This window comes from Stutzerimonas kunmingensis (genome assembly GCF_021432085.1).
In the GTDB taxonomy this organism is placed as follows: Bacteria; Pseudomonadota; Gammaproteobacteria; order Pseudomonadales; family Pseudomonadaceae; genus Stutzerimonas.
Genome location: NZ_CP090366.1, coordinates 3,238,710 through 3,295,290 on the forward strand (window position 1 = coordinate 3,238,710; position 56,581 = coordinate 3,295,290).

Sequence of the window (56,581 nt, forward strand, 5' to 3'; positions counted from 1 at the left end):
CGCAGCAGCTTCATCGCATCCGGGTCGCCCGCACTTACGCCGGCCTTGACCTGGTGCATCATGTTGGTCACGCGCATCAGGCTGCGCTTGAGCTTCCAGCCGTACACCGCCGCCGCCATCCACGGCTGCTGCCAGTAAAGCCACCTGACAATTCCGATCGTCAGCGCTAACCCAACTGCCACCCCGACGATATTCAGCCGCAGGTTGTCGCCACCGGGCTCACCGAACAGTGCCACGGCCAAGGTCGACAAGCCCATGGCGAGCACGGCAAAGGTCACCGCGACGATCAGGGTGCTGCGCCGGGTTTGCTGGCGATAGGTTTCGGGGCTGAGCGGAACGATCTCAAATAGCACCACGGGGCGATGTCCTTGGCTGAGGAGGGAGATGAGCGGCGGCCATTATCACCTCAATCGCCGCGCGCTGACTGATACAGCGCAGTATCTGCCGCGCTCCGGCTATGCTGGAGGCCGCGCCCGATCGGAGAACCCCATGCGCCGCCTTGCTACCCCCGCCGACCAACAGCGGGTCTACGACATCTACATGCACCCGGACGTGGTGCCCTACCTGGGCTTCGATCCCATGCCGCGCGAGCACTTCGGCAAGGTCTTCGAGCCGTTGTTCGAAAGCGCCGGTTTCTATGTTTTCGAAGACGCTGGCGTGGTGCAGGGCTTCTACAAGGTGCAGCGCCATCTGGGCCGCGCCGCCCATGTGGCCTACCTCGGCACCCTGGCCGTCGCGCCCGAGGTCAGGGGCAGCGGCCTGGCGCGACGGATGATGCAGGACGCCCTCGACCGGCTGGCCGCCAGCGGCATTCGGCGCGTGGAATTGACAGTGGAGGCGGACAACCCGCGGGCCATCGCCTTCTACGAGCGTTTCGGCTTTGTTCACGAAGGCACGCAGCGCGCCGCCTACAAGCGCAGCAGCGACGACGGCTTCGTCGACGAACTGATGTATGGCCTGTTGCTGGAGCCCGGGCGGGCCCCAGCGTAGGTACTGCGTCGTTCGTCAGCCCTTGAGCTTGCTGGTGATCTTCGCCACATGCTCGCCCTGGTAGCGCGCGATGGCCAGTTCCTTCTCCGAAGGCTGGCGCGAGCCGTCGCCACCGGCGATGGTCGTGGCGCCGTAGGGCGTGCCACCGTTGGTTTCGGAGATATCGAAGAACTCGCTGATGCCATAACCGGTCGGCACGATGACCATGCCGTGGTGCGCCAGGGTGGTCCAGGTCGAGGTGATGGTCATCTCCTGCCCGCCGCCGGTGCCGGTCGAGGCGAACACGCTGGCGACCTTGCCGTGCAGCGCGCCCTTGGCCCACAGGCCGCCGGTGCGGTCGAGGAAGTTGCGCATCTGCCCGGACATGTTGCCGAAGCGGGTCGGGGTGCCAAAGATGATGCCGTCGTAGTTCGGCAGCTCGTTCGGATCGGCGATGTCGGCTGGCTGATCGACCTTGCCGCCGGCGTTGCGGAAGGCGTCTTCCGGCATGGTTTCCGGCACGCGCTTGATCGTGACCTCGACGCCCGGGACGCGGCGCGCACCTTCGGCGACGGCATTGGCCATGGTTTCGATGTGGCCGTACATCGAGTGATAGAGCACGAGAATCTTCGCCATCTTGCTTTCCTCTTTCGGTGGGTAAGTCTGAATAAAGTCGTGGATGGGATAACGCACCAGGCGGGTCGTTCCGACGCGGGGCGTCAGAGCGACTCGACCAGGATGACTTCGCTGTCGGTCACGGCTCTGATGCTCAGCCGCGCCTCGTCGCGCACGGCCACGCCATCGCCCGCGGCGACCGCAAGTCCGTTGATTTCGATCTGGCCGCTGGCAGGCACCAGATACACCCGGTGCCCGGCGCCAATTTCGTAGTCAGCGCTCTGCCCTGCTGCAAGCGTAGCCGCTGCCAGGCGGGCCTCGGCACGAATCGGCAGCGCCTCGTCATCGCCGGGCAGACCACTGGCGAGCGTGACGAAGGCGCCAGCGCGCTCGCCGCTGGGGAACTGGCGAGTGCCCCAGGCCGGCGGCAGGCCGGTCTGCTGCGGGTGAATCCAGATCTGGAAGATGCGCGTTTCCACGTCTTCCAGGTTGTACTCGCTGTGCACGATGCCGGTGCCGGCGCTCATCACCTGCACATCGCCGGCGACGGTACGGCCGCGGTTACCGAGGCTGTCTTCATGAGTGATGGCGCCCTGGCGGACATAGGTGATGATTTCCATGTCGCGGTGCGAGTGCGGCTCGAAGCCCGATTGCGGCGCGATGCTGTCGTCGTTCCAGACGCGCAGGCGGCCCCAGCGCATGCGCTCGACATCGTGATAATCGGCAAAGGAAAAATGGTGGCGCGCGTTCAGCCAGCCGTGCTGCGCATGACCAAGCTGGGCATATGGACGTCGTTCGATCATCTCGCTCTCCGCAGATGGGACACCGGGCAACCCGGCGAATGAGGGAGATGATCCATTCAATCCGATCAACAATGTCTGCAATTTTCCGCCAATAACTATCGAATAAATCGATAATCAGGCAGGTCGACTATCCCGGTGAAAGCGGCGCGGCGGCCGGGTCTATTGCCCGCAGCGCGTTTACCTGCGACAAAGCGCTCCCTTTTTTCAGCTTTCAGGAAGCGCATGAATGAACGATGAATTGCGGGTCGAAGACATTCAGCTCGGCGACGGTAAGGCGGTGGTCAAGGGCGCGCTGATCACCACCCAGTACCGCGGCACGCTGAGCGATGGGACGGAGTTCGACAGTTCTTACGCGCGCGGCAAACCCTTCCAGTGCGTCATCGGCACCGGCCGGGTGATCAAGGGCTGGGACATCGGGCTGATGGGCATGCGGGTCGGCGGCAAGCGGCGGCTGTTCGTGCCGGCGCAGCTGGGCTATGGCGAACGCCAGGTCGGCGCGCATATCCCGCCCAATTCGGATCTGCACTTCGAGATCGAACTGCTGGAAGTGCTGACGCGCGACGACTGATCGCCCTTTCTGGCGGCCCTGCGGACCGCCAGAAAGTCGCGCGTATCAGGCCTCGCCCGCGAGGTCCGGGCGCGCCACGCCGTGGGGATACTGCTCGCGGTAGCGTGCCAGCCAGACGGCCCCGGCCGGATCTTCCCAGGCGTGACGGTGCAACAGCGCCATGCCATCCGGATCGTTCAGCAGGCGCCAGCGCGCCGCCTCGGCATCCGCGCCGTCCGGGCCGACCGCCAGCACCTGACCGAGGCGCTGCTCGCGCAAACGCTCGGCGCCAGTGACCACCCTGGCATGCCGGGCGCGCGCCATGGCACAGACCAGCGCGTTGTACAGCGGATCGACCACCGCCACGAGGAAGCCATGGCGCAAGGCAACCGCCTGGTTCTGCTGCTGGTACAGGTCGGTATTGGCCAGCTCGGTGGGCGGTGCGTATTCCTCCGGGATCAGGAACAGCTTGCTGCGCCGCGCGGCCAGGCCGAGACCGGTACGGCTGGTGATCACCGAAACCGGCGCCGAGAGGATCAGCGACACCACGATTGGCGCCAGCCACCAGAGAAAGGCCGCATCCAGCCAGGCAACCAGGGCCGTCCAGAGCACGCCGATGACGATCTGCGAACCATGCCGACGCAGCGCCTCGCCCCAGGGCGTGGCGTCATCGCCGCGCTGCGGCGATTTCCACTGCACCGACCAGCCGAGGAACGCCGCGGTGACGAACACGCTGTGAAAGAGCATGCGCACCGGCGCCAGCAGCACCGAGAACAGCGTTTCGATCAGCATCGACAACACCACCCGCAGCCGCCCGCCATAGGCCTGCGCGCCCTGGATGCAGACCAGCAGCACACTGAGCAACTTGGGCAGGAACAGCAGCGTCATGGTCGCCGAGAACAGCGCGATGGCCTCCTCCGGATGCCAGCGTGGCCACAGCGGGTAGAGCTGGTTCGGCTGCAGGAAGTACTCCGGCTCCATCAGCGTATGGATCGCCAGCAGGCCGGTGGACAGCAGCAGGAAGAGGAACCACAGCGGCGCCGACAGGTAGGACATCACCCCGGTGAGGAACACCAGGCGATGCACCGTATGCACGCCACGCACCATGAACAGACGGAAGTTCATCAGGTTGCCGTGGCACCAGCGGCGGTCGCGCTTGAGCTCGTCGAGCAGGTTCGGCGGCAGTTCCTCGTAGCTGCCCGGCAGGTCATAGGCGATCCACACGCCCCAGCCGGCACGGCGCATCAGCGCGGCTTCGACGAAGTCGTGGGAGAGGATCGCGCCGGCGAACGAACCGGTGCCGGGCAACGGCGCCAGCGCGCAGTGCTCGATGAACGGCTTCACGCGAATGATCGCGTTATGGCCCCAGTAATGCGATTCACCCAGCTGCCAGAAGTTGAGCCCGGCGGTGAACAGCGGTCCGTAGACGCGCGTGGCGAACTGCTGCAGCCGCGCATAGAGCGTGTCCATGCCCGACGCCTTGGGCGCAGTCTGGATGATGCCGGCGTTGGGATTGGCCTCCATCAATCGCACCAGGCTGGTCAGACATTCGCCACTCATCACGCTGTCGGCGTCCAGCACCACCATGTAGCGGTAGCTACTGCCCCAGCGACGACAGAAGTCGTCGATGTTGCCGCTCTTGCGCTTCACCCGACGACGGCGGCGACGGTAGAAGATGTGGCCGAAGCCATCCACCGCACGGCACAACTCGACCCAGGCCTTCTGCTCGGCAACACAGGTGTCCGGGTCGTTGCTGTCGCTGAGCACGAAGATGTCGAAATGCTCGAGCTCACCGGTTGCCTTGAGCGACTCGTAAGTCGCGCGCAGGCCGGCGAACACACGCGGCACGTCCTCGTTGGCAATCGGCATCACCAGCGCCGTACGCGCCTCGGCCGGTATCGGTTCGGTGCCGGGGCTGCTGGCCGAGATGCTGTAACGGTCCTTGCCGCGAAGTAGCTGGAAGAAGCCCATCAGCGCGGTCCAGAAGCCCACCGAGACCCAGCAGAACAGCAGTGCGAAGAGCAGCAGGATGCTGGTCTGCACCACATAGGGAAGGATCTGCCGGGCCGATTCGGACAGCGGCTGGACGAACACTTCCTGCATGTCGACCAGGAACCAGCCCTGGTAAGGCAGCACCGCCTTCATCTGCCAGGTGGCAAAGGCGGTCTGGCCGAGCATCAGCACCAGCAGTGCCGCACGGCGCAGCGCCGCGACCCGGCGCCAGCGCGCCTCGTCGAGCGGCTGCGGACTGGGCTCGAAGTGACGCCGCGGCGGCGTGCGGCCCAGCATCCGGCGCCAACCGCGGCGCAGAATATTGGTATGCCAGGGCTCCGGCACCATGCGTGTGCGCACGATCGGCGGGGTCGACTGCACATACGCGCGGCCCTGGTGGTCCTCGGCGATCACGCCGGCGCGGTCGAACAGATCGCCCCAGCCCAGCCGCAGTCGCGCGACCACCGAGTCGAGCAGACGCCGCGACGGGCTGCGCTGCGCGCTGGTCTCGGCAGACAGTTCATCATGCAGCGCGAACAGGCCGCCCCGCTCGGCCGCCTGCCGGTATCTGGCCGGGTCCTCGGTTTCGTTCAATGCCAGGCCGTCGCAATAGTTTTGCGTCAGACCATTCACTGCATGCTGCTCATTCATGGGGAGGAATCTGGTAGGTCCAGGTTTCGGAAAGGGTCTTGTCGCCATCGACCAGCGCCGCACGCATCTCGACCGGGCGCGCCGGGTCGCGAACCTTCACGCGCAGCGTCAGGCGCCAGCCCTTGGTGACGGTGTTGTAGCGCAGGTTGTTTTCCACCAGCTCGGCATTGTCATCGACGCTGACGCGCGTGCTGACCGGCGCATCCTCGGCGAGCTTCTCCAGCACCGGCCCGACGAAGTCCACGACCAGCGCCGTGCTGCCGTCAGGCTGGCGGATCAGGTTGGCCTGCTTGACGTCGCCGGTGGAGATACGGGTCTGCTGCACCCACGCCAGCTCAGGATCGTGCAGGCTCGGTTCGTCCATGGAAAAGTGCAGGCGGTATTCCAGATCCAGCGACTGGCCGGGCTCCGGCTGCTTTTCCGGGGACCAGAAGGCGACGATGTTGTCATTGGTCTCGTCAGGCGTCGGGATCTCGATCAGCTCAACGTGGCCCTTGCCCCAGTCGCCGCGGGTTTCCACCCAGCCGCTCGGGCGCAGCTCGTAGCGGTCGTCCAGGTCTTCGTAACGGCCGAAATCGCGAGTGCGCTGCATCAGCCCGAAGCCGCGCGGGTTCTCCACGCTGAACGCACTCACGGCCAGCCGCTTCGGATTGTTCAGCGGACGCCAGATCCATTCGCCACTGCCGGCATGAATCGCCAGACCCTCGGAGTCATGCAGTTGCGGACGGAAGTTGGTGACATTGCTCGGCTGGTTGGCGCCGAACAGGAACATGCTGGTCAGCGGCGCAATCCCAAGCTTGCCGACCTGCTCGCGGAGAAACACCTTGGCCTGCACGTCCAGCGTGCTGTCCTTGCCCGGCGTCAGCACCATGCGATAGGCGCCGGTGGCGCGCGGCGAATCGAGCAGCGCGTAGATCACCAGGTTGCGCCGATCAGCCTGCGGCCGCTCGACCCAGAATTCGCGGAACCGCGGGAACTCCTCGCCCACTGGTAGTGCCGTGTCGACCGCCAGCCCGCGCGCGGAGAGCCCGTACCACTGGCCCTTGCCGATGATGCGGAAGTAGCTGGCGCCGAGCAGGGTCATCACCTCGTCCTGCTTGTCCTTCTTGTTCAGCGGATAGAGCACCTTGAAGCCGGCGAAGCCCAGCCCCTCCAGCGAGGCCGGGTCGATGTCGACACCGCCGAACTCGAACATCGACGGGTCGTAGCGAATCTCGCGCACTTTCGTCGCGGTGATTTCATTGATGCGCACCGGCGTGTCGAAGTGCATGCCCTGGTGATAGAACTGCAGATGGAACGGGGTTTCGACGTCCTTCCAGTAGGCATGCTCCGGGTTGAAGCGCACGCGCTGGTAGTCGGCGAATGCCATCTTGCGGAATTCGTCGGGCAGGTTGCTCACCGGCTCCTCGTAACCGCTGGCAGCCAGTTCCTGAGCCCGCTTGGCCACATCGTCGAGGCTGAACGCCAGCGCACTGCCAGCCATAAGCATGCACAGGCCACCCGCCAGACCGGCCAGCATGCGTGCCGGCTGATTCCCCGTGTTCCATTGAAAAATGCGTAACACACCGCCTCCGAATTACACGTTTGTGCAGAGTTCGCTCTGCTTCGCTGTTTCTGATCGCCTACAACCCACGTATTCCGCCGCTTTGCTCTACAGCGCGGCAGCGGTCGTGGGCTGGATGCAGATCGCCATACAGAAAAAAGTCTTACAACAACTCGAATCGCACGCTTTGCACCGACCGCGAGTCGAGGCCCAACTGGACTTCAAACTCGCCGGGCTCGGCCACGTAGTCGAGTCGCGCGTCAGGAAACTTCAGATCGTCCTCGCCCAGTTCAAAGCGCACTACCCGCGACTCGCCTGGCTCTAACATGAGCTTTTCGAAGCGCTTGAGTTCCTTGATCGGACGTACGCTGGAGCCGACCAGATCCTGCAGATACAGCTGCACTACCGTCGCGCCGGCGCGTGCGCCAGTGTTCTTTACCGTTACGCTGACCTCCAGAATCTGGCCGCGTTTCAGCTGATGTCGTGAAAGCTGCGGCTTCGCCAGCTCGAACTCGGTGTAGCTCAGGCCATAACCGAACGGGTACAGCGCACCGTTGGGTTCTTCGAAATACTGCGAGGTGTAGTTGCCAGGGCGACCCTCGACGTAGGGTCGGCCGAGTCGCGGGTGGTTGTAGTAGGTCGGAATCTGGCCAACCGAGCGCGGAAAGGAGATCGGCAGTTTGCCGGACGGGTTGTGCGCACCGAGCAGCACCTCGGCAATCGCGTGCCCGCCCTCGGTGCCGGCGAACCAGGTTTCCAGCACGGCATCCGCGTTGTCCTTGACCCAGCCCAGTTGCAGCGGCCGGCCATTCATCAAAACCACCACCAGCGGTTTGCCGGTGGCAGCCAGCGCTTCGAGCAGTGCCTGCTGGCTGGCCGGCAGCGTGAGACTGGTACGGCTAGAGGATTCGTGGGACATGCCACGTGACTCGCCCACCGCAGCAACGATCACGTTAGCCTCGCGCGCGGCACGCACGGCCTCGTCGATCATCGCCTGCGGCAGGCGCGGGTCCTGCGTCACTTCCGGGCGATCCCAGTTGAGAAAGTTCAGGTACTCGATCAGTCGCGGATCGTCGGTGACGTTCGCGCCACGGGCATGAACGACCCGGCCGGAATCGCCCACTGCAGCCTCGAGTCCCTGGCGCAGCGTCACCGTCTGTGCCGCCACACCGGCCGCCGACCAGCTGCCGAGCATGTCAACGTGGGAATCGGCCAGCGGGCCGACCAGCGCGATGGTCGCGTCCTTGCGCAGTGGCAGCGTCTGCTGACGGTTCTCCAGCAGGACCAGCGAGTCGCGCGCCACTTGCCTTGCCGCCTGGCGATGCAGGCGGATTTCGGCATTGACCTCGACGGGATCGTCCGCCGCCTTGCCGATACGCCGATGAGGATCATGGAACAGGCCGAGGTCGTACTTGGCACCGAGCACACGCCCCACGGCCTGGTCGATCAGCTCGATCGGCACCTCACCGCGCTCGACCAGCCCCGGCAGTTCCTGCAGATAAAGCGAGTCATGCATGCTCAGATCGATACCCGCCTCGATCGCCAGGCGCGCAGCCTCGCGCCCGTCGCGGGCCACGCCGTGGCGCAGCAGTTCGTCGATGGCGCCGTGGTCGCTGATGTTCAGCCCACGGAAGCCCCAGTCGTCGCGCAGCAGGTCGCGCAACAGCCAGCGGTTGGCGCTGGCCGGCATGCCGTTGACGGTGTTCAGCGCGATCATCACGCCGCCTGCGCCGGCGTCCACCGCGGCACGGTATGGCGGTAGATAATCCTGATGCATACGCTGCGGACTCATGTCGACCACGTTGTAGTCGCGGCCCCCTTCCACCGCGCCGTACAGGGCGAAGTGCTTGACGCTGGCCATCACGCTGTCCGCGGCGCTCAGGCGCTCACCCTGATAGGCGCGCACCAGCGTGCCGGCGATCTGCGATACCAGGTAGGGATCTTCGCCGAAGCCTTCGGAGGTCCGGCCCCAGCGCGGATCACGGGTGATGTCGACCATCGGTGCAAATGTCAGGTCCAGGCCGTCGGCGCTGGCCTCGATGGCCGACACGCGACCGCTAAGGGCGATGGCCTCGAGATCCCAGCTCGACGCCAGCGCCAGGCTGATCGGGAAGATGGTGCGGTGGCCGTGAATGACGTCGTAGGCGAAAAAGATCGGAACGCCCAGGCGACTGCGCAGCGCCGCATCCTGCATGGGGCGGTTGTCGGCGCGGGTGACCGAATTGAAGGTGGCGCCAATGCGTCCGGCAGCGATCTCCTCGACGATCCGCTCGCGCGGCATGTCACCACCGATGCTGATCAGCCGCAGCTGGCCGATCTTCTCCACCAGGGTCATGCGCTCGAGCAGGGTTTCGATCAGCGCCTGCCGGTCATCCAGCGGCAACGCGGGCTGTGCCGCACTGGCGAACGAGCCCATCGCGCTGGCAAGCAGGACAAACGGCAACAGCCTTTTCATCATCACGTTCCGCAACCCCATTCGTTAGAACCGATCAGCCACACACAGGCACACCCATCGCGCCGCCTGTGAAAGCCGATCGCAATGGGTTGAAGACAATTTTTAAAGTTCGATGGTGCCGTCGAGATAAAGCACGGCCTGCCCGGCCACCATCACACGATCCGCTTCGACCCGGCAGTGCAGGATGCCGCTACGTTTCGACGCCTGCAGCGCCACCAGCTCGTTACGCCCCAGCCGCTCGGCCCAGTACGGCGCAAGCCCGGCATGGATGGAGCCGGTGACCGGGTCCTCGTCGCCGCCGTTGGCTGGCCAGAAATAACGGGAGGCGAAATCCTGCTCGCGTCCCGGCGCGGTCACTACCACATCCAGTGGCGCCAGCGTGCGCAGCGCCTGCAGATCGGGCGCCAGCGCCCTGACCTCGCGCTCGTCACGGTAGACGGCGAACCATGCCTGCGGACTGCACAGCACCGCTTCCGGCTCGCACCCAAGCCCCTGCAACAATGCCGCCGGCGGTTCGGCAACCGGTTCCGGCGCGCGGTTGGGGAAGCTCATTTCCAGCATGCCATCAGCCCGTCGCTGCACCGCCAAGTCACCCACAGCGGCGGCGCGGAAGGTCAGCGGTGCCTGAGCCAGGCCCGCTTCCAGCAGCACAAAGGCGCTGGCCAGCGTGGCATGGCCGCAGAAGTCGATTTCAGTCAGTGGCGAAAACCAGCGGATGTGAAACGCCCCGTCCGCTTCGCGTACGAAAAAGGCCGTTTCAGAAAGATTGTTTTCGGCGGCGATGGCTTGCATCAGCGCGTCCGGCAGCCAGGTTTGCAGGGGTATCACTGCCGCGGGATTGCCCCTGAAGCGCTCGGCAGTGAAGGCATCGACCTGGAACATCCGCAATTTCATGTTTGCACCCTGTGCACGGTCAAGCGACCGCTGCCTACTCTAACCGGGCGGACGGAGTGCTAGCCAGTGGTGCGTGAAGGCTGAAGGGCCCGGAATCCGTCCGGTTCACCTACTTTCGGCAGCGCCGCGCATCAGCCCAGGGCAAAGGGCAGCAGCAGCGCGATCAGGATGCCCAGCAGACTCATGCCCAGCGCGGCGAAAGCGCCGCATTCGTCACCCTCTTCCAACGCCCTCGCCGTACCGATGGCATGCGCGTTGATGCCATAGCTGAGGCCCCGCGCGGCGGGATGCTCGACACCTGCCCAGCGCAGCAACAGCGGCCCCAACGCGGTGCCGATAACGCCGGTGAGCATGACGAACACCGCCGCCAGCGAGGCCAGTCCACCGAGCTGCTCGGCCACCAGCATGGCGATGGGCATGGTCGCCGACTTCGGCGCCAGGCTCATCAGCACCGGCAGCTGCGCGCCCAGCGCCCAGGCGATCACCAGCGTCAGCACCACGCTGAGCACGCCGCCCACAGCCAGGGTAATGACGATCGGCCAGAACAATTGCTGAATCCGCTTGAGGTGACGATGCAGCGGCACCGCCAGCGCCACGGTTGCAGGCCCCAGCAACATGGCGATCAACGAGGCACCCTCGCGGTAGCGCGCGTACTCCAAATCCACCAGGGTGAGCGTGCCGACTACCAGCAGCATGCCGATCATCACCGGCTGCAGAACCAACCAGCCGCTACGCCGATAGAGCATCAGCGCGAGTTTGAAAGCGATCAGCGTCAGCGCCACGGCGAACAGCGGATGCACCACGACGGCCGCCCAGGCCGTGCGCCAGTCGAGAACCGTCATGCCTGATCCTCCCGCTTGAGATCGAGCCGGCGAATCAGTCGCTGCATCAGCCAGCCGCAGAACGGCACGGTGATCAGCAACGACAGCACCAGCCCGGCGGCGATGGCAGGCAGGTCATCCAGCAGCGCGGCGCCGCTGGTCATGATTCCGGCGGCGGGCACGATGAGCAGCAGCGGCAGGTACTGCAGCAGCAGCGCCGCGGTCTTCTCCAGCGACTCGGGAATGCTGCGGCGCAGCAACAGGAGGCCAAACAGCAACAGCATGCCGATGATTGGCCCAGGCAATGCCGGCAGCAGCACCAGATTGATCAGGTTGCCGAACAGTTGCAGCAGCACCAGCCAGGTCAGGCCCTTGAGAATCATCGGCGGCGCTCCATTGACGGCAGGTCAGAAATCATGACGACAGCTCCTCAGTGCGTGGCAAAAGGTTTCGACTATGGCTTTGTTGGCAGCGGCGCAACAGATGCAGATTGGCACTAAAAAAGCAGATCAGCCGATCCCGAAACGTTCCACTGATGCAGGTCAACCCATTGTCCGAAGACGTTGCAGGGCAGGCAACCGATGCTCATCTGATCTGTATTTTGGCTGTTCATCTGAGTCTGTTATGCAGCACCACTGGCAGGGATCATCCGCTTCGCCTGAAATGCCTATGGGGCGAAGCCTAATGACCGACCGCATACCCGCGCAGATCATCGAAACCGTTGATCCCAGCCAACCGATCCGCCTGACGCCCGCGCAGGGCGGCGGGCCCATTCATACGCGCAGTTTCAGCGGCCGGTTCCGCAACCTGCGCCTGTTGGGCGGCGCGCTGCTGATGCTGCTCTACTTCGGCACCGTCTGGCTGAACTGGAACGGGCGCCAGGCGGTGCTGTGGGATCTGGACCGGCAGCAGTTTCACATCTTCGGCGCCACCTTCTGGCCGCAGGATTTCATCCTGCTCTCGGCGATTCTGATCATCGCCGCGTTCGGCCTGTTCTTCATCACCGTGCTGGCCGGACGCATCTGGTGCGGCTACGCCTGCCCGCAGAGCACCTGGACCTGGATGTTCATGTGGGTGGAAAAGATCACCGAGGGTGATCGCCTGCAGCGCATCAAGCTCGACGCCGCGCCCTGGTCGGCCGCCAAGCTGCTGCGCCGTGCCGCCAAGCACACGCTATGGCTGGCCATCAGCCTGGCCACGGCGATGGCGTTCGTCGGCTATTTCACCCCGGTGCGCGAACTGGTGGCCGACCTCGCCCGCTTCGAGGTCGGTGCCACCACCGCCTTCTGGCTGCTGTTCTTCACTGCCGCGACTTATATCAACGCCGGCTGGCTGCGCGAGCAGGTGTGCCTGCACATGTGCCCCTACTCGCGCTTCCAGAGCGTGATGTTCGACGCCGATACCCTGCTCGTCTCCTACGACACAGCCCGTGGCGAGAACCGCGGCGCGCGACGCAAGGGCAGCGACCCGCGCGCGCAAGGCCTCGGTGACTGCGTCGACTGCACGCTGTGCGTGCAGGTCTGCCCCACCGGCATCGACATCCGCGACGGCCTACAGCTGGACTGCATCAGCTGCGGTGCCTGCATCGACGTCTGCGACAGCGTCATGGACCGGATGGGTTACGCTCGCGGCCTGCTGCGCTACACCTCCGAACGCGCGCTCAAAGGCGGCGCCACCCGCCTCTTGCGGCCGCGCCTGATCGGATATGCCGTGGCGATGACGGCGATGATCGCCGCCTTCGTCTGGGCACTGGACGCGCGGCCGCAGCTGCAGCTGGACGTCACCCGCGACCGCACGCTGTACCGCGAGAACATGCAGGGGCAGATCGAAAACATGTACCGCCTCAAGCTGATCAACAAGACCCAGCAAGCGCGCCGCTACGCGCTCGGGCTGGAAGGCGGGCCGTTCGCACTGCAGGGACCGCGCGAGATCGCCCTGGCCCCGGGCGAGATCGCCGACCTGCCGGTCAGCGTTGCGCTGCTCGACAACGCCCGCGACTTCAGCCGCGAGCTGCGTTTCGAGGTCAGCGACCTGGCCGAGCCGAGCAGCCGGGTGAGTACACCGAGCACCTTCGTCGCCCCCATCGCGGCGCTACGCCAGTAGACTGGCCATGCCCAACCGCCACGGCCCGGACACGATGAAGCGCTACGAGAAATTCGCCGACGAGATTGCCGAACTGATCCGCAGTGGCGTGCTCGCGCCGGGAGAAAAGGTGCCCTCGGTGCGCCACGCCAGCCGCACCTACGGCGTCAGCCCGTCCACCGTGTTCCAGGCCTACTACCTGCTGGAAGACCGCGGGCTGATCCAGGCGCGGGCGCGTTCGGGCTATTTCGTCCGCGAACATGCCAAGCGCCCGTTGCACGAACCGGACATCAGCCTGCGTCCGGCGGAAACCACCGATGTCGGCGTCAGCGAGCTGGTGTTCTCGGTGCTCGCCTCGCTGCGCGACCCGGCCACGGTGCCCTTCGGTTCGGCCTTTCCCAGTCCCGAGCTGTTTCCCCTGCAGCGCCTGGCGCGCTCGATGGCACAGAGCGTGCGCGACATGCCGGCACGCGAGGTGATTGCCGAGATGACCGCCGGCAACCCGGACCTGCGCCGGCAGATCGCCCTGCGCTACATGGTCAGCGGTGTGATGCTGCCGATGGACGAACTGGTGATCACCACCGGTGCGATGGAGGCTCTGAACCTCTGCCTGCAGGTGGTAACCGAACCGGGTGATCTGGTGGCCATCGAGGCGCCAGCGTTCTACGCCACGCTGCAGGTACTGGAACGGCTCAAGCTCAAGGCGGTGGAGATTCCGGTGCACCCACGCGAAGGCATCGACCTCGACATCCTCGCCGATCGCCTCGCGCACTTGCCGATCAAGGCCTGCTGGTTCATGAGCAGCCTGCAGAACCCGCTGGGCGCGAGCATGGGCGAGGCGAAGAAGCAGCAGCTCTATGAGCTGTTGCAGCGCCACCAGGTGCCGTTGATCGAGGACGACGTCTACGCCGAGCTTTACTTCACCCGCGAGCCGCCCAAGCCGGTGAAAAGCCATGATCGCGAAGGTCTGGTGATGCACTGCGGTTCGTTCTCCAAGAGTCTCGCGCCCGGTTACCGGGTCGGCTGGGTTGCCGGCGGTCGCTATGCCGAGCAGATCGCCCGGCTCAAGCTGATGACCACCATTTCCCCTTCCGTGCCGGCGCAGGCCGCCATTGCCGATTACCTGCAGCACGGCGGCTACGACCGTCACCTGCGCAAGCTGCGCCATGCGCTGGAGATGCAGCAGGGTGCGATGCTCGCCTCCGCGGCCCGCCATTTCCCTGCGAGCACGCGAGTCACCCGGCCCAGCGGCGGCTACTTTCTGTGGTTCGAATTTCCCGAGCAGGTGGATTCGCTGCAGCTGCTGCAACTGGCGCTGGCCCAGGGCATCAGCCTGGCGCCAGGGCCGATCTTTTCGGCGACCCAGCGCTTTCGCAACTGCGCGCGGCTGAATCACGGCCATCCATGGGACGCCCGCAGCGAGCAGGCGATGAAGTTGCTGGGCAGGATGCTGAAGTCGTTCTGAGGCGCGGTGACGATATGTCCGGGACCTTCAGTCGCAATCCTGCGGCTGGCCGCCACGGGCCTTCATCAGATACATGCGGTCGTCGGCCTGCTTGAGCAGCTGGGCCTCCGCATCACCGTCTTCGGGATAGAGCGCGGTGCCGATGCTCAAGCCGATATCGAGACTGTGCTCGGCAATCTGCATCGGCTGCTCGAAGGCCGCGCGGATCTTGTCGACGACGCGGCGGGCATCCTCTGCCTCGGCGATGCTTTCCAGCAGCACCACGAACTCATCGCCACCCAGCCGCGCCACGGTATCGGTGTCGCGCACGCAGTGCGTTAGGCGATCGGCCACTGCGCGCAGCAGCTGGTCGCCGCCGCTGTGGCCGTAGGTATCGTTGACCTGCTTGAAGCGATCCAGATCCACGTAGAGCAAGGCGACGCGTCCGCCATTGCGCCGCACCCGCGCCAGGGCGGTGTCCAGGCGATCGCGAAAACAGGCGCGATTCGGCAGGCCGGTGAGTTCGTCGTACTGCGCCATCCGGTGCAGTCGCGCATACAGCTGCTTGCGCTCGATTGCCGTGACCACCTGCATCGAGACGAACTGCAGCAGCTCCTGATCCTTCTCGGTGTAGGGCGCGGCCGTGCTCTTGAGCAACAGCACGCCGATCACCCCCTCACTCGAACTGAGCGGCACCCCCAGCCACCAGGCATGGGTATCCCCATCACCGAGCGGGAGCGCTAGCGCTGGCATCGAGTCCGCATTGAAGCGCAACGGCTGCGCGCCATGCAGGACGGAAAAGCACAGGGACGCCGCGGGTTCCGCTGGCAGACCGGTCGAATCGAGCGCCAGCGCCTGGTAGGGATAACTCAGCTCGCCGCTGGCAGCATTGCGGATGGCCACGATGAAATCGTCCACCGGCAGCAGCTGGGCGATGGTCAGATGGATCTGCTGATACAGCGCTGCGAGGTCCTTGGCCCCGTGCGCCGCCTCGGAGATCGAATAGAGCGCCGCCTGCATCGCTTCGGACTGCTTGCGCTGGGTGATGTCGCGCGCCACGCCGATGCGCAGCTTGTTATCGGTCGACCAGCAGGCCGACCACATGATGTGCACCACACCGCCGTCCTTGCGCACGTAACGGTTCTCGAAGTGCAGCAGCGGCTGATCAGCCATTACTTCCTTGGCGGCGGCCAGGGTCCGGGCACGGTCTTCGGGATAGACCATCTCGATCATCCGCTTGCCGAGCATCTCCTGCGGGGTGTAGCCGAAGATGCGCTCGCAGGCGGCGCTGACGTAGACGAAGTTGCCCTGCGCATCGACCACGCAGATGGCATCCAGCAACAAATCGATGACACTCGCAAGAGGCGCGTAGCTATCCGTCTTCACAGCGGCAGACCTACTTCGGCCATTGGGCACGGGCCTGGCGATCGGGGCGGCGCCGTCGCGCGGCTGATCGCTCGTTCCCATGCCCTAAGCATCGCCCAAATCCGCAGCCGCTGCGCTGTTTTTTTATTGTCCGGCTCCCTCCACCCAGCGCGGATAGAAGCCGAGCGAAGCCTGGGTGTTGGCATCCTGCAGCGCGATAACGTTCTCTAGCGCATCGCCGGCGTCCCGTTCCAGTCGGTCGCCGCGAAAGAAGAAGCGGCGGCCATCGGCAAGCGTGAGGAACAGGCCGACCGCCCCATGGCCATCCAGCGGCACCAGCACGACCTGGCCGTCGCCGAACAGATCCAGGCTACGACGGTGCTCCCGATAAGGGCTCGCCTGGAACTCCAGCGACTGCCAGCGGACCGGGTGGCGAAACTGACTGGGCAACACCGCTGGCGGCGTGGCAGCCTCCAGATAGCCCAGGCTGTCCGCGCTGGCCAATACCGGTACCTCGGGATAGTCGACCAGCCCCGAAGCGTGCTCCCAGCGCACGCACCCCAGCACGATACGATCGATCTCCAGTCCGTCCCCCTCCAGCTGATCGCGCACCGGGCGTACGTCCGCGTAGCGCTTGATTCGCCAGGGCACCTCGGCGTCCAGCTGCGCGTCGATCTGCCTACCGAGCCCGGTTCCAAACAGCAAGCGGCTGCCGCGATGCTCGATCAGAATCGCGATGTGCTGCGTGGGCGGCGCCTCCTGCCAACCGTTCCGTCCCAGCAAGAAGTCGCCACTGTCGCTCTGCGCCGTCTTCACCAGGCTGAAGCGCAACCCTTGCGCAGCCGAAGCATCCTCGACGAAGCCAAACAGGGAGACTGCCAGCCCGATCACCAGCAGCAGCGATACTCCGATCCGCCGGCCCAGGTGCCGGTCCAGCTCGCCGGGCATCCGACCATTCTGCACGTTCATGGCGTCACAACCCCGGCATGCCGACATAACCCGGCAGCGCGCGGACGCGGGCGAACCAGGCCTGCAGCGCCGGATAGGCAGCCAGATCGAGCCCGCCGTCTCCGCCCAGCGCGACGTTGGGGTAGACGGCGATGTCGGCGATGGTCGGTTCGCTGGTCTGCGCCAGCCAGGCGTGCTGCGCAAGGTGCCGCTCGAGCGTACGCAGGGCGCTGGCGGCACGTGCCTGCGCCAGAGGCTCGTCGATCGGCCGGCCGAACAGCTTGCCCAGACGCACGGTGGCCGGGCCATGCTGCACCTCGTTGGCGGCAAAGCTCAGCCAGTTGGCGATGTGGCCCTGGGTTTCGGCGTCCTGCGGATACCACTCATTGGCATAGCGCTGGGCCAGATAAACCAGGATTGCCTGGGAATCGCCAAGTCGAAAATCGCCGTCCTCGAGCACCGGAATCTGTCCGCGCGGATTGATTTCACGGAACGCCGGCTGCTTGTGCTCGCCCGCAAGCAGATTCACCGGCACCAGCTCCACCGGCTGGCCGATCAGGCTGAGAAACAGACGAACCTTGTGGCAGTTGCCGGATAGCGTCAGGTCGTAAAGCTTCATGGTGTTGCCCTCGTGATTGGCTGCGACTGGATAATAGACAGACCTGTCTGTACACTGCAAGCACCAACGCAAATCCATCCCAACTGGAGCAAGCCGCGAGCGCTCCCGCATAATGTCGAACCACAGGAGGTATCCATGGCATCGAACAAGCGCGACCAGTTGCTCAACACCGCAGAGAGTCTGTTCTATCGCGAGGGTTATCACGCCACCGGCATCGATCGCATCCTGGCCGAATCCGGCGTGGCCAAGATGACGCTGTACAAGCACTTCAAGTCCAAGGACGAGCTGATCCTGGCCGTGCTGGAAGCGCGCCACGAGCTGATGCTGACGCGCCTGCGCGAGCGTGCCACCAGACTGCCGCCGCGTGAGGCGCTACTGGGAATTTTCGATGGATTGCACGGAATGATTCACGGCAACGACGCCTTCTGCGGCTGCCTGTTCATCAACGCAGCGGCCGAATATCACGACCGCGACCACCCGATTCACCGCCGCTCCTCCGCCTACAAGGCAGAACTGCTGGCCTACCTTCGCGAGCTGCTGGAACGCCTGGATGCGCCACAGCCGCTGCAGCTGGCGCGCCAGCTGCAGTACCTGCTCGAAGGCGCGCTGAGCATGGCGCACATCGAAGGCCCGGGCGAGCAGGCGCGGGATGCCAAAGTCGCCGCCGAACGACTGCTCGAAGCCGCCGGCATCTAGGCGCGCCGCAGCGGGCGCGCCTAGATGCCGTTCAGAGGGTGCCGGCTTCGTCTTCCCGGACCTTGAACCAGGCGGCATACAGGGCCGGCAGGAACAGCAGCGTCAGCGCCGTGGCGACGATCAGGCCACCCATGATCGCCACCGCCATTGGCCCGAAGAAGATACTGCGCGACAACGGAATCATCGCCAACACCGACGCCAGCGCGGTCAGCACGATGGGCCGGAAGCGGCGCACCGTGGCATCGACGATAGCGGTGAAGCGCGCCTGACCGGCACCGATGTCCTGCTCGATCTGATCCACCAGAATCACCGAGTTACGCATGATCATCCCCGACAGCGCGATGGTGCCGAGCATCGCCACAAAGCCGAACGGCTGCCCGAACAGCAGCAGGAACAGTGCAACACCGATGATGCCCAGCGGCGCGGTGAGGAACACCATGGCCGAGCGCGAGAAACTCTTGAGCTGCGCCATCAACAGGGTCAGCACGACGATGACGAACAGCGGCATGCCGGCATTCACCGAACGCTGGCCGCGCTCGGAGTCCTCCACCGTTCCGCCGACCTCGAGCAGATAGCCGCCGGGCAACTGATCCCGGATGTCGGCCAGGGTCGGCTCGATCTCACGCACCAGTGCCGCCGGCTGCTGCTCTCCGTACACATCGGCGCGCACGGTGACCGTCGGCAGGCGGTTGCGATGCCAGATCACGCCCTCCTCGAATCCGTACTCGAGCGTCGCCACCTGCGACAGCGGCACGCTGCGCCCGCTCTCGGTGGGAATCGCCAGGCTCGGCAGCATCGACAGCTCGAGCCGCTCGCGCTCGGTGCCGCGCAGGAGGATCTCGATCAGCTCATTGTCCTCGCGGAACTGGCTGACGCTGCTGCCGGTGAAGGTGCGCCGCAGGAAGCCGGACAGCTCGGCGGTGGTCACGCCCAACGCACGGGCACGATCCTGATCGACGTTGAGCCGGACCATCTTGCTCGGCTCCTGCCAGTCCAGATGGACGTTGGCCACGTGCGGGTTCTCATTGACCTTGGCAGCGACCTGGCGAGCCAGCCCACGCACCACGTCGATATGCTCGCCGGTGACACGGAACTGCACCGGATAGCCCACCGGCGGGCCATTCTCCAGCCGCGTCACGCGACCGCGCAGGCTCGGGAAATCTTCGCGCATGCGTTCGATCAGCCAGGCGCGCAGGGACTCGCGGGACTCGATGCTGTCGGCCAGCACGACGAACTGGGCGAAGCTGGTCGCCGGCAGCTGCTGGTCCAGCGGCAGGTAGAAACGCGGCGAGCCGGTGCCGACGTAGGCCACATAGTTGTCGATGCCGGCCCGTTCCTTGAGCAGCTGTTCCAGCCGCGCCACCTCTGCTTCGGTCGCCTTCAACGAGGCGCCTTCGGCCAGTTTGAGATCGACCATCAGCTCCAAACGGCCGGAAGCGGGGAAGAACTGTTGCGGCACCAGACGGAACAGCACCACCGCGGCGACGAAGATCGCCAGGGTGAGCAGGATAACGGTCTTGCGCCGGCGCACGCAGAAGGTCACCACGCGCCGTACGCGCTGGTAGAACGGCGTTGCGTAAGGATCGTGGCCTTCACTGCTTGCGCCGTGCTTGTGTGCCGATTTTTTGGCCAGGTCCGGCAGCAGCTTTTCGCCGATCAGCGGCACGAACATCACCGCGGCGATCCAGGACGCGATGAGCGAAATGGCGACCACCTGGAAGATCGAACGGGTGTATTCGCCGGTACTGGAATTGGCAGTGGCGATCGGCAGGAAACCCGCCGCGGTGATCAGCGTGCCGGTCAGCATCGGGAATGCCGTGCTGGTCCAGGCGAAGCTGGCGGCCTTGAGGCGGTCGTAGCCTTGCTCCATCTTGATCGCCATCATCTCCACCGCAATGATCGCGTCGTCCACCATCAGCCCGAGAGCCAGGACCAGGGCGCCAAGGGAGATCTTGTGCAGGCCGATGTCCAGATAGCTCATGGCGGCGAAAGTCATCGCCAGCACCAGCGGAATCGACAGCGCGACCACCAGCCCGGTACGCACGCCTAGCGAGAAGAAACTCACCAGCAATACGATCACCAGCGCTTCGATCAACACCTTGACGAACTCACCTACGCTGGTCTTCACCGCAGCGGGCTGATCCGAGACCTTGCGCAGCTGCATCCCCGCCGGCAGCTCCTGCTGCAGGCGGGCGAACTCCTGCTCCAGTGCCTCGCCCAGCACCAGGATGTCGCCACCGCTTTTCATCGAAACCGCCAGCCCCAGTGCCGGCTCGCCCATGAAGCGCATGCGCGGCGCGGGCGGGTCGTTGAAGCCGCGATGTACCTCGGCAACATCACCGATACGGAAGGTGCGGCCAGCAACGCGGATGGGGAAATCACGAATCTCCTTGACCGTCTCGAAGCTGCCGGTGACGCGCAGCTGCACCCGATCGCTGATGGTCTCGACGAAACCGGCAGCCGTTACCGCGTTCTGCGCCTCCAGCGCCTGGCGCACGGCTTCCAGCGGGACGCCAAGCGTGGCCAGTTTGACGTTGGAGAGCTCGATCCAGATCTTCTCGTCCTGCAGGCCGATCAGCTCGACCTTGCCGACGTTCTTGACCCGCTGCAGCTGCAGCTGGATGCGGTCGGCGTAGTCCTTGAGGATCGCGTAGTCGAAACCGTCGCCGGTCAGGGCGTAGATGTTGCCGAAGGTGGTGCCGAACTCGTCGTTGAAGAAGGGCCCCTGCACACCGGGCGGAAAGGTGTGCTGGATGTCGCCGATCTTCTTGCGAATCTGGTACCAGAGGTCGGGAATGTCCTTCGAGCGCATCGAGTCGCGTGCCATGAAGGTGACATTGGATTCGCCCGGTCGGGAGAACGAGACGATGCGCTCGTACTCGCCGGTTTCCATCAGCTTCTTCTCGATGCGCTCGGTGACCTGGCGCGACACTTCCTCGGCGGTAGCGCCCGGCCATTGCGTCTGGATGACCATGGCCTTGAAGGTGAATGGCGGGTCCTCGCTCTGGCCGAGCTTGCTGTACGACAGCGCGCCGACGATCGCCAGCAGCAGCATCAGGTAGACGACGATCTGCCGGTTCTGCAGCGCCCAGGCGGAGAGATTGAAGCGCATCGCGATTACTCCTGGGCGGCCAGCTCGACGGGGCGATTGTGGCGATCCACCGGGCGAACCGGCTGGTTATCGCTGAGCATCTGCACCCCGGCCAGGACAATCCAGTCGTCGGCGCCCAGCCCTTCGAGGACCGGCACCAGCTGTTCGCCGAAGGGCCCGGTCCGAACCTCGACCCGCTCGACGGTGGAATCGGCTCTGAGCCGCCAGACATGCGCCCGGCCCTTTTCCGCACTCAGCGCTGACAGCGGCACCGCCAGCGACACTTCGCCATCGCGGCGAATGCTCACCAGCGCGCTCTGTCCCAGCTCGGCTGGCACCTCCTGTTCGCTGAAGGCAACACGCGCGGAATAGGTCCGCGACTGCGCATCGGCGGCTGGCGAGAGTTCGCGGATCTTGCCGAGATAGTGGCGCCCCGGTTGCGACCAGAGTTCGACCTCGACTTCCTGGCCAACCCGGTAGCGCTCCAGCGACTGCTCCGGCAGATCGATGGCCACTTCCCGCTCGCCATCGGCCGCCAGCACGAACGCGGTCTGCCCCGCGGCGACCACCTGCCCCACCTCGACTCGGCGCTGCGCGATCAGGCCGTCGCTGGTGGCGCGCAGTGCCGCGTAATCGACCTGATTGCTGGCCACATCGAATTCGGCGCGTGCCTGCTGCAGACGGGCAGCCGCGGCGCGATAGGCGTTGTCGGCGTTATCGAACTGCGACTGACTGACCAGCTGGCGACCGAGCAGCGCCTTGTAGCGGTCATGTTCCGCTTTGGCAACGCGCAGATTGGCTTCTGCGGCCGCCACCTGCGCGCGCATGCCGTCCAGTTGCAGCCGCACGTCCTGCGGATCTAGACGTGCCAGGGGCTGGTCCTTGCGTACGCGGTCGCCCGCTTCGACCAGCCGCTCGACGACCTTGCCGCCGATGCGGAAGGCCAGCTCAGGCTCGTAGCGCGCGTGCACTTCGCCGGGATAGCTCTCGCGTGCTTCGCTGGCCGGCTGCGGCTGCACCACCATGACCGGACGAGGCAGTTGCTGCGGCGGCTCGCCATTGCCGCAGGCGACTAGAACAAGTGCACAACCGAACATAGAGGCAAGGGACAAGGCATGTCGGAACACGATGAAGTCTCTCTGTCGCGAAGCGGATTGGAATACTTATACTGCGCGGTATAGTAAAAATACCGTACCAGCCAGTCCACTATTAAAACGCCCATGACAGAAATCCATTCCGTATCGCCTGGCCCCGGTCGCCCGAAGGACCCCGCCAAGCGCGAGGCGATCCTCACTGCCGCGCAGGTGTTGTTCCTCGGCAACGGCTACGAAGGCAGCAGCATGGAGGCCATCGCCGCCGAAGCTGGCGTTTCCAAGCTCACGCTGTACAGCCATTTCAAGGACAAGGAAGCGCTATTCAGCGCAGCCGTGAAGACCACCTGCGAGACACGCTTGCCGAGGCGGCTGTTTCAGGTGGAGGAAGATTGCGATATCGAAGAGCTGCTGCTGGCGATTGGCGGCGCCTTCAATGAACTGGTCAACAGCCCCGAGTCCATCGGCCTGCATCGGGTGATGGTGGCAATGGCGACGCAGAATCCGGGGCTGGTGAAGATGTTCTTCGATGCCGGCCCGCAACAGCTACTGTGCGATCTGCAACAGCTGTTCAGCAGGGCCGACGCGCTGGGCTTGTTGGAGATCGACGACCCACTGCGCGCCGCCGAGCATTTCTGCTCGCTGATCAAGGGTGCCCAGCATTTCCGCCTGCTGGTCGGCTATGCCGAAGCGCCAACCGATGAGGAAGGCAACCTGCACGTGCGGGACGCGGTGAGTGTATTTCTGCGCGCCTACCGCCGCTGAACTGAGCAAGCGAAAGGTTCGCGGACTGCGGAATCAGCCCTGAAGCTTCTTCTTCGGATAGATATCGTAGCGGCTGGATTTTCCTTCCAGACTGTAGCCGGGCTTGGCGCCTTCGATTGCCGGCGCCTTGCGCGGACGCTTGACCACCACACGATGGCTGGCCAGCTCCAGGGCCGCGGCCAGCAGTGCCGGCGCGTCCATATCGTCGCCGACGAAGGGCCGGAACAGGCGCATCTCCTTCTTCACCAGCGCACTCTTGTCGCGATGGGGAAACATCGGGTCGAGGTAGATGACCTGCGGCGCCTCCCCCTGCCACTGCGTCATCAGCTCGATGGCATTGCCCTTGAGCAGGGTCATCCGCGCGGCGATAGCACCCACCTCGGCGTCCCCGGTCGCGCGACCCAGACCATCCTCCAGCAGCGCGGCAATCAGCGGCTGGCGTTCGATCAGGCTCACTTCACAGCCCAGCGTCGCCAGCACGAAGGCATCGCGCCCGAGCCCCGCTGTAGCATCCAGCACCCGTGGCCGGATACCGGGCTGGACGCCCACGGCCTTGGCGATCATCTGCCCACTGCCACCACCGAACTGACGCCGGTGCGCTGCGGCCCCCTCGACGAAATCCACCCGTACCGGCCCCGGTGCCTGCGCCTCGAGCAACTGCAGCTGCAAGCCGTCCGCGCCAATCTGCAAAGCGAATTCGGCCGCGTCCTGAATTTCCGGCAAGTCGAGACGCTGCGCCCATTGATGGGCGGCAGCGGCGAACTGAGGAGTCAGCGGTTCGACTCGAACCACAGGGTTGCATGCGGACATGGGGCATCCAGCGGTGATGGAAAGCCGCGCATTGTGCCAGAGCATTCCAGGCTGCGCGCGAGCGTTCAGCGGCACATGCCGAAGCCGCCCATGTCGACGTGAAAGTGGTCGTGGTGGGCCGCGTTGTATTCCGGCCCGAGCGTCACGTTGAACGCATCGCAGGCCGCATCGCGAACCAGCCGCAGGAAACGCGCCTTGTCGCCCTCGCCCTGCCAGTCCCGAGCCACGGTGATGCGGGTGCCATCCTCAAGGCGAAAGCCCGCCATATCCAGCGCATTGGCGCTGGCGTGCTGGCTGCGGCGGTTGCTGCGGGCGATGTTGCGACAGGCAAAGCTGCCGAAGTGATCAATGCGCACCACCGGCTGCTCGAATACTGCCTGGGCCGCCGGCTGAAGCCCGTGCAACTCGAACATCGCATATGCCGCCGCCAGCGGACAGGTGGCGAGAAAAGGTCCGTTGAACCGCACGTCCGAGCCCTGCACCCGAACGCTGTTCTCGACCGGACAGCCGGGCTCCGGCGTGCTGTCCGGCACGGATGAATAACGCAGCGGCGCCGTGGCGAGCGCCTGTTCGCAGAGCGTTCGGTCCTGCTGCAGGCGCCGTAGCTTGAGTGGCGTCAACAGGTTTGGCGGCTCACGGATATCCAGCGGCGCCCAGGGGTTCCAGCGCGGCGGGATGTCGATCAGATCCTGCCGCACCGCCAGGGCGAAGCCGGCAAGCAGCAGCAACAGGAGAAGAAAGAAGCGGCCAAAGGTCATTCCTTATGGGCAACAGCCAACCCGCGAAGTTGAAAGGGATGTTTTACAAAACTGGTCGAAACCGCTCGCTCAGTCGGTCAGCAAGGACATCTGCGGCGCAGGGCGCAATGCAGGCAGGGCCGGCAGGCCGGGCAAGCGTTCGCTCAACAAGCCGTGAAAACGCATCGCCAGCTCGGGCGCACGATGATTGTCGGGGGTATGCAGATAGACGTGCGGCGTCTTGCCGGCCTCGATCCAACCAGCCACCTTGTCCAGCCAGGGCGCCATGAATGCGTCGTTCGTCTCCAGCTCGGGGTGACCGACGAAGCGCACCTGCGGCGAATCGCTGAATGCCACCGGGCGTACCGGCAGACGCGGCTTCTTGCTCTGCGCATGCAACACGGCGGGGTCGTGAGAGTGGCAGCTGAACAGCGCGCGGGTATCTAGGCAGATGCGCTCGATGCCGCGATCACGCAGCAATCGGTTCAACGCGCGCTCGCCATCCCCTCGGTCGAAGAATCCGGGATGCCGCACCTCGATCGCCAGCGCTGCGTCGAAGCCATCGATGAACGCCGCAAGCTCGCTCAATCTGGATGGCCCAACGCTGGCGGGCAGTTGCAGCCAGAACGGCGTTACCCTTCGCCCCAATGGCAGCAACAGCCGCTGGAAGGCATGTGCCTGCTCCAGCGCCGCACGCAGATCGCCGGCCTGGCTGACATCGCGGGGAAATTTGGCACAGAAGCGGAAGCTCTCGGGCATCTCGCCGGCCCAACGCTGGACCTTCTGCTCCGATGGCCAGGCGTACAGCGTGGTATTGCCCTCGACTGTATTGAAGGTGGAACAGTAGGCGGCAAGGAAATCGGAAGCCGGCGTAGCCGTCTGGTACAACGAGCCGAGCCAGGCACTCTCGTTCCAAGAGGGACAACCGATGTAATAGGGAAGCTCTGGCAGATCGAACCGCCTCAGGCGTAGAGGTCGAGCCCGAGCACCTCTGCGCCGTCGAACTCGACGCTCATGCTGGCGGTGCTGGCGTAGCTGGCCAGCGCCTGGGCCACGCGACTGGTCAGTGGGCGCTCGGGCTGCGGCTCGTCATAGCGGAATGCGGAGTAGCGTTCGACCAGCGCGCTGGAATTGACCCGCTGCTGCGGACGATCAGCCTGGGGCTGGTAATCCTGACCGGAGCGGCTGTCGACCCCGCGCTGCGCCTGCGCGACCCGCTGCGTTTCCCCATAGCTATCCGCCGCCCTGCCGGTACGGGCAGAACGATCCGTTGAATAGGGAACGGGAAAGGAGCTTTCGACGCGCATCATTGGACTCGATCAGAGGCCCGGCGACTCTAACGGGCAGCCAGGAGTTTGGCAACGTTCCTCGTCATTTGATCCCTTTAGGCGTCGCAACATTGTCCCGCAGGTAGACCGGCTGGGCCTGATCGGCCTCCAGCGCCTCGCCTCGGCGCCAGGCGAAACTAGCCAGACTCAGCAGATCTTCGGCATGCGGCAGCATCCCGGCGTCGTGCGCACGTACGGCCGCGGTTATCCGCTCGGCGTAACCCCAGCCGGTACCGGCGCCGAACCAGTCGTCACCTGCATCGCGCGGCAGCACGGCCTGCTCGGGCGGTAGCACGGCCTCACTGCCGACCAGCTGCATCTCCCCGGCCTGCTCGCGATAACAGCCCCAGTAGACCTCGTCCATGCGCGCATCGATGGCCGCCGCGACCTGCGCTGCGCCGTGCTCACGCCAGGCCCGTTGGGCAATGGTCGCGAGGGTCGAAACCGGCAGCACCGGCCGCTGCAACGCGAACGCCAGGCCCTGCACCACACCGATGGCAATCCGCACGCCGGTAAAGGCACCTGGCCCCCGCCCGAAAGCGATGGCATCCACCGCGGACAGCGCAACCCCGGCCTCGCCGAGCAGCGTCTGCACCATCGGCAGCAGCCGCTGGGCATGCAGGCGCGGAATCACCTCGTAGTGACTCAGCACCTTGCCGTCGTGCAACAGCGCGACTGAGCAGGCTTCGGTGGCAGTATCCAGGGCCAGCAGAGTGGTCATCGGGTCGGTCCGGTCGGTAAAAAGGCGCCGATTCTAACGTATTCGCGGAGCGGGTTCTTTCGCGCCTGTCCTGATCTCCGGGCAAAAAAATGCCCGTATCTTTCGATACGGGCATTTCTATCGCTCGTGCCAGGCAGCTTCGATCAGCTCAGTGCAGCGAACACCTTGGCCGTAATCTCGTCCACCGAACCGACACCTTCGATGCAGCTGTACTTCGGCGTGCCTTCCGCGGCTGCCAGGCTCTGGTAAAAGTCCACCAGCGGCTTGGTCTGCGCATGGTAGACGGACAGGCGATGACGCACGGTCTCTTCCTTGTCGTCTTCGCGCTGGATCAGCTCATCGCCGGTTTCGTCGTCCTTGCCAGCAACCTTCGGTGGGTTGTGCTCGGTGTGATAGACGCGGCCGGAAGCCGGATGCACACGGCGACCCGCGATGCGGCCGACGATCTCCTCGTCGTCCACGGCGATCTCGATCACGTTATCGATGCGCACGCCTGCTTCCTTCAAAGCTTCGGCCTGCGGAATGGTGCGCGGGAAGCCGTCGAAGAGGAAGCCATTGGCGCAATCCGGCTGCGCGATGCGCTCCTTGACCAGGTTGATGATCAGGTCATCGGAAACCAGGCCACCGGCATCCATCACGCTCTTGGCCTTGAGGCCCAGCTCGGTGCCCGCCTTGACTGCGGCACGCAGCATGTCGCCCGTGGAGATCTGCGGAATACCGAATTTTTTGGTAATGAAGCCAGCCTGGGTACCTTTTCCGGCACCGGGCGCTCCCAGCAGAATCACACGCATGATGAGTCCTCGAGTTTCTTAGAAGGGGGGCGATCCTGCCAGCGGGCCGGAGTGGCTCTTCGCTGACGAATCAAAAATTCTGGTTTGCCGCCATGCGACAAAAGGTTGAACACGATACACAGCGCACCGAGGCGGCACAAGCCGTCCCGAAAGCGTCTATCGACCCGCATAAATGTCGCGATTCGACGCGAGTTGCGCTCAACGACTACGCATCGCGCAGCCGTTGAGCGCCGGGAACCGCCACTTCAGCCCGTGTTGCGCAAGCCCGCCGCGATACCCGCCACACTGACCAGCAGCGCCTGCTCGAGCGGGCTGTCTGCCGGGTTCTGCTGCTGCCTTGAGCGAGCCAGCAGTTCTATCTGCAGCAGGTGCAACGGATCAAGATAGGTGTTGCGCAGACTGAACGCCTCCTGGGTCTTCGGGCTGTGGTCGAGCAGATCGGCCTGGCCGGTCACGCTCAGCACAGCGCCGACCACCTGCGACAATCGGTCACGCAAATCGCTACCAAGGGAAAGCAGTTCCGGCTGCACCAGGCGCTCATCGTAACGCCTTGCGATATCGGCATCGGCCTTGGCCAGCACCATTTCCAGCATGTCGATGCGCGTAGTGAAGAACGGCCATCGCGCACGCATTTCGGCCAGCCGCTCGCCCTCGCCGCGCGTCAGTGCGCTCTGCAGCGCCTGCTCCCACCCAAGCCAGGCGGGCAGCATCAGCCGCGTTTGCGTCCAGGCGAAAATCCAGGGAATCGCCCGCAGGCTTTCCACCCCACCCTCGCGACGTTTGGAGGGGCGACTGCCCAACGGCAAACGGCCCAGTTCCAGCTCGGGTGTCGCCTGGCGGAAGTAATCGACGAACTGCGGATGCTCGCGTACCACGCCACGATAGGCCGCCACCCCTTCGGTGGACAGGCGATCCATGGTCTCACGCCAGTCGGCCTCGGGCATCGGCGGCGGCAACAGAGTCGCCTCGAGCACCGCGGCGAGGTACAGGTTGAGGTTCTGCTCGGCGATGTCCGGCAAGCCGAATTTGAAGCGAATCATTTCGCCCTGTTCGGTGGTACGGAAGCGCCCGACAACCGAGCCCGGCGGCTGCGACAGAATCGCCGCATGCGCCGGGCCACCGCCACGCCCCACGGTGCCGCCGCGGCCATGGAACAGCAACAGTTCGACGTCGTGCTCCCGGCATACGTCCACCAGCCGTTCCTGAGCGCGGTACTGGGCCCAGGCGGCGGCAGTGGTGCCAGCATCCTTGGCCGAGTCGGAGTAGCCGATCATCACCTCCTGCGGGCCATGCAGACGCTGGCGATACCCGGGCAGCGCGAGCAGGCGGTCGATGATCGGCGCGGCGTTGTTCAGGTCATCCAGGGTTTCGAACAGCGGCACCACACGCATCGGTCGCTGCAGGCCGGCTTCCTTGAGCAGCAACTGCACGGCGAGTACATCGGAGGCCGCATGGGCCATGGAAATGACATAGGAGCCAAGTGACGCCGCTGGCGCCTCGGCGATCACCGCGCAGGTGGCGAGCACCTCGGCGGTATCGGCCGACGGATGATAATGCGCCGGCAGCAGCGGGCGGCGATTGCCCAGTTCAAGCTGCAGCCAGTCCAGTCGCCGCTGCTCGTCCCACGCCTGATAGTCGCCCAGCCCGAGGTAATCGGTGATTTCCGCCAGCGCTGCGGCATGCCGTGCCGCGTCCTGGCGAATGTCCAGCCGTACCAGGAACAGCCCGAACACGGCCAGTCGCCGCAGGCAGTCAAGCAGCGCGCCATCGGCGATCATGCCCATCCCGCGGGCATGCAACGAGCGGTAGCAGAGTTCCAGCGGCCGACGCAGCTCGGCGCAGTCCTGCAGCACTTCCGCCGGAGCCGGCTGGCCATGCTCGATGGCTGCTCGCGCCCACTCCCGGGTCGCCCGCAGGCGTTGACGCAGGGGCTTGAGCAGGACCCGGTACGGCTCGGCCGAATCACCGGTCAGACGCAGCAGTTCCTCACTGGCTTCGCTCATCGACAATGCGGTGATCAACCCTTCGATCTCCCGCAGGTACAGATCGGCAGCCACCCAGCGCGCAGTCAGCAACACTTCGCGGGATACCATCGCGGTCACGTTCGGGTTGCCGTCGCGGTCGCCGCCCATCCAGGAGGCGAAGCGGATCGGCGCGGCCTCCAGTGGCAGGTGCAGCCCGGTCGTCCGCCTGAGCGTCGCATCGGTCTGGCGCAATACATTGGGTACGGCCTTCCACAGCGAGTTCTCGATGGCGGCGAAGCCCCACCGCGCCTCTTCCACCGGCGTCGGTCGGTTGCGACGGATTTCCTCGGTGTGCCAGACCTCGGCGATCAGGCGCTGCAGCTGCAGCTCGATCTTCGCCTGCTCGGCGCCGGAGAGGTCGGTGTGGTCCCGTGCGGCCAGCTGTTCGGCGATGGCGTCGTACTTCTGGATCAACGTGCGCCGTGAAACTTCGGTGGGGTGCGCTGTCAGCACCAGTTCGATTTCCAGGCGGCTGACCTGCCGTGCAATGAACTCGTCGCCGTGTCCGGCGGCCTTGAGGCGTTCGATCAGATCGGCGAACACGCTGGTTTCGAACGGTACCGGCTCGCCTGCCGTACGGCGACGAACCTGATGGTACTGCTCGGCGATATTGGCTAGGTTGAGGAACTGGTTGAACGCCCGTGTCATCGGCAGCAGTTCATTCTCGTCAAGGCTGTCGAGCGTCTCGGACAGCAGTTGCGCACCCTCGGCCGAGCCTTTGCGTGCCGCCTTGGCGCCTTTGCGGATGCGTTCGATCTTGTCGAAGAACTGGTCGCCATGCTGGGCGCGAATGGTGTTGCCGAGCAGTTCGCCAAGCAGGTGTACGTTGTCGCGCAGGCGCGCGTCGATGATTTTCGCCATGACCTTCTTGCTCCTCCTGGGCTGCCGCCTTCACATGAGCGACTCGCCGCTGCTTATCAGACGCGCCGCGGAGAAAACGATCCTGAACGGCTACGCTGAAATTACCTCCAACCAGAGTGCCCACCGCATCCGGTCATGACAAGGCGTCAACGCCGACGACCCTGTTGCGGACAGCACGATTGCACATGTCATCACCGCTCGTAAGCGCGGGCAAAGGAGTAATCATGAGAATTTCCGAGCTGGTCAGCCATTGGGAACGCGACGCCAAGGGTCACATGAGCCAGACAACCTACAGCATTCCGCTGGACGTCGAGAGCGCGGCGCGGCTCGCGGCCCTCGCCGAGATGTACCCCAAGCGCAGCACCGAAGCGCTGCTCGGCGAGCTGGTTGGTGCGGCCCTCGAAGCCGTCGAAACCAGCCTTCCGTATGAGCGCGGCACCCAGGTCATCGCCACTGACGAACAGGGCGACCCGGTCTACGAAGACATCGGGCCCACCCCGCGCTTTCTCGAGCTCTCGCGCAAACATCTCAAGCGCATGCTCGACGAGGAAGCGTCTTCTACCCCACCGGCCTGACCCGAAAGCGCACCCTGTACGCTCGGCGCCCGCTCAGGGCGCCATCACACAGGTCACCCTTGTTGCATACGCCCGCCCTGCCCGCGCAGGCCAGTCCCCACCCCGTTAATACCGCGCTGGTAGCGGATTCCCCGATGACAACCGCTCTAGCCCGCCAACTTTCACTGAACGATTAGCGCCATTTGGCCTCACAAAGATATGTCCCGACATCGGTAGTGCCCTATTCAGCACACTGCCCGGCCAGGGACGGTAGCTATTCGTTGAGCAATTCGAACTGGAGACTGACCATGAACAAAGCTGTCGCAACCCACGCTTCGAGATTTCAGCTACCCAAGCTGGCGGCCATTGCACTTGGTGGCCTGCTGCTGACCGCATGCGCCGGCAACCCACCGACCGAGCAGTTCGCCGTGACTGAATCGGCCGTGCGCAGCGCCGTAAGCGCTGGTGGTACCGAGTATGCCGCAGTGGAAATGCGCGCCGCGCAGGAAAAGTGGAAAGAGGCCGAACTGGCCATGCAGAAAGAAAACTACGAACAAGCCCGCAAGCTGGCCGAACAGGCCGAATGGGATGCCCGCGTAGCCCAACGCAAGGCTGAAGCGGCGAAGGCTCAGAAGGCCGTCGAAGATGCGCAGCAGGGGATTCAGGAATTGCGCGAAGAAGGCATGCGCAACGTTCGCTGATTCCTCGCCACGCCCGCCATTCCGTTTATAGCCAATAGGATGAACTCGTCATGCACAAGCTTGTAACCCTACCTACCATGCTGGCCCTGAGCATCGGCCTAGTGGCCTGCGCCAACCAGCCCAATCAGAACCTTGAAGAGGCGCGCAGCAGCTTCTCCGCTCTGCAGAGCGACGCCCGCTCAAGCAAGGTCGCAGCCCTGGAAACCCAGGACGCCAGCAACATGCTGGACAAGGCCAACAAGGCATATCTGAACGATGCCGACGAAGAAACGGTGGATCAGCTGGCCTACCTGACCAAGCGCCGCATCGAACTGGCCGAGCAGACTATTGCCCTGCGCGCGGCCGAAAAGGATCTCGGCAAGGCCTCCGCGCAGCGCGCCGAAGCCCGCCTCGAAGCCCGGGACGCGCAGATCCGCAAGCTGCAGGAGGACATGCAGGCCAAGCAGACCGAGCGCGGCACCCTGGTGACCTTCGGTGACGTTCTGTTCGACCTGGACAAGGCCGAACTTAAACCGGCCGGTATGCGCGGCATCCAGAAGCTCGCTGAGTTCCTGAACGAGAATCCGGAGCGCAAGGTGGTAGTCGAGGGTTATACCGACAGCACCGGCTCCGACTCTTACAACCAGCAGCTTTCCGAGCGCCGCGCCCAATCCGTGCGCCGCGCATTGACCCACGCGGGCGTCGATCCACAGCGCATCCAGGCGGTGGGCTATGGCGAGCAATACCCGGTTGCGAGCAACGACTCGCCGTCCAGCCGCGCGATGAATCGCCGCGTCGAGGTGACTATCTCCAACGACAGCCAGCGCGTCGCGCCACGTTCGTCGATGGAGTGACCACGGACCGTGGGCATGGCGAGCTGATGCCCTGCCCCTTTAGCAGCCCGTCGCCCTGACGGGCTGTTTTATTTGCTCTCCTGCGGCGCATCCTGACCCATGCAGCGCACGGCGCGCTTCTTCCTGTCGACCAGCACGCCTGTCAGGCCCTTCTGTTCGGTATCGAACAGCACCAGCACACCATCGATGCACTGAGCCACCTGCGACGCCGGCTTCAGCGATACCCGGTAATCCTCGCCGGGAACGGTCTTGAGCATGGTGTAGTCAGCCAGCAGCAACGCATCCTCTGGCTTGGCGATATGCACGTAGCCGTAATAGGACAGCACCGCAACCGTGCCAAGCACGCTGCCGATGGCGGTCAGGATCAGGGGAATGGGATTGCGTTCGGACATGGACGGTCTCATCGAGGCAAAGAGGCGCATTGTGACAAATTCGAAGGTCGCCTGCGGCTCATTTACCGCCGGCGCGGGTTTCACCGCGGGCCTGTGAGGTCGCCTCGTAGACCCGCTCGGCCAGGCGCGAGAAGGGCAGGCTCTGGATCCAGACGCTGCCGGTGCCCTTGAGGGTGGTGAGCAGCAGCCCTTCGCCACCGAACAGCATGCTCCGGAGGCCGCCGGCAAGCTGGATGTCGTAGTCGATGCCCTGCGTGAAGGCCACCAGGCAGCCGGTATCCAGCCGCAGGGTTTCGTTGTTCAGCTCCTTGCGAATCACGGTGCCGCCGGCATGCACGAACGCCAGTCCATCGCCTTCCAGGCGCTGCAGGATGAATCCCTCACCACCGAAAAAGCCTGCGCCGATGCGCTTGCTGAAGCTTATGCCGATGCGCGTGCCATAAGCCGCGCAGAGAAAGGCATCCTTCTGACAAAACAGCTTGCCGCCCACGGCAGCAAGATCAATCGGTACCACTGTGCCCGGATAAGGCGCGGCGAAGGCCACGCGTGCCTTGGCCTTGCTTTCATTGGTGAAGTGAGTGAGGAACAGTGACTCGCCGGTGAACATGCGCTTGCCCGCGCCCCACAACTTGCCGAGCACGCCGCTCGCCGAACCGTCGCCCATGCGCGCTTCGAAACGCACGCCGTCGGTCATGTAGTTCATTGCTCCGGCTTCGGCGATCACCGTCTCGTCTGGATCGAGGATGATTTCCACGCTTTGCGCGGACTGACCGAGGATTTCGTATTCGAGTTCGTGGCTGGACACGGCGAGCTCCTGAAGCGATCGGGTTGCGGCGCTGCAAGGATGCGGCAGCGTCCCGCCGTTGCCTATTTGCGCCCGAGAATGCGCAGGATACGCAGGAACAGGTTGATGATGTCCATATAGAGCGCGGCTGCGCTGTCAATCGCATTGTCCAGCGTCTTGGGGATCTGATTCGCCCGGCCCCAGTCCACGCCGACATAGCCGCAGAAGATCAGCACGACGATCCAGTCGATCACGCCGTGATGAATGCCGAGGATGAACACCTCGACCAACTCGACGACGATCACCAGCAACAACGCCACTGTCAGCGCACCGGCGATGCTGGCGAAGAACTTCGGAAACAGCGTGCCGAGCAGCATCATGCCCAGGGTAACCAGCGCGGTGATGCGTATCGCCTCATGCACCAGAGAGGCGTCGTAGCGGCTCACCACCAGGTTGACGATGAGTCCGAACGGCACCACGACCAGGTTGTAGCCGACAAAACTCACCCAGGGCTGGTTCGAACGATGAAACAGCCAGGCGCCGGTGAGGCAGCTGGCGAAGTAGCCGCCAAAGAACAGCCAGGGATGGATGCTGCGAATGGACTCGACCGGGATGTTGCCGACCATCCACCAGTTGACCCAGAAGCCCCAACAGAGCGTGAGGCCAATGACGAGGTTATACGCAGCGGGGGAGAGTGTGCGATCCATCGGGTTCGCACGCCGGGCAAAGACGGAGTTTTCCATATCGTTACGCTTCCTTGCGTGAGTGATGTCGGATATTCGGGATCAGAGAATGTTCGCGTAGTCGGCTTCGATGCGATCCAGGCTCAGGTGATTGAGAAAGTTGGAGAAGCACATCCAGGCCGACAGCGCATTGAGGTCCTGAAATTGCTGCGGCAGATACTTGGGCGGGACGACCATGCCCTCGTCCACCAGCTGGCGCAGCGTGCGCATGTCCTCAAGCGTGGTCTTGCCGCAGAACAGCAGCGGGATCTGCTCCAGCCGGCCTTTGCGCACGGCTAGCTGGATGTAGTTGTAGATCATGATGAAGCCCTTCAGGTAGGACAGGTCCTTGGTGAAGGGCAAACCATCGGGGGTCGAGCCGCGGAACACCCGGCTGGCATTGCTGTAGCAGTCGTCGTCGCCATATCCCTGCTCGCGGAAGAAGGCGAACACGTCGAGGAAATCCGCGCCCTCCTCGGCCATGTGGATGGCGCGGGTGCGGTTGGTCAGCTTGCGCAGGCGCGTCGGGTAGGAGGCGAAGGCAATCACCTCCATCAGGATTGCCAGGCCTTCCTGGGTAACCGTTGAAGACGGCGGCCCCTTGGCGAGGAAGGTGCAGATCGGCTGGTTCTGCCCGTTGAGCGTGGTGCCGACGTGCACCAGGCCTTCGTGAACCTCCAGCGCGCGCACGTCACGCTCGTTGAACAGCGCGTCGCTGCGGATCTTGATGTAGTCGGCGCCCGCTGCCGCATCGGCGAGGATGCCGTCGGACTCGAAAACACGGATCACGCCCTCGCCTTCGCCGAACACCACATCCAGCCGCTTCTGCAGCAGCTCGACGGCCTGCGGCGCGGTGAGATTCTTCGGCTCGTCACGCAGATCGCCACGGTCGGCGATGTTGTTCAGGTAGTCGGAGAGCATAAGGCCGAGGTCGGCCAGGGTTGGATCGCCAGCATGGAAGGCGTCGGATGCCGCGCCGTAGAGCTCCTGGGAGATCATGCCGAAGTCCGGTGTGCCACGCGCCTCGAGCATGCGGATAACCATGCGGTATTCCTTACACATGCGCCGCATGATCTGCCCGACCGGGTTGAACTGACCGAGCTGACGGGTGATGTCGCGCTCGATGTCCTGGAATTCCTGCTTCTTGGCGCTGGAATCGAAGGCCAGTGGCCGGCCCTCGTAGTAGCCGCGATCGATCTTCGGCAGCTCGCGGCCCTTGGCGGCGAAAAAACCCTGGCGGGTATTCTCGTCCCACTTCACCGCGTCCAGTACGCGCACTGGCGTCTGCGCCTCGACGATGCGGTCGGACAGCCCGCGCACGATGGTCTGATACTCATCCAGGTTGTTACGGCTGTTCATCAGTCCCTCTTCACGGATGACCCGTACCCTTGAGGTTATACCCGCAGCCGCCGAGGCCGGCACACTGCGGTGTCAGTCGACGCTCAGTGGATCAGAGTTCCGGACGCATGTGCGGGAAGAGGATCACGTCGCGGATCGAAGGCGAGTTGGTCAGCAGCATCACCAGGCGATCGATGCCGATACCCTCGCCCGCGGTCGGCGGCATGCCGTATTCCAGCGCACGCACGAAGTCGGCGTCGAAGTGCATGGCTTCGTCATCGCCGGCATCCTTGTCGGCTACCTGCGCGTGGAAACGTTCGGCCTGATCCTCGGCATCGTTGAGCTCGGAATAGGCGTTGGCGATCTCGCGGCCACCAATGAACAGTTCGAAGCGGTCGGTGACGTTGGGGTTGCGATCATTGCGTCGGGCCAGCGGCGAGACCTCGAACGGGTACTCGGTGATGAAGGTCGGCTGTTCCAGCTTGTGCTCGACCAGCTCCTCGAAAATCATCACCTGCAGCTTACCCAGCCCTTCGTGGCCGAGCAGCTTGGCGCCGGCCTTCTTGGCGATGGCGCGAGCCTTCTCGACGTCGTTCAGGTCATCCGCGGAGATTTCCGGGTTGAACTTGAGGATCGAGTCGAACACCGACAGCCGCGCGAAGGGCTCGCCGAAGTGGAACACCTTGTCGCCGTAGGGCACGTCGGTGCTGCCAAGCACGGCCTGGGCCAGCTCGCGGAACAGCTCCTCGGTGAGATCCATATTGTCTTCGTAGTCGGCGTAAGCCTGGTAGAACTCGAGCATGGTGAACTCGGGGTTATGCCGGGTCGAGACGCCTTCGTTGCGGAAGTTGCGGTTGATCTCGAACACGCGCTCGAAGCCACCGACCACCAGACGCTTGAGGTAGAGCTCCGGCGCGATGCGCAGGAACATCGGCATGTCCAGCGCGTTGTGATGGGTCTCGAACGGTTTGGCCGCAGCGCCGCCGGGAATGGTCTGCAGCATCGGCGTTTCGACTTCGAGGAAGTCACGCTCGGCGAGGAACTTGCGGATATGCGAGATGACCTGGGAGCGCACGCGGAACGTTTCGCGCACCTCCTCGTTGACCATCAGGTCGACGTAGCGCTGGCGGTAGCGCTGCTCGGTGTCGGTCAGGCCGTGGAACTTGTCCGGCAGCGGGCGCAGCGACTTGGTCAGCAGGCGCACGCTGTTCATGTAGACGTACAGGTCGCCCTTGCCGGAGCGCGCCAGTGTGCCCTCGGCGGCAATGATGTCGCCCAGGTCGAAGTGCTTGACCGCGTCGACCTGCTCGGCCGGCAGCGTCTTGCGATCGACATAGACCTGGATGCGCCCGCTCATATCCTGCAGCACCATGAATGGCCCGCGGTTGAGCATGATGCGCCCGGCGACCTTGACCGGAATGGCGGCCGCCTCCAGCTCCTCCTTGGTCTTCTCGGCGTACTGTTTCTGCAGGTCGCCTGCATAGCGGTCGCGACGGAAGTCATTGGGGAAGGCATTGCCCTGCTCGCGCACGGCAGCAAGCTTTTCCTTGCGCTGGGCAATCAGCTTGTTTTCTTCCTCTTGGATGGCGTGCTGGTTCAGCGGTTGTTCGCTCATTGCGGGTCGTCCCGGTCAAATCGTTTCAATGGAGGTGCTTGCGGCTTGAGGCTTGCAGCTGCTCTCAGAGCCCCTGTTTCAGGCTGGCTTCGAGGTATCCGTCGAGGTCGCCGTCGAGCACCTTCTGGCAATCGCTGCGCTCCACACCGGTACGCAGATCCTTGATGCGCGAGTCGTCGAGCACGTAGGAACGGATCTGGTGCCCCCAGCCAATGTCCGACTTGCTGTCTTCCAGCGCCTGAGAGGCGGCGTTGCGCTTCTGCATTTCCAGTTCGTACAACTTGGCCCGCAGCATCTTCATGGCGGTGTCCTTGTTGGCGTGCTGGGAACGTTCGTTCTGGCAGGCCACCACGGTATTGGTCGGGACGTGGGTGATACGCACGGCCGAATCGGTGGTGTTTACGTGCTGACCACCGGCGCCGGAGGAACGGTAGGTATCGATGCGCAGGTCGGCCGGGTTGATCTCGATCTCGACCCTGTCGTCGATCTCGGGTGAGGCGAACACTGCCGAGAACGAGGTGTGGCGGCGCGCGCCGGAGTCGAACGGGCTCTTGCGAACCAGGCGGTGCACACCGATCTCGGTGCGCAACCAGCCAAAAGCATATTCACCCTTGATGTGCACCGTGGCACCCTTGATGCCGGCGACTTCGCCCTCGGACAGCTCGACGATCTCGGCAGTGAAACCGCGCTTGTCGGCCCAGCGCAGGTACATGCGCAGCAGGATGTTCGCCCAGTCCTGCGCCTCGGTGCCGCCGGAACCGGCCTGGATGTCCAGGTAGCAGTTATTCGGGTCCATCTCATGGCTGAACATGCGGCGGAATTCGAGCTTTTCGAGGATTCCGCGCAGACGGTCCAGCTCGGCGGCCACATCATCAACGGCGCCTTGATCATCTTCTTCGACCGCCATGTCGAGCAGGTCGCGAGAGTCGGCAAGTCCGCCATCGAGGTCATCGATGGTTTCGACAATCTGCGCCAGGGTGGCGCGTTCACGGCCCAGGCTCTGGGCGTATTCGGGCTTGTTCCAGACGTTGGGGTCTTCGAGTTCGCGGTTTACTTCGACGAGACGATCATGCTTCTGATCGTAGTCAAAGATACCCCCGAATTGACAGGGTGCGCTCGGACAGGTCCTTGATGCTGTTGAGGATCGGGTTGATTTCCATAGGTAGGCAGCTCTCAATCGGACGGTGCAAAAGCCGGCGATTATAACTCAGCCAACCCGCGCTGACAGCCCGCCGGACGTGCCGGCGGACGGTCAGGAAACGGATTTGCCCTCATGACGGTCGATCAGGCACTCACACCGCGTACCTGGCTTTCCAGCTCGGCTTTGAGTTGCGGATCGAGCTGCAGACAGCGGGCAAGTTCATCCAGATAGGCACGCTCCATGAAATGCTCCTCGTCGACCATCAGCACGCTGGCCAGATACATCTCCGCAGCCATCTCGGGGGTACTGGCGGCACTGGCCACGTCAGCCGGGTCCAGCGGCTTGTTCAGTTCGGCCTCGAGCCAGTGCTGCAGATCAGCATCGGCCAGCTTGCCCAGCTCCGCCTCGATCAGCTGACGCTCTCGGGCATCGACATGGCCGTCGGCCTTGGCCGCTGCCACCAGTGCCTTGAGAATGCCCTGGCTGTGCACCTCGACCTCTGCCGGCGGCAGGCGATCGATGGTCTGTGGCGTCTGCTGTTGCGCCCCGCCCTGCTGCGCCTGCCAGTTGCTGTAGGCCTTGTAGGCCAGCACGCCGAGCGCCGCCAGACCGCCGTAGGTCACCGCCTTGCCGCCCATCTTGCGCACCTTGCGGTTGCCCAGCAGCAACCCCATGGCACCGGCCGCCAGCGCGCCGCCACCGGCACCCGACAGGGCATTGCCGAGCGAACCGCCGCCAACGCCGGAAAGCAGGTCGCTCAAACCGCCTTTGCCAGGTTTGCCACCTGCACTGGATTGCTGCTTCTGCAGCAGGTCCTGACCGGACCTGAGCAGTTGATCGAGAAGGCCACTGGTTTTCATCGAAGTCCCCAAACGGATTGAATCAGGATTTGAACAGCAGTGCTCAGTCAAACGACTCGGGCACCTGACGAATCGGCGTGTCGCGATGGGCAGCACGCACGTACTGCGCCGGCCAGGCCACGGAACTGTCACGCAGGTCCTCGGCAGCATGCAGCGGCCAGTACGGATCACGCAGCAGTTCGCGGGCGAGCAGAATCAGGTCGGCCTGGCCGGTGCGCAGGATGTGCTCGGCCTGCACCGCCTCGGTGATCATGCCGACCGTGCCGGTGGCGATACCCGCCTCCTTGCGCACGCGCTCGGCGAACTGGGTCTGGTAGCCGGGCCCGACCGGGATATCGGCGTTGGCAGCAGTGCCACCGGACGACACATCGATCAGGTCGACGCCAATCTCCCTGAGCCGCCGCGCGAGTTCGACGGTTTCGTCGGCATTCCAGCCATCATCGACCCAGTCTGTTGCCGAGAGGCGGACGAACAGCGGCAATTCCTCGGGCCAGACCTGGCGAACAGCTGCCGTAACCTCCAGCAGCAGGCGGATACGGTTGTCGAACGAGCCGCCGTAGCGATCCTGCCGCTGGTTGGATAGCGGCGAAAGGAACTGATGCAGCAGGTAGCCGTGGGCCGCATGTACCTCGGAAACCTTGAAGCCGGCCGCCAATGAGCGCTCGGCCGCCTCGACGAAGGCCTGCACGACGCCCGCGATGCCGGCGTCGTCCAGCGCCGTCGGCACGGCATGTTCAGGCGAGAAAGCAATGGTCGAAGGACCGACCGGGGTCCAGCCGCCAGCGGCGATCGGCACGCTGCCGTGCTTGCCGAGCCAGGGCCGCCAGGTGCTCGCCTTGCGCCCGGCATGGGCCAGCTGCACGCCGGCGAATGCGCCCTGCGCCTCGATGAAGCGGGTGATCCGCCGCAATGGCTCGACATGCTCGTCGGACCAGATACCCAGGTCGTCCGGCGAAATACGCCCCTCAGGGCTGATCGCCGTCGCTTCGATGATCACCAGCCCGGCGCCACCGACGGCCCGACTGCCCAGATGCACCAGATGCCAGTCGTTGGCCATCCCGGCCTTCGCCGAGTACTGGCACATGGGCGATACGGCAATCCGGTTGGGCAGTTTGAGCTGGCGCAGGGTAAGCGGCTGAAAAAGCTGGGACATGTCGGCCTCTACTGTCGGTGATGCGGATTTGACACCCGTCAGTAGAGACCGTTTCGCCGCTCATGCCCAGCCCGACATCGGTGGAACTGTCAGCCTCAGGCAGCGCTGACCTGCACCGGCACACCGTTGAGCGCGGCATTGCCGGATACATCCAACTGGCGCTCGTCAGTCAGGTCGTTACTGCTGGCGCCCGGTTGCTGCCGGGCGATATCCATTTGCACGCCAGGACGGGCGTGGCCCCAGCCATGCGGCAGGCTGACCACGCCGGGCATCATCTCCTCGCTGGCCAGCGCCTCCACCTCGACCACGCCGACCCGGGAATGCACGCGCACCCGCTGGCCATCCTGCAAAGTCCGAGCAGCCATGTCCGCAGGGTGCATCAGCAGCTGATGACGAGGTTTGCCCTTCACCAGGCGCTGGTAGTTGTGCATCCAGGAATTGTTGCTGCGTACATGCCGGCGGCCGATCAGCAACAGCTCGTCGGCACCTGCCTGAGGCTGCGCGGCGAAACGCTGCAGATCGTCCAGCATCAGCGCCGGCGCGGTCTGGATGCGCTTGTTCGGCGTTTTCAGGCGCCGCGCCAGGTTTGGCTTGAGCGGCCCGAGATCCAGCCCGTGGGGATGATCCTCCAGTGCTGCCAGGCGCAGCTTGCGCTCGGACTTGTCGCCGTATGGCCCATGGCGTAGCGCCAGGTCCATCATTTGCTGCGGCGGCATGGTGGGCTTCAGCTCGACGCCGACCCGCGCTGCGTACGCCTTAGCCAGCCCGATGAAGATTTCCCAGTCGTGCAGCGCACCCTCGGGTTTGGGCAGTACCGGCTGGTTGAAGCGGGTAACGTTGCGCACGGCGAGCAGGTTGAAGGTGGCGTCGTAATGGTCGTGCTCCAGCGGCGCGGTCGGCGGCAGGATCACGTCGGCATAGCGAGTGGTTTCGTTGATGTAGAAATCCACACTGAGCATGAACTCCAGCCCATCCAGCGCCTGCTCCAGCTTGCGCCCGTTGGGCGTGGAGAGCACCGGGTTTCCGGCCACGGTGATCAGTGCACGCACCTGCCCTTCCCCGGGTTCAAGCATCTCCTCGGCCAGTGCCGCTACCGGTAGTTCGCCGCCGTATTCAGGCAACTGCGAAACCCGGCTATGCCAGGCGGCGAAGTGGCCGCCGGAGGTGGTCTCCACCAGATCCACCGCAGGCTCGGTACACAGCGCGCCGCCGACCCGATCGAGGTTACCGGTGACCAGGTTGATCAGCTGCACCAACCACTGGCAGAGCGTGCCGAAGGCCTGGGTCGAGACGCCCATCCGCCCGTAGCAGACTGCCTTGTCCGCCGCCGCGAAATCCCGCGCCAGCTGGCGGATCTGCTCGGCCGGAATCCCACAACGGGCGCTCATCGCCTCGGCGGTAAAGGCGGCGATCGCCGTGCGCACCTCCTCGATGCCGTCCAGCGGGAGCTCGCTGGTGCGCGTCAGGCCTTCCTCGAACAGAGTATTGAGCAGGCCAAACAGCAGCGCCGCGTCTTGTCCCGGCCGCACGAACATATGTTGATCGGCGATCGCTGCGGTCTCGCTGCGACGCGGGTCGACCACCACCAGCTTGCCGCCGCGGGCACGGATCGCCTTCAACCGCTTCTCTACGTCGGGCACGGTCATGATGCTGCCATTGGAGGCCAGCGGGTTGCCGCCGAGGATCAGCATGAAATCGGTGTGATCGATGTCCGGCACGGGTAATAGCAGGCCGTGGCCGTACATCAGATGGCTGGTCAGGTGATGCGGCAGCTGATCGACCGAGGTCGCGGAAAAGCGATTGCGCGTCTTCAGCAGCCCGAGGAAGTAGTTGCTGTGGGTCATCAGCCCGTAGTTGTGCACACTCGGGTTGCCCTGGTAGATGGCCACGGCATTGGCGCCGTGGCGCTCGCGGATCTCAGCCAGGCGCTCGGCGACCAGTTCGTAGGCCTCCTCCCAGCTGATCGCCTGCCACTCATCGCCGCAGCGCCGCATCGGGTGGCGCAGCCGGTCACGGTCGTTCTGGATGTCCCGCAGGGCGACAGCCTTGGGACAGATATGGCCGCGGCTGAAGCTGTCGAGGGGGTCGCCCTTGATCGAAAGGATGCGCTCGCCTTCGGTCTGGATGGTCAGGCCGCAGATGGCTTCGCACAGATGACAGGCACGGTGATGGACGCTGATCTCGCTCATTTCGGATTCCCGCATGGCGCTGTTGTTGTCCAGCCACTCTAGGCGCCATGGCCGCGGGCAACAATCAGACGTCTTGACGGGGAATGGCGCTGGATTCAGCCGGCCTATCGTCAGCCGGCATGCATCGATCAGCGCGGGGCGATATGCGCCACCATCAGCTGCACGCTTTCCTGACCGCGGTACTCGTTGACGTCGAGCTTGTAGGCCAGCTCGGCCCAGCGCACCGTCGGATTCGGCCAGATTTCGCGGTCGACGTTGAAGGCAATGCCGTCGAGGGTCAGCGAGCCGCATTCGCTCTTGAGCACCAGCTTCAGATGGCGCTCGCCGACGATACGTTGCTGCACCAACTGGAACACCCCATGAAACATCGGCTCGGGAAAATGCTGGCCCCAGGGCCCGGCGTTGCGCAGCGCACGCGCCAGTTCCAGGTGGAACTCCTCGACGCTGAGCTGGCCGTCGGTTAGCAGCCGGCCGGTGAGATCATCCTCGCACAGCTGGCGGCGCACTTCGGCGTCGAAGGCGGCAGCGAATGCGCCGAAGCTGGCTTGCGGCAGCGACAGCCCGGCCGCCATGGCATGCCCGCCAAACTTGCTGATCAAGCCGGGATGCTTGGCGGCGACCGCATCCAGCGCATCGCGGATATGAAAGCCCGGCACCGAGCGCGCAGAGCCTTTGAGCAGGCCGTCGCCGGCATCGGCGAAGGCGATGGTCGGGCGGTGGTAGCGCTCCTTCATACGCGAAGCCAGGATGCCGATCACGCCCTGATGCCAGTCCGCCTCGAATAGGCACAGGCCGAACGGCAGGTCTTCCAGGGGCAAATCCTTGAGCTGCGCCAGTGCCTCGCGCTGCATGCCCTGCTCGATGCTCTTGCGGTCCTTGTTCAGCTCATCGAGCTGGACCGCCATATCGCGCGCCAGTGCCTCGTCCTCGCAGAGCAGGCATTCGATGCCCAGCGACATGTCATCCAGCCGCCCGGCCGCGTTGAGCCGCGGTCCGAGAATGAAGCCCAGGTCGGTAGAGGTGATGCGTCGATGGTCGCGCCCCGTCACTTCGAGAATCGCCCGCAGGCCCGCCCTCGCCCGCCCCGCGCGAATCCGCGCCAATCCCTGATGGACCAGGATGCGATTGTTGGCATCCAGCGATACCACGTCGGCGACACTGCCCAACGCCACGAGGTCCAATAGCTCAGCCAGGTTCGGCTCTGCCCAGCCCTGACGGATGAACCAGTCCAGCTCACGCAGGCGAGCGCGTAATGCCAGCAGCACATAGAAGATGACCCCGACACCGGCGATGCACTTGCTGGGAAAGGCGCACTCAGGCTGATTGGGGTTAACGATGGCATCAGCCGCCGGCAGTTCGTGACCCGGCAGGTGATGGTCCGTGACCAGCACCTTGAGCCCTGCGGCCTTGGCCGCCGCCACGCCGTCGACACTGGAAATGCCGTTGTCCACGGTCACCAACAGATCGGGCTCGCGCTGCAAGGCAACGGCAACGATTTCCGGCGTCAGACCGTAGCCATATTCGAAGCGATTGGGCACCAGGTAATCGACGTGGGCAGCGCCAAGCTGGCGCAAGCCAAGTACACCCACGGTGCTGGCCGTGGCGCCATCGGCATCGAAATCGCCGACGAACAGGATGCGTTGACGCTTCTCCAGCGCCTCGACCAGCAGCTCGACCGCGGCATCGATGCCCTTGAGCTGCTTATAAGGAATCAACCGCGCCAGCCCCTTGTCCAGCTCCTCTGCGCAGGTCACACCACGGGCCGCGTAGAGGCGCTGCAGCAGCGGCGGCAGCTCGCCAAGGTCGGGCAGCTGCTCGGGCAGGGGGCGGGGTTCGATACGCATCGTCGGATTCCAGACTCGGTGAAACGGATTACAGGGAGGTGGCCGCACGTGCGGCCTGGTCGTACAGGCCCGACATAGCGCGCAGCATGCCCGCCAGGCGGTGGATCTCATCAGGGTCGATATTGAGGTTCTCGAACGAGGCGATCAGGCATTCGCGGCGGATGTCGGCGTACTCCTGACAAAGCGCACGGCCCTTGTCGGTGGTGCGATAGAACATCTCCTTGCCCTGCTTCGCCCCTTCCACCAGGCCGAGCTTGCTCAGCTTCTTCAGCGCGTAAGTCACGGTGTGGGTGTCTTCCACATTGAGCAGCAGGCAGATATCCGCCTGTCGCTTGGCGCGGCCACGGCTGGTGAGATTGTGCAGCACCATGACGTCCAGCGCGTTCATCTCCACCGTGCCGCAGGCCTGCATGCAACGCTCCATCCAGCGCATCAGCGCGGCGCTGGCGACGATGATGCCGTACTCCAGTTCAGACAGTTCCTGGGACTGCTCGGCGAGGTGCGCCGAAGCGACGATCGAAGATCGCAACGGGCGGGGGCTTTTGGCGTCAACCATCTTGAGTTCCTGATTGATGAAGCGGCAGCGCCGTTCGTATCGATGGGGCGGGCAAGGATACAGCAATGTCCGCTCAGGCACTTCAGACGCCCAACGGCAGAAATACGTTGATAATTTATCAATACTTTATCAGTGTATCGACCCTCAACGCCGCCGCAAACGCACCAGTCCATTTCGAAAGGAGCAGCCATCGTGAGTCGTCTCTTACTCAATTGCGATATAGGGGAAAGCTTCGGCGCCTGGACCATGGGCCTGGATGCCGAGGTGATGCCGTTCATCGATTGCGCCAATGTCGCCTGCGGCTTCCATGCGTCCGATCCGCAGATCATGCGGCGCACAGTGGCGTTGGCACGCAAGCATGATGTGCGCATCGGCGCCCATCCGGCCTATCCGGATCTGGTCGGCTTCGGCCGGCGCTCCATGGCCTGCAGCCCGGCCGAAGTGGAGAACATGCTGCTCTATCAGATCGGCGCACTCGACGGCATCTGCCGCGCTGAAGGCACGCAGGTTCGCTACGTCAAACCGCACGGGGCGCTGTACAACGACATGATGCGCCAGCCCGAACTGCTGCGCGCAGTGATGAGCGCCATCAAGGCCTACAGCGCCAACCTGCCGCTGATGCTGATGTCCACCCGCGACAACAGCGCAAGCCAAGCACTGGCAGAGGAAATGGGCATCACCCTGTGGTTCGAGGTGTTCGCCGACCGCGCCTATGACGCCGCCGGCATGCTTGTTTCGCGCAGCCTGCCAGGCGCCGTCCACCACGATGCAGAAACCGTGACCGACCAGGCCCTGCGCCTGGCCAAGGGCGAGGCGCTGATCGCGAGCGATGACAGCGCGCTGATTCTGCAGGCCGATACCCTCTGCGTGCATGGCGACAACGCCGGTTCCATAGCCGCCGTCCAGCGCATCCGCCACGCGCTGCAAGCGCTTCCCGCATGAAGCCGCGGATCGAAGTGGTGGGCGTCGACAGCCTGTTGTTGCGCCTGTTCGATCAGATCGACGAAGGCAACATGCCCTGGATGCTTGCCGCCAGTCAGCGGGTGCGCGACGCCTTCGGCACGGCACTGATCGATCTGGTGCCTTCCTACACCACCCTGCTGGTGCATTACGACCTGATCCAACTGGACGACCTGCAGGCTCGCCAGCACCTTCACCAAGCGCTCGAGGGTCTGCAGCCCGCCGCCGCCGAAACTGCGCGCCAGCATGCAATCCCAGTGTGGTACGACGCCAGCGTCGGCCCCGAGCTACGAGCGCTAGGCAAGCGCAGCGGGCTCGGTGTAGCCGGCGTGATCGAGCAACACAGCGCACACATCTATCAGGTCTTCGCCCTCGGCTTCGCACCCGGCTTCGCCTTTCTCGGGCTGGTCGATGAGCGTTTGGCCAGCCCGCGCCTGGCCACACCACGCAAGCAGGTGCCGGCCGGAAGCCTGGGCATCGCCGATCGGCAGACCGCCATATATCCGCTGGTATCGCCGGGTGGCTGGAATCTGATCGGGCGCAGCCCGGTTCGTCTGTTCGACCGCGAGCCCGACGGCTACAGCCTCTGGCAGCCAGGCGACCGGGTGCGCTTCGTGCCCATCGAGCGCGCCGAATTCATCCGCTTGGGCGGCAACGACAGCCCTTTTCAGGAGACTGCCGTATGAGTCTGCTTATCGAACGCGCCGGCGCATTGGCCAGCTTGCAGGACGGCGGCCGTATGGGCGTCCGCCACCTCGGCGTTACCCAGGGCGGCCCGGTGGACTGGATTTCCCACAGCTGGGCCAACTGGCTGCTTGGAAATCCTGTGCAGGCCGCTACGGTGGAAATCACGCTGGGGAATTTCAGCCTTCGCGCGCAAACCGATACCTGCCTGGCGATCTGCGGTGCCGATCTCGGCGCCGCGCTCGATGACGAAGCCATCGCACCGGGGCGTAGCTTCGAGGTCCGTAAGGGCCAACTGCTTACCTTCACGCACCCAAAGCGAGGCGTTCGCGCCTATCTCGCTGCGCCAGGCGGCTTTCAGGCGACACCGGTATTGGGGAGCTGCGCCACGGTCCGGCGCGAGCAACTCGGCGGCTTGGCCGGTGACGGCCAAGCGCTGGCCGAGGGCGGCCGCTTGCACTGGCTCAGTGGTGTTTCTGCTGCTCGCCGAGAGCTGCCAGTGCCAACCGTCACCCCACTACCGAGCCCGACCCTGGCGGTCGTGCTCGGCGCGCAGATTGGTGATTTCAGCGGCCAGAGCCTGTTCGATGCCTTCAACAGCGACTGGACAGTCGATCAACGAGCCGACCGCATGGGCGTGCGCTTGCTCGGCCCAACGCTTCACAGCACGCGCTCATCCATGATTTCCGAAGGCGTGCCGCTGGGGGCGATCCAGGTTCCGGCCGACGGGCAGCCGATCATCCTGCTCAACGACCGCCAGACAATCGGCGGCTATCCACGCCTCGGCGCGCTGACACCTGCGGCGGTGGCCCAGCTGGCGCAGTGCCTGCCAGGCACCTCGCTCAGGCTCAAACCGATTTCACTGGAGGCCGCGCAACGCGCGCACCGCGAACTGCTCGCCCAGTGGCGGTAGTCGCTCATAAGGAGCCGCTGACCAGCAGCCAGTTATTCCAACAAGAACAACATTGCCGGGTATGACCCGGGCGCATTTCTACCTGCCCCAACGCCAAGAAAAAGAAGGTATCCAATGCAAGCCACACAAGCCGAACGCGGCACTCCCGCCCAGCGCAACGTCCTGCGCGGCGCCATTTTCATCATGGCGACTTCGTCCATCGGACCCGCGTTTCTGACCCAAACGTCGCTGTTCACCGAGAAGTATCTGGCGAGTTTCGCCTTCGCGATCCTGATCTCTTTGCTCATCGACATCGGTGCCCAGCTTAATATCTGGCGGGTGATCACCGTTGCCAACCTGCGCGGCCAGGACGTCGCCAACCGCGTGATACCCGGCGTCGGCCATCTGATATCCGCCTTCATCGTGCTTGGCGGCATTGCCTTCAACATCGGCAACATCGGTGGCGCCGGCCTGGCGATGAATGTGATCTTCGGTATCCCGCCGATAATCGGCTCGTTGATCGCCGCCGTGCTGATCATCGGCATCTTCCTGCTGCGCAACGCCAAGGGCGTGATGGACTCGGTGATGCAAGTCCTTGGCCTGGTGATGCTGTGCATGATCGGCTACGCCATGCTGCAGTCGAATCCACCACTGCTCGAAGCGATGAGTCGCAGCTTCAATCCGGACGACCCATTGATCCTGCTGCTGCCGATCGTGACATTGGTGGGCGGCACGGTCGGCGGCTACATATCGTTTTCCGGTGGCCATCGCCTGGTAGAGGCCGGCATCACCGGTGTAGAGAATGTCAGGCTGGTAACCCGCGCGGCCGTGATCGGTATCGCTACCACTGGCGTCGTGCGCATCTGCCTGTTCCTCGCAGCCCTCGGTGTCGTCAGCCAGGGCCTGACTCTCGACCCGAGCAACCCCGCTGCATCGGTGTTCTCCCATTCGATGGGCACCATCGGCTACAAGATTTTTGGCGTAGTGCTACTGGCCGCATCGGTTTCATCGGTGATCGGCGCCGCTTATACCAGTGTGACCTTCATGTACTCGCTGCATGACAGCATCCGCCGGCATAACCAGCGTGTGGTGATCGCCTTTATTGCCTGCTCGACGCTCATCTACAGCCTGGTCGGCCAGCCCGTGAAGGTTCTGGTGGTGGCGGGCACCCTGAATGCCCTGGTACTGCCGCTGGCGCTGGGCTGCATATTGCTCGCGTCGCGCAAATCGAACATCGTCGGCGATGCCTACCGTCACCCTACCTGGATGCTGATGTTCGGCATATTGGCCATGCTGGCCACGGCGGTTGGGGTGGTGATGTCGTTCAATGCGCTGCTGGAGTTCTGGCAAGCGTGACTGGCACGGCGGGCGCTCTCAGCGCTCGCCGAGCAACCAACCCAACTTCACTTCGAACTGGCCACGCTCATCGGTGATGAACAACGTGCCGTCACTGATCATCACGCCCCACTGCAGACTACGCGGCAAGTCCTTGACCAACGCGGCAAGTGACTCCGAGTCGATGGTGGCAATGGACAGATTCTTCAATCCCTTCACCGCATCGATCACCTTGCCCTGCCAGACGCGCAGATTGCCATAGGCAACCAGGCTGACGCGTTCGGCTCGTCGCGAACACCAAGTCAATCGCTCTGCATCCGGCTGACCCACTTCGATCCAATGAAGGACGCGGCCATCCAGACTCTTTTCCCAGAGTGCTGGCTCGTCCACATCAGAGAGGCCGCGACCAAAGGCCAGCTGCTCGCTATACCAGAGCGCATAGGCAATCAATCGCACGCCGAGGCGTTCTTCGGTTTCCGACGGGTGTTTGGCGACCGTAAAGCGCAGATTCTCGTAAACCCCGCGGTCCAGGTCCGTGAGATTCAGCTCGACTTTATATGGTGTGGCTTGCAGGGCCATGAACGGCCTCCGTTGCGAAAAGGCGCGCAGTCTACCGCAAAGCGGTCAACACCGATCCTCGCTGCGGCCTTCGACACCGTCGGTACGAACGGAAAAATACGCTCATCGGGAGAAACCCCCGACGAACGAACTTTGACAATTATTCTCATTCTGATTAGCATCCCAACCGTCAACGAATTCAACGGGTAGTGCTTCTATGTACGTCTGTCTTTGCCAGGGTGTAACCGACGGCCAGATTCGCGATGCCATCTACGAAGGCTGCTGCAGCTACCGTGAAGTACGGGAAACGACGGGCGTCGCCACCCAGTGCGGCAAGTGCGCCTGCGTCGCCAAGCAGGTCGTGCGCGAGACGCTCAGCAACGTGCAGAGTGCCCAGGCCTCCCTCGCGTACCCTGCCAGTTTTGTTCAGGCTTGACAGACTGAAGCCATGAAGCCGGGCCATGCCCGGCTTTTTTTTGCCTGCAAATCAGCAAGTTGCTCAGAAGGATGCGGAACGCAACTATTCTCGCTAGGGTTTAGCTTTAGCATTCAATGACTTAGGTTTGACAGGTCGCCTGAGCGTGGCCAGACTGCTTGCATTCCCACCGCGTCAGGCAGGCTAACTACATGAAAGGCGACAAGCTGGTCATTCAGCACCTCAACAAGATCCTCGGCAATGAGCTGGTAGCCATCAACCAGTACTTCCTGCACGCGCGCATGTATGAGGACTGGGGTCTCGGCAAGCTCGGCAAGCATGAGTACGAAGAATCCATCGACGAGATGAAGCATGCGGACAAGCTGATCAAGCGCATCCTGTTCCTGGAAGGCCTGCCGAATCTGCAGGATCTGGGCAAGTTGCTGATCGGTGAGAACACTCGCGAGATGCTCGAGTGCGACCTCAGGCTGGAGCAAGGTGGCGTGCAGGATCTGAAGGTCGCCATCGCTTACTGCGAAAGCGTCGGCGACTACGGCAGTCGCGAGCTGCTGGAAGACATCCTCGAATCCGAGGAGGAACACATCGATTGGCTGGAGACGCAGTTGAGCCTGATCGACAAGGTGGGCATGGAAAACTACCTGCAGTCGCAGATGGACGACTGATTCAGTAGCAAGCCCATATAAAAACGCCCCGACTAGATCGGGGCGTTTTCGTTTGCAGCGAAGAGAACCGCTTATTCCTGCTCGGCTGCTTCAGCAGGCTGCTCGGCTGCGGGCTGCTCGGCCTCGTCACCCTTGATATCCAGCAGCTCGAGATCGAAGACCAGCACGGAGTTGGCCGGGATCAGCGGGCTCGGGCTCTGCTCGCCGTAGGCCAGTTCGCTCGGGATGTAGAGCTTGTACTTCTCGCCCACATGCATCAGCTGCAGACCTTCGACCCAACCTGGAATCACACCGCCGACCGGCAGATCAATCGGGCTGCCGCGCTTGATCGAGCTATCGAAGACGGTGCCGTCGGTCAAGCTGCCCTCGTAGTGCACGGTCACCACGTCGTTCTCGGTCGGTTGACGGCCTTCGGCCGCCTTGACGACTTCGTACTGCAGACCGGATTCGGTGGTCTTCACGCCCTCACGCTTGGCGTTGTCTTCGAGGAACTTCTTGCCAGCCTCGACCGCTTTGGCATTCATCTCAACCATGCGCTCTTCGGCACGGGTCTGCAGGAAGGTGAAAGCCTCCATCAGCTGCTCATCGGTGAGCTTCTGCTCCTTCTTGCCGATGGCATCTTCAATACCCTGCGCAACAGCCTGGGAGTCGAGATCATCCATACCCTCCTGCGCAAGGCTCTTGCCCATGTTCAGGCCGATACCATAGGACGCCTTCTGCGCCGGAGTGTCCAGTTTGACACTGGTCTGCGAGTCGCAGCCGGCCAGCACCAGGCCAACCAGGGCAACCGCAGGCGCCAAACGATGATGTCTCAGTCTCATGCTGTTTCCTTAAATACGCTGTTGGGCATTCGAAAAACCGATGGTCGAGCTTAGCAGCGCATCCCGGCACTGGCTACCGCACCCCAAGGCAAGGACCGTAAAGAGATTGCAAAGAACGGACGCGCGTAGCAATCCGATAGCAGGATCGAGCCGAGCGAGAAGCGGCACCCGTAGCTTCAGCCCAAAAAAATCCAGGCAAAAAAAAACGGCCTAGATGGCCGTTTCTTTCGTTGCTTCAGGGCGTTCAGTGGACCCGTGAAGCGAATATGGCGCAGCGGACGGGACTCGAACCCGCGACCCCCGGCGTGACAGGCCGGTATTCTAACCGACTGAACTACCGCTGCGCTAAACCTCGAGTGGTGGGTGATGACGGGATCGAACCGCCGACCCTCTGCTTGTAAGGCAGATGCTCTCCCAGCTGAGCTAATCACCCGTTTGCTCTCGAAGTGGGGCGCATTCTAGAGAGGGTTCCGCACCTTGGCAACCCCCTTTCGAAAAAAAAATTGCAGAAGTTCCAAAGACTTAGGAAAACCCTCGATTTACCAGCCGATTTTTCTCGTCCGCCGTGCATTAACATCCCGCAGGGTTGGCCTGAACTGGCCAGGCAGGAATAATGCACCCCTTTGCTTTCCGGAGATCTACCCCGCCATGTGGTTTCGTAACCTGCTCGTTTACCGTCTCACCCAGAACGTCGCTCTAGATGCCGAGACACTCGAAGCTGCACTGGCCGCCAAACCTGCCCGCCCCTGCGCCAGCCAGGAGCTGAGCACCTACGGCTTCGTCGCCCCCTTTGGTAAGGGTGAAGACGCCCCCCTGGTGCACGTCAGCCAGGGTTTCCTGCTGATCGCCACGCGCAAGGAAGAACGCATTCTTCCGGGCAGCGTCGTCAAGGATGCGCTGAAGGAAAAGGTTGACGAGATCGAAGCCGAGCAGATGCGCAAGGTCTACAAGAAGGAGCGCGACCAGATAAAAGACGAGATCATCCAGGCCTTTCTGCCGCGCGCCTTCATCCGCAAATCCGGCACCTTCGCCGCAGTCGACGCCGAGCGCGGGCTGATCCTGGTGAACTCGGCCAGCCCGAAGAAGGCCGAGGACCTGCTGTCCACCCTGCGTGAAGCGATCGGCTCGCTGCCGGTGCGCCCGCTGACCGTGAAGATCGCGCCAAGCGCCACCCTGACCGATTGGGTCAAGACGCAGAAGTCCGCAGACGATTTCTTCGTGCTCGACGAATGCGAGCTGCGCGACACCCACGAGGACGGCGGCGTGGTGCGCTGCAAGCGCCAGGACCTGACCAGCGACGAGATCCAGCAGCATATGGAAGCCGGCAAGCAGGTCACCCAGCTGTCGCTGGCCTGGCAGGACAAGCTGTCCTTCGTGCTGGACGACAAGTTGATCATCAAGCGCCTGCGCTTCGAGGAACTGCTGCAGGACCAGGCCGAGCAGGACGGTGGTGAAGACGCCCTTGCCCAGCAGGACGCCAGTTTCCTGCTGATGATGATGACCTTCCGCGAGTTCCTGCCTGCGCTGTTCGAGGCGTTCGGTGGCGAAGAAGTCCCCCAGGGCCTCTGACACCAGCCCGGGGCGCTGATCGGCGCCCCGCTCCCCTCAACGCACCTTCAGCTGCAACGCCAGCGCCCCGCCCAATCGCTCCCCCAGCGACCAGATCAGAAAACGCTCGATGAACTCCGGCGCATCGACGAACAGCGCCCCGCAGACCAGCACGCTGAGCAACGAAACAGTCAGGAAAAGCTGCGGTATCGAGAGCTTCAGCAGCACCAGCAGGACAATTGCGATGATCGCCGACGCGACCATGAACAGCGCGTTGAGAATGTTGTTCGCTGCCACCACTCGCGAGCGCTCGTGAACCACACTGCGTGACTGGATCAGGGCATACAACGGGACGATGTACAGCCCACCGAAAATCCCCAGCCCGAGGATATCCATCAGTACCCACCAGGCAGAAGGCTCGCCGAGCAGCGCAAGCCAGTCGACCGTACCCACAGGCTCCCCGTGGCCGCTCGCATGCCACCACAGCAGCACTCCGCAAAGGCTCAGGCCAATGGCTCCGAACGGGACCAGGCCGATCTCCACGTGATGCCGCGACAGCCGCTCGCAAAGCAGCGACCCCAGCGCGATGCCGACCGAAAACAGCGTCAGGATCAACGTCACCACGCTTTCATCGCCACCGAGATAGTCCTTGGCAAACGCCGGGATCTGCGTCAGGTAGGTCGCACCGAGAAACCAGAACCAGGAATTGCCCAGCATGGCCCGGGACACCGCCCGCTGCTGACCGAGCCCCAGCCGCAGAATGCGCCATGACTGACGCAGCACGCGCCAATCCATATGCAGGGTCGGCAGCGCTGCCGTACCGGCTGGAATGGCCAGACTGGTGAGATAACCGACGAGCGCGATCAGCACCACGCTGATCGCCACCAGCTCGGCGTAGCCCTCACTCGCCATCAACACACCCGCACCGATGGTGCCCCCGAGAATCGCCAGGAACGTTCCCATCTCCACCAGCGCATTGCCTCCCACCAGCTCATCCTCGGCGAGCTGCTGCGGCAGGATCGAGTACTTGACCGGACCAAACAGCGCCGACTGGGTGCCCATGCAGAACAGCACCGCAAGCAATACCGGCAGGTTGCCGAGCAACATGCCGAGCGCCCCGGCAAGCATGATCAGAATCTCGGCGAACTTGATTCGGCGAATCAGCCAGGCCTTCTTGAAGCGCTCGCCGAACTGGCCACCCAGCGCGGAGAACAGAAAGAACGGCAGGATGAACAGCAGCGCACAAAGATTGATAAGCAGACTCTTGTCGGCGCCAGTGCCGATCTTGAACAGAATCGCCAGGATCAACGCCTGCTTGAACACGTTGTCGTTGAATGCACCGAGCAGCTGCGTGCAGAAAAAAGGCAGGAAGCGACGCTTGCCGAGCAGGCGAAACTGCGAATGCGTGGTCGCCGGCCCGCCAGCTGGCACACGCCTTGTAGAGCTAGCCCCGGTCGATTCCTGATTCATATCGGCAACTGCCCGAAAGCCCAGCGCAGCAGAAAGAAGCTCAGCAGTCCGCCGGCGATAGTCGCCAGCAGGTTGCGGCTAAACGCGGCTATGACGATCGCCAACAGCCCCGCGAGCAGATAGGCATTGTCCGGACGCAACGCCCACTGCCCTTCCGGCATCAGCATTCCCGGCACCACGATGGCAGTCAGTACCGCCACCGGCACGTAATGCAGCCCCTGCTCGATAGCGCGGGGAAAGCGCAGGTTGGGCCAGGCGAAAAAGCTGTAGCGGATCACGAAGGTGATCGCCAGCATGCCGAAGATCAGCAACCAGGTCGTCATAGCGCCCCCTGCATGCGCGCAGCCGCTTCGGCGCGACGTTCGAGCCAGACGCCGACGACGATGCCGGCCATGGCGGCGGCGATCAGTCCGAGCTTGTAAGGCAGCTCCCAGGTCAGCAAGGCCACCGCGCCAGCCACCAGCGCCGAGGCCACCTGCGGGCGCGTCCGCATCATCGGCACCGCGATGCCGATGAAGGTGGCGATCATGGCGAAGTCCAGCCCCCAGCTGGCGATACCCGGAACCGCCTGACCGAAGGCGACACCCACCAGTGTCGACAGCTGCCAGTTGATGTACATGGTCAGCGCGGCTCCGAGAAAGAACCAATGCTTGTACGGCGACTCGTCGTCGCGGGCATAGCGATTCTGCACCACGGCGAAGGCCTCGTCCGTGAGCCAGAACGCCAGAGGGGCGCGCCAGCGGCCCGGCAGATGACGAACGAATGGCTGCAACGCGGCGCTGTACAAGGCGTGCCGCAGATTGACCACGAAGGTGGTCAGCAGTACCACGGCTGCGCCTACGCCACCGGTTATCAGCGTGATCGCGATGAACTGTGCGGAACCGGCGAAGACCAGCGAAGACATGCCCATGGTCTGCCAGGGCGTCAATCCGGCGCCGACGGCCAGCGTGCCGAAGATGACACCGAACGGAATCGCACCGAGGATCAACGGCAGAATGTCACGGCACCCGTGAACGAACTCTTGCGAGCGGGACATTGGAACTCCTGTAGCCAATTTTGCACCGAACCTTGCGCTGCCTATCGACCTCGTAGCGAAAGGCGTGGGTAGCGGACGGATCGACGCAAGACATGCGGCAAAGCACCGCACGATATCCGAACTGAGACGCCCAGGCGATGCGTCGCAGAGCAGTCAGTCGGCCGCGAGCCGCTGCTTGAGCTGCGGCCAGTCACGGTCGGTGATGCTGTACAGCACGGTATCGTCCAGACGACCGTCTGCCAGTCGCCGATGGTTACGCAGCAATCCTTCGCGTAGGGCACCTAGCTTTTCGATGGCCCGCTGCGAGCGGAGGTTACTGGCGGCAGTCTTCAGCTGCAGGCGAACCAACTGCCATTCTTCGAATGCGTGACGCAGCAGCAGGTACTTGATCGAGGCATTCAGCCCGGTGCCATGCTCCGCATGGTCCAGCCAGGTCCAGCCCAATTCGGCCGCCGGCAGGCTCAGGTTGAAGTCGGCGAAGCGCGTGGTGCCGACCAGCTGCTCGGCCATCCGCACACTGAAGACAACCGCGCGCCCCTCGCGCTGTTCCGCCAGCGCATGGCGGTACCAGTCCGGCCGTAGCGGCCCGCTCATATATGTCAGCTCGGCGCGGTTCCGCTCTGCCAGGGCAACCAGCTCCGGGATATCCGCTTCCATCAGCGGCTCCAGGCGCAGCGCCCCGCGTTGCAGGGTTACCGGATGGGGGCTGAGCATGACATTCTCCTGTTATTGCGTTCGGGCAAATCGGCGGTTACCAGACAGTAACCCATGGCGCAGGAAACGCCGTACTTCGCGGACGACCGGCGATATTGCTGGCGGGCCCGCGCTAGACGC

At 63.9% G+C, this 56,581-nt stretch carries 54 protein-coding genes and 2 tRNA genes (1 of these 56 running past the window's edge); 16 read left to right on the plus strand and 40 right to left on the minus strand.

All coding sequences use genetic code 11. The features are described 5' to 3' along the window. Positions 1-356, minus strand: the 5' portion of a protein-coding gene (locus LW136_RS15270; RefSeq protein WP_041014522.1) for a DUF3087 domain-containing protein. 184 nt of this gene lie to the left of the window's left edge; the window shows 356 of its 540 coding nt (coding positions 1-356); the start codon lies at positions 354-356; the stop codon falls past the left edge of the window. A gap of 133 nt (positions 357-489) precedes the next feature. On the opposite strand from LW136_RS15270, the gene LW136_RS15275 reads away from it, so the two are divergent. Beyond that, positions 490-990 carry a GNAT family N-acetyltransferase gene (locus LW136_RS15275; RefSeq protein WP_041014592.1) on the plus strand — a complete coding sequence of 167 codons (501 nt, stop codon included), beginning with the start codon at positions 490-492 and terminating at the stop codon, positions 988-990. A 15-nt stretch (positions 991-1,005) separates the two neighbouring features. Here the strand turns inward: LW136_RS15275 and wrbA are convergent, their stop codons facing one another. Continuing rightward, entirely contained in the window at positions 1,006-1,605 is a 600-nt protein-coding gene (gene wrbA, locus LW136_RS15280; RefSeq protein ID WP_041014523.1) for an NAD(P)H:quinone oxidoreductase, read from the minus strand. Between the two features lie 83 nt (positions 1,606-1,688). Then, complete coding sequence (locus tag LW136_RS15285; RefSeq protein ID WP_041014524.1) at positions 1,689-2,387, minus strand: pirin family protein; 699 nt, start codon at positions 2,385-2,387, stop codon at positions 1,689-1,691. A gap of 226 nt (positions 2,388-2,613) precedes the next feature. On the opposite strand from LW136_RS15285, the gene LW136_RS15290 reads away from it, so the two are divergent. Beyond that, positions 2,614-2,955 carry an FKBP-type peptidyl-prolyl cis-trans isomerase gene (locus LW136_RS15290; RefSeq protein ID WP_041014525.1) on the plus strand — a complete coding sequence of 114 codons (342 nt, stop codon included), beginning with the start codon at positions 2,614-2,616 and terminating at the stop codon, positions 2,953-2,955. A 45-nt stretch (positions 2,956-3,000) separates the two neighbouring features. On the opposite strand, the gene mdoH is transcribed toward LW136_RS15290, so the two are convergent. The 6 genes from mdoH to LW136_RS15320 all read right to left on the minus strand — a co-directional run bounded on the left by mdoH (position 3,001) and on the right by LW136_RS15320 (position 11,673). Then, positions 3,001-5,577 (minus strand): glucans biosynthesis glucosyltransferase MdoH, encoded by a 2,577-nt coding sequence (gene mdoH / locus LW136_RS15295; RefSeq protein ID WP_180982723.1) that lies wholly within the window; start codon positions 5,575-5,577, stop codon positions 3,001-3,003. Then, positions 5,570-7,096, minus strand: a complete 1,527-nt coding sequence (locus tag LW136_RS15300; RefSeq protein ID WP_023446778.1) for a glucan biosynthesis protein G — start codon at positions 7,094-7,096, stop codon at positions 5,570-5,572. Before LW136_RS15300 ends, mdoH begins: the two co-directional genes overlap by 8 nt. A 187-nt stretch (positions 7,097-7,283) precedes the next feature. Next, entirely contained in the window at positions 7,284-9,575 is a 2,292-nt protein-coding gene (gene bglX, locus LW136_RS15305; protein ID WP_044316250.1) for a beta-glucosidase BglX, read from the minus strand. Between the two features lie 102 nt (positions 9,576-9,677). Continuing rightward, positions 9,678-10,457, minus strand: coding sequence for a PhzF family phenazine biosynthesis protein (locus tag LW136_RS15310; protein ID WP_023446780.1), 780 nt, complete (start codon positions 10,455-10,457; stop codon positions 9,678-9,680). A gap of 143 nt (positions 10,458-10,600) precedes the next feature. Further along, a complete protein-coding gene (locus LW136_RS15315) occupies positions 10,601-11,311 on the minus strand; it encodes an LrgB family protein (protein WP_023446781.1) in 711 nt (236 codons plus the stop codon). Next, positions 11,308-11,673 (minus strand): CidA/LrgA family protein, encoded by a 366-nt coding sequence (locus LW136_RS15320; RefSeq protein WP_023446782.1) that lies wholly within the window; start codon positions 11,671-11,673, stop codon positions 11,308-11,310. Before LW136_RS15320 ends, LW136_RS15315 begins: the two co-directional genes overlap by 4 nt. Positions 11,674-11,974: 301 nt before the next feature. Between LW136_RS15320 and ccoG the strand changes: the two genes are divergently transcribed. After that, entirely contained in the window at positions 11,975-13,393 is a 1,419-nt protein-coding gene (gene ccoG / locus LW136_RS15325; RefSeq protein WP_023446783.1) for a cytochrome c oxidase accessory protein CcoG, read from the plus strand. A 34-nt stretch (positions 13,394-13,427) separates the two neighbouring features. Then, positions 13,428-14,837, plus strand: coding sequence for a GntR family transcriptional regulator MpaR (gene mapR, locus LW136_RS15330; protein ID WP_044314384.1), 1,410 nt, complete (start codon positions 13,428-13,430; stop codon positions 14,835-14,837). Positions 14,838-14,864: 27 nt separating this feature from the next. Here mapR and LW136_RS15335 read toward each other — a convergent pair whose 3' ends face one another. The 3 genes from LW136_RS15335 to LW136_RS15345 all read right to left on the minus strand — a co-directional run bounded on the left by LW136_RS15335 (position 14,865) and on the right by LW136_RS15345 (position 17,748). Beyond that, on the minus strand, positions 14,865-16,202 hold the full coding sequence (locus LW136_RS15335; RefSeq protein WP_044314382.1) for a sensor domain-containing protein: 1,338 nt from the start codon (positions 16,200-16,202) through the stop codon (positions 14,865-14,867). Between the two features lie 123 nt (positions 16,203-16,325). Continuing rightward, positions 16,326-17,129: an MBL fold metallo-hydrolase gene (locus LW136_RS15340; RefSeq protein ID WP_044314381.1), complete on the minus strand. Its 804-nt coding sequence runs from the start codon at positions 17,127-17,129 to the stop codon at positions 16,326-16,328. A gap of 25 nt (positions 17,130-17,154) precedes the next feature. Then, positions 17,155-17,748 (minus strand): glutathione S-transferase family protein, encoded by a 594-nt coding sequence (locus tag LW136_RS15345; protein WP_044314380.1) that lies wholly within the window; start codon positions 17,746-17,748, stop codon positions 17,155-17,157. A 135-nt stretch (positions 17,749-17,883) separates the two neighbouring features. Between LW136_RS15345 and LW136_RS15350 the strand changes: the two genes are divergently transcribed. Further along, complete coding sequence (locus LW136_RS15350; protein ID WP_102832575.1) at positions 17,884-18,444, plus strand: TetR/AcrR family transcriptional regulator; 561 nt, start codon at positions 17,884-17,886, stop codon at positions 18,442-18,444. A 31-nt stretch (positions 18,445-18,475) separates the two neighbouring features. Here the strand turns inward: LW136_RS15350 and LW136_RS15355 are convergent, their stop codons facing one another. Further along, positions 18,476-21,556 (minus strand): efflux RND transporter permease subunit, encoded by a 3,081-nt coding sequence (locus tag LW136_RS15355; protein ID WP_102832576.1) that lies wholly within the window; start codon positions 21,554-21,556, stop codon positions 18,476-18,478. A gap of 5 nt (positions 21,557-21,561) precedes the next feature. After that, positions 21,562-22,662, minus strand: a complete 1,101-nt coding sequence (locus LW136_RS15360) for an efflux RND transporter periplasmic adaptor subunit (protein WP_044315247.1) — start codon at positions 22,660-22,662, stop codon at positions 21,562-21,564. Between the two features lie 93 nt (positions 22,663-22,755). On the opposite strand from LW136_RS15360, the gene LW136_RS15365 reads away from it, so the two are divergent. Beyond that, positions 22,756-23,391: a TetR/AcrR family transcriptional regulator gene (locus LW136_RS15365; RefSeq protein ID WP_044315248.1), complete on the plus strand. Its 636-nt coding sequence runs from the start codon at positions 22,756-22,758 to the stop codon at positions 23,389-23,391. 33 nt (positions 23,392-23,424) lie between these two features. On the opposite strand, the gene LW136_RS15370 is transcribed toward LW136_RS15365, so the two are convergent. From LW136_RS15370 to ppc, 7 genes are all read right to left on the minus strand, one after another. Next, positions 23,425-24,201: a class I SAM-dependent methyltransferase gene (locus LW136_RS15370; protein ID WP_044315249.1), complete on the minus strand. Its 777-nt coding sequence runs from the start codon at positions 24,199-24,201 to the stop codon at positions 23,425-23,427. Positions 24,202-24,266: 65 nt separating this feature from the next. Further along, a complete protein-coding gene (locus LW136_RS15375) occupies positions 24,267-24,959 on the minus strand; it encodes an extensin-like domain-containing protein (RefSeq protein WP_044315250.1) in 693 nt (230 codons plus the stop codon). Between the two features lie 69 nt (positions 24,960-25,028). Then, positions 25,029-25,826, minus strand: a complete 798-nt coding sequence (locus LW136_RS15380; protein ID WP_044315251.1) for a DUF72 domain-containing protein — start codon at positions 25,824-25,826, stop codon at positions 25,029-25,031. A 74-nt stretch (positions 25,827-25,900) separates the two neighbouring features. Then, positions 25,901-26,245, minus strand: coding sequence for a hypothetical protein (locus LW136_RS15385; RefSeq protein ID WP_014820981.1), 345 nt, complete (start codon positions 26,243-26,245; stop codon positions 25,901-25,903). A 64-nt stretch (positions 26,246-26,309) separates the two neighbouring features. Continuing rightward, positions 26,310-26,987, minus strand: coding sequence for a tRNA (adenosine(37)-N6)-threonylcarbamoyltransferase complex dimerization subunit type 1 TsaB (gene tsaB / locus LW136_RS15390; RefSeq protein ID WP_044315252.1), 678 nt, complete (start codon positions 26,985-26,987; stop codon positions 26,310-26,312). A 143-nt stretch (positions 26,988-27,130) separates the two neighbouring features. Further along, a complete protein-coding gene (adk, locus tag LW136_RS15395; RefSeq protein ID WP_041014541.1) occupies positions 27,131-27,778 on the minus strand; it encodes an adenylate kinase in 648 nt (215 codons plus the stop codon). Positions 27,779-28,023: 245 nt separating this feature from the next. Continuing rightward, positions 28,024-30,663, minus strand: coding sequence for a phosphoenolpyruvate carboxylase (gene ppc, locus LW136_RS15400; RefSeq protein ID WP_044315253.1), 2,640 nt, complete (start codon positions 30,661-30,663; stop codon positions 28,024-28,026). Positions 30,664-30,887: 224 nt separating this feature from the next. On the opposite strand from ppc, the gene LW136_RS15405 reads away from it, so the two are divergent. The 3 genes from LW136_RS15405 to lptF all read left to right on the plus strand — a co-directional run bounded on the left by LW136_RS15405 (position 30,888) and on the right by lptF (position 32,751). Beyond that, positions 30,888-31,238 (plus strand): hypothetical protein, encoded by a 351-nt coding sequence (locus LW136_RS15405; protein WP_044315254.1) that lies wholly within the window; start codon positions 30,888-30,890, stop codon positions 31,236-31,238. A gap of 287 nt (positions 31,239-31,525) precedes the next feature. Beyond that, entirely contained in the window at positions 31,526-31,918 is a 393-nt protein-coding gene (locus LW136_RS15410) for a DUF4398 domain-containing protein (protein WP_014820986.1), read from the plus strand. Positions 31,919-31,968: 50 nt separating this feature from the next. Next, entirely contained in the window at positions 31,969-32,751 is a 783-nt protein-coding gene (lptF, locus tag LW136_RS15415) for a lipotoxin F family OmpA-related lipoprotein LptF (protein WP_044315255.1), read from the plus strand. 68 nt (positions 32,752-32,819) lie between these two features. Here the strand turns inward: lptF and LW136_RS15420 are convergent, their stop codons facing one another. From LW136_RS15420 to LW136_RS15470, 11 genes are all read right to left on the minus strand, one after another. Then, a complete protein-coding gene (locus tag LW136_RS15420) occupies positions 32,820-33,143 on the minus strand; it encodes a PA3694 family proteiin (RefSeq protein ID WP_014820988.1) in 324 nt (107 codons plus the stop codon). A gap of 58 nt (positions 33,144-33,201) precedes the next feature. Beyond that, positions 33,202-33,948: a TIGR00266 family protein gene (locus LW136_RS15425; protein ID WP_042926247.1), complete on the minus strand. Its 747-nt coding sequence runs from the start codon at positions 33,946-33,948 to the stop codon at positions 33,202-33,204. Between the two features lie 62 nt (positions 33,949-34,010). Next, positions 34,011-34,670 (minus strand): Bax inhibitor-1 family protein, encoded by a 660-nt coding sequence (locus tag LW136_RS15430; protein WP_044315256.1) that lies wholly within the window; start codon positions 34,668-34,670, stop codon positions 34,011-34,013. A gap of 42 nt (positions 34,671-34,712) precedes the next feature. Further along, the gene (locus tag LW136_RS15435) at positions 34,713-36,008 is read right to left on the minus strand and encodes a flavohemoglobin expression-modulating QEGLA motif protein (RefSeq protein WP_003283839.1); all 1,296 of its coding nucleotides are present in this window, start codon (positions 36,006-36,008) and stop codon (positions 34,713-34,715) included. Between the two features lie 91 nt (positions 36,009-36,099). Continuing rightward, entirely contained in the window at positions 36,100-37,602 is a 1,503-nt protein-coding gene (lysS, locus tag LW136_RS15440) for a lysine--tRNA ligase (RefSeq protein WP_044315257.1), read from the minus strand. 64 nt (positions 37,603-37,666) lie between these two features. Then, positions 37,667-38,762, minus strand: a protein-coding gene (prfB, locus tag LW136_RS15445; protein WP_102832577.1) for a peptide chain release factor 2 whose coding sequence is annotated in 2 segments (ribosomal slippage) — positions 37,667-38,689 and positions 38,691-38,762 — 1,095 coding nt in all. Because the reading frame shifts where the segments join, the coding sequence is not laid out codon by codon here. Positions 38,763-38,886: 124 nt separating this feature from the next. Beyond that, the gene (locus LW136_RS15450; RefSeq protein ID WP_044315258.1) at positions 38,887-39,603 is read right to left on the minus strand and encodes a tellurite resistance TerB family protein; all 717 of its coding nucleotides are present in this window, start codon (positions 39,601-39,603) and stop codon (positions 38,887-38,889) included. A 43-nt stretch (positions 39,604-39,646) separates the two neighbouring features. Beyond that, a complete protein-coding gene (locus LW136_RS15455; protein ID WP_044315259.1) occupies positions 39,647-40,756 on the minus strand; it encodes an NADH:flavin oxidoreductase/NADH oxidase in 1,110 nt (369 codons plus the stop codon). 95 nt (positions 40,757-40,851) lie between these two features. Next, positions 40,852-42,945, minus strand: coding sequence for a molybdopterin oxidoreductase family protein (locus LW136_RS15460; RefSeq protein WP_044315260.1), 2,094 nt, complete (start codon positions 42,943-42,945; stop codon positions 40,852-40,854). 128 nt (positions 42,946-43,073) lie between these two features. Further along, positions 43,074-44,789: a single-stranded-DNA-specific exonuclease RecJ gene (gene recJ / locus LW136_RS15465; RefSeq protein ID WP_044315261.1), complete on the minus strand. Its 1,716-nt coding sequence runs from the start codon at positions 44,787-44,789 to the stop codon at positions 43,074-43,076. A gap of 28 nt (positions 44,790-44,817) precedes the next feature. Then, entirely contained in the window at positions 44,818-45,345 is a 528-nt protein-coding gene (locus LW136_RS15470) for a winged helix DNA-binding protein (protein WP_038658189.1), read from the minus strand. A gap of 192 nt (positions 45,346-45,537) precedes the next feature. On the opposite strand from LW136_RS15470, the gene LW136_RS15475 reads away from it, so the two are divergent. From LW136_RS15475 to LW136_RS15490, 4 genes are all read left to right on the plus strand, one after another. Then, entirely contained in the window at positions 45,538-46,287 is a 750-nt protein-coding gene (locus LW136_RS15475) for a 5-oxoprolinase subunit PxpA (protein WP_044315262.1), read from the plus strand. Next, positions 46,284-46,991, plus strand: coding sequence for a 5-oxoprolinase subunit PxpB (gene pxpB / locus LW136_RS15480; RefSeq protein ID WP_044315263.1), 708 nt, complete (start codon positions 46,284-46,286; stop codon positions 46,989-46,991). The genes LW136_RS15475 and pxpB overlap by 4 nt, the downstream gene beginning before the upstream one ends. After that, complete coding sequence (locus LW136_RS15485) at positions 46,988-47,902, plus strand: 5-oxoprolinase subunit C family protein (protein ID WP_044315264.1); 915 nt, start codon at positions 46,988-46,990, stop codon at positions 47,900-47,902. The genes pxpB and LW136_RS15485 overlap by 4 nt, the downstream gene beginning before the upstream one ends. A 114-nt stretch (positions 47,903-48,016) precedes the next feature. Further along, on the plus strand, positions 48,017-49,237 hold the full coding sequence (locus LW136_RS15490) for an NRAMP family divalent metal transporter (protein ID WP_090521312.1): 1,221 nt from the start codon (positions 48,017-48,019) through the stop codon (positions 49,235-49,237). An 18-nt stretch (positions 49,238-49,255) separates the two neighbouring features. On the opposite strand, the gene LW136_RS15495 is transcribed toward LW136_RS15490, so the two are convergent. Continuing rightward, positions 49,256-49,795, minus strand: a complete 540-nt coding sequence (locus LW136_RS15495) for a YaeQ family protein (RefSeq protein WP_003300734.1) — start codon at positions 49,793-49,795, stop codon at positions 49,256-49,258. Between the two features lie 196 nt (positions 49,796-49,991). On the opposite strand from LW136_RS15495, the gene LW136_RS15500 reads away from it, so the two are divergent. After that, a complete protein-coding gene (locus tag LW136_RS15500; protein ID WP_014821003.1) occupies positions 49,992-50,210 on the plus strand; it encodes a bacterioferritin-associated ferredoxin in 219 nt (72 codons plus the stop codon). Between the two features lie 191 nt (positions 50,211-50,401). Beyond that, entirely contained in the window at positions 50,402-50,872 is a 471-nt protein-coding gene (gene bfr / locus LW136_RS15505; RefSeq protein WP_003300730.1) for a bacterioferritin, read from the plus strand. Between the two features lie 71 nt (positions 50,873-50,943). On the opposite strand, the gene LW136_RS15510 is transcribed toward bfr, so the two are convergent. From LW136_RS15510 to LW136_RS15520, 3 genes are all read right to left on the minus strand, one after another. Further along, complete coding sequence (locus tag LW136_RS15510) at positions 50,944-51,693, minus strand: BamJ family beta-barrel-assembly machinery protein (RefSeq protein ID WP_014821004.1); 750 nt, start codon at positions 51,691-51,693, stop codon at positions 50,944-50,946. Between the two features lie 267 nt (positions 51,694-51,960). Continuing rightward, positions 51,961-52,037 (minus strand) — tRNA-Asp (locus LW136_RS15515). Between the two features lie 13 nt (positions 52,038-52,050). Continuing rightward, a tRNA-Val gene (locus tag LW136_RS15520) sits at positions 52,051-52,126 on the minus strand. A gap of 215 nt (positions 52,127-52,341) precedes the next feature. Between LW136_RS15520 and rdgC the strand changes: the two genes are divergently transcribed. Then, positions 52,342-53,262, plus strand: coding sequence for a recombination-associated protein RdgC (gene rdgC / locus LW136_RS15525; protein ID WP_090521316.1), 921 nt, complete (start codon positions 52,342-52,344; stop codon positions 53,260-53,262). A 36-nt stretch (positions 53,263-53,298) separates the two neighbouring features. Here the strand turns inward: rdgC and LW136_RS15530 are convergent, their stop codons facing one another. The 4 genes from LW136_RS15530 to LW136_RS15545 form a co-directional block, all read right to left on the minus strand. After that, positions 53,299-54,711: an MFS transporter gene (locus LW136_RS15530; RefSeq protein WP_234173172.1), complete on the minus strand. Its 1,413-nt coding sequence runs from the start codon at positions 54,709-54,711 to the stop codon at positions 53,299-53,301. After that, on the minus strand, positions 54,708-55,034 hold the full coding sequence (locus LW136_RS15535) for an AzlD domain-containing protein (RefSeq protein WP_046618760.1): 327 nt from the start codon (positions 55,032-55,034) through the stop codon (positions 54,708-54,710). Before LW136_RS15535 ends, LW136_RS15530 begins: the two co-directional genes overlap by 4 nt. Then, positions 55,031-55,747, minus strand: coding sequence for an AzlC family ABC transporter permease (locus LW136_RS15540; protein ID WP_090521321.1), 717 nt, complete (start codon positions 55,745-55,747; stop codon positions 55,031-55,033). Before LW136_RS15540 ends, LW136_RS15535 begins: the two co-directional genes overlap by 4 nt. Before the next feature lie 153 nt (positions 55,748-55,900). Next, entirely contained in the window at positions 55,901-56,461 is a 561-nt protein-coding gene (locus tag LW136_RS15545; RefSeq protein ID WP_023446238.1) for a GNAT family N-acetyltransferase, read from the minus strand. Positions 56,462-56,581: the final 120 nt, after the last annotated feature.

Coding starts and splice junctions, on each gene's coding strand:
- LW136_RS15275 (WP_041014592.1), top strand. CDS start 490: ATGCGCCGCCTTGCTACCCCCGCCGACCAACAGCGGGTCTACGACATC.
- wrbA (WP_041014523.1), bottom strand. CDS start 1,605: ATGGCGAAGATTCTCGTGCTCTATCACTCGATGTACGGCCACATCGAA.
- LW136_RS15285 (WP_041014524.1), bottom strand. CDS start 2,387: ATGATCGAACGACGTCCATATGCCCAGCTTGGTCATGCGCAGCACGGC.
- LW136_RS15290 (WP_041014525.1), top strand. CDS start 2,614: ATGAACGATGAATTGCGGGTCGAAGACATTCAGCTCGGCGACGGTAAG.
- mdoH (WP_180982723.1), bottom strand. CDS start 5,577: ATGAATGAGCAGCATGCAGTGAATGGTCTGACGCAAAACTATTGCGAC.
- LW136_RS15300 (WP_023446778.1), bottom strand. CDS start 7,096: ATGCTGGCCGGTCTGGCGGGTGGCCTGTGCATGCTTATGGCTGGCAGT.
- bglX (WP_044316250.1), bottom strand. CDS start 9,575: ATGAAAAGGCTGTTGCCGTTTGTCCTGCTTGCCAGCGCGATGGGCTCG.
- LW136_RS15310 (WP_023446780.1), bottom strand. CDS start 10,457: ATGTTCCAGGTCGATGCCTTCACTGCCGAGCGCTTCAGGGGCAATCCC.
- LW136_RS15315 (WP_023446781.1), bottom strand. CDS start 11,311: ATGACGGTTCTCGACTGGCGCACGGCCTGGGCGGCCGTCGTGGTGCAT.
- LW136_RS15320 (WP_023446782.1), bottom strand. CDS start 11,673: ATGATTCTCAAGGGCCTGACCTGGCTGGTGCTGCTGCAACTGTTCGGC.
- ccoG (WP_023446783.1), top strand. CDS start 11,975: ATGACCGACCGCATACCCGCGCAGATCATCGAAACCGTTGATCCCAGC.
- mapR (WP_044314384.1), top strand. CDS start 13,428: ATGAAGCGCTACGAGAAATTCGCCGACGAGATTGCCGAACTGATCCGC.
- LW136_RS15340 (WP_044314381.1), bottom strand. CDS start 17,129: ATGCCCGGCGAGCTGGACCGGCACCTGGGCCGGCGGATCGGAGTATCG.
- LW136_RS15345 (WP_044314380.1), bottom strand. CDS start 17,748: ATGAAGCTTTACGACCTGACGCTATCCGGCAACTGCCACAAGGTTCGT.
- LW136_RS15350 (WP_102832575.1), top strand. CDS start 17,884: ATGGCATCGAACAAGCGCGACCAGTTGCTCAACACCGCAGAGAGTCTG.
- LW136_RS15355 (WP_102832576.1), bottom strand. CDS start 21,556: ATGCGCTTCAATCTCTCCGCCTGGGCGCTGCAGAACCGGCAGATCGTC.
- LW136_RS15365 (WP_044315248.1), top strand. CDS start 22,756: ATGACAGAAATCCATTCCGTATCGCCTGGCCCCGGTCGCCCGAAGGAC.
- LW136_RS15370 (WP_044315249.1), bottom strand. CDS start 24,201: ATGTCCGCATGCAACCCTGTGGTTCGAGTCGAACCGCTGACTCCTCAG.
- LW136_RS15375 (WP_044315250.1), bottom strand. CDS start 24,959: ATGACCTTTGGCCGCTTCTTTCTTCTCCTGTTGCTGCTGCTTGCCGGC.
- LW136_RS15385 (WP_014820981.1), bottom strand. CDS start 26,245: ATGCGCGTCGAAAGCTCCTTTCCCGTTCCCTATTCAACGGATCGTTCT.
- tsaB (WP_044315252.1), bottom strand. CDS start 26,987: ATGACCACTCTGCTGGCCCTGGATACTGCCACCGAAGCCTGCTCAGTC.
- adk (WP_041014541.1), bottom strand. CDS start 27,778: ATGCGTGTGATTCTGCTGGGAGCGCCCGGTGCCGGAAAAGGTACCCAG.
- ppc (WP_044315253.1), bottom strand. CDS start 30,663: ATGGCGAAAATCATCGACGCGCGCCTGCGCGACAACGTACACCTGCTT.
- LW136_RS15405 (WP_044315254.1), top strand. CDS start 30,888: ATGAGAATTTCCGAGCTGGTCAGCCATTGGGAACGCGACGCCAAGGGT.
- LW136_RS15410 (WP_014820986.1), top strand. CDS start 31,526: ATGAACAAAGCTGTCGCAACCCACGCTTCGAGATTTCAGCTACCCAAG.
- lptF (WP_044315255.1), top strand. CDS start 31,969: ATGCACAAGCTTGTAACCCTACCTACCATGCTGGCCCTGAGCATCGGC.
- LW136_RS15420 (WP_014820988.1), bottom strand. CDS start 33,143: ATGTCCGAACGCAATCCCATTCCCCTGATCCTGACCGCCATCGGCAGC.
- LW136_RS15430 (WP_044315256.1), bottom strand. CDS start 34,670: ATGGAAAACTCCGTCTTTGCCCGGCGTGCGAACCCGATGGATCGCACA.
- LW136_RS15435 (WP_003283839.1), bottom strand. CDS start 36,008: ATGAACAGCCGTAACAACCTGGATGAGTATCAGACCATCGTGCGCGGG.
- lysS (WP_044315257.1), bottom strand. CDS start 37,602: ATGAGCGAACAACCGCTGAACCAGCACGCCATCCAAGAGGAAGAAAAC.
- LW136_RS15450 (WP_044315258.1), bottom strand. CDS start 39,603: ATGAAAACCAGTGGCCTTCTCGATCAACTGCTCAGGTCCGGTCAGGAC.
- LW136_RS15455 (WP_044315259.1), bottom strand. CDS start 40,756: ATGTCCCAGCTTTTTCAGCCGCTTACCCTGCGCCAGCTCAAACTGCCC.
- LW136_RS15460 (WP_044315260.1), bottom strand. CDS start 42,945: ATGAGCGAGATCAGCGTCCATCACCGTGCCTGTCATCTGTGCGAAGCC.
- recJ (WP_044315261.1), bottom strand. CDS start 44,789: ATGCGTATCGAACCCCGCCCCCTGCCCGAGCAGCTGCCCGACCTTGGC.
- LW136_RS15470 (WP_038658189.1), bottom strand. CDS start 45,345: ATGGTTGACGCCAAAAGCCCCCGCCCGTTGCGATCTTCGATCGTCGCT.
- pxpB (WP_044315263.1), top strand. CDS start 46,284: ATGAAGCCGCGGATCGAAGTGGTGGGCGTCGACAGCCTGTTGTTGCGC.
- LW136_RS15485 (WP_044315264.1), top strand. CDS start 46,988: ATGAGTCTGCTTATCGAACGCGCCGGCGCATTGGCCAGCTTGCAGGAC.
- LW136_RS15490 (WP_090521312.1), top strand. CDS start 48,017: ATGCAAGCCACACAAGCCGAACGCGGCACTCCCGCCCAGCGCAACGTC.
- LW136_RS15495 (WP_003300734.1), bottom strand. CDS start 49,795: ATGGCCCTGCAAGCCACACCATATAAAGTCGAGCTGAATCTCACGGAC.
- LW136_RS15500 (WP_014821003.1), top strand. CDS start 49,992: ATGTACGTCTGTCTTTGCCAGGGTGTAACCGACGGCCAGATTCGCGAT.
- bfr (WP_003300730.1), top strand. CDS start 50,402: ATGAAAGGCGACAAGCTGGTCATTCAGCACCTCAACAAGATCCTCGGC.
- LW136_RS15510 (WP_014821004.1), bottom strand. CDS start 51,693: ATGAGACTGAGACATCATCGTTTGGCGCCTGCGGTTGCCCTGGTTGGC.
- rdgC (WP_090521316.1), top strand. CDS start 52,342: ATGTGGTTTCGTAACCTGCTCGTTTACCGTCTCACCCAGAACGTCGCT.
- LW136_RS15530 (WP_234173172.1), bottom strand. CDS start 54,711: ATGAATCAGGAATCGACCGGGGCTAGCTCTACAAGGCGTGTGCCAGCT.
- LW136_RS15535 (WP_046618760.1), bottom strand. CDS start 55,034: ATGACGACCTGGTTGCTGATCTTCGGCATGCTGGCGATCACCTTCGTG.
- LW136_RS15540 (WP_090521321.1), bottom strand. CDS start 55,747: ATGTCCCGCTCGCAAGAGTTCGTTCACGGGTGCCGTGACATTCTGCCG.
- LW136_RS15545 (WP_023446238.1), bottom strand. CDS start 56,461: ATGCTCAGCCCCCATCCGGTAACCCTGCAACGCGGGGCGCTGCGCCTG.